Source organism: Pseudomonas sp. MF4836, assembly GCF_002018875.1.
In the GTDB taxonomy this organism is placed as follows: domain Bacteria; phylum Pseudomonadota; class Gammaproteobacteria; order Pseudomonadales; family Pseudomonadaceae; genus Aquipseudomonas.
This window is the reverse complement of record NZ_MVOL01000026.1, coordinates 1-51,272: the sequence shown is the minus strand read 5'-3', so window position 1 is coordinate 51,272 and position 51,272 is coordinate 1. Positions and strand designations below refer to the sequence as shown.

46 protein-coding genes and 1 pseudogene are annotated in these 51,272 nt (G+C 62.2%); 19 read left to right on the top strand and 28 right to left on the bottom strand.

What is annotated here, in order from left to right; all coding sequences use genetic code 11:
• The 4 genes and pseudogenes from MF4836_RS35435 to MF4836_RS35925 form a co-directional block, all read left to right on the top strand.
• Positions 1 to 1,301: pseudogene (locus tag MF4836_RS35435) on the top strand (T6SS effector BTH_I2691 family protein); the annotation flags it as partial.
• A 42-nt stretch (positions 1,302 to 1,343) separates the two neighbouring features.
• Positions 1,344 to 2,321: an IS5 family transposase gene (locus MF4836_RS33655; protein ID WP_033991331.1), complete on the top strand. Its 978-nt coding sequence runs from the start codon at positions 1,344 to 1,346 to the stop codon at positions 2,319 to 2,321.
• Positions 2,322 to 2,504: 183 nt separating this feature from the next.
• On the top strand, positions 2,505 to 3,275 hold the full coding sequence (locus MF4836_RS35930) for a DUF6708 domain-containing protein (RefSeq protein ID WP_238596255.1): 771 nt from the start codon (positions 2,505 to 2,507) through the stop codon (positions 3,273 to 3,275).
• Positions 3,272 to 4,042 carry a DUF6708 domain-containing protein gene (locus MF4836_RS35925; RefSeq protein WP_238596254.1) on the top strand — a complete coding sequence of 257 codons (771 nt, stop codon included), beginning with the start codon at positions 3,272 to 3,274 and terminating at the stop codon, positions 4,040 to 4,042. The genes MF4836_RS35930 and MF4836_RS35925 overlap by 4 nt, the downstream gene beginning before the upstream one ends.
• A gap of 324 nt (positions 4,043 to 4,366) precedes the next feature.
• Here MF4836_RS35925 and MF4836_RS33640 read toward each other — a convergent pair whose 3' ends face one another.
• Positions 4,367 to 5,320 (bottom strand): GlxA family transcriptional regulator, encoded by a 954-nt coding sequence (locus tag MF4836_RS33640; protein ID WP_238596253.1) that lies wholly within the window; start codon positions 5,318 to 5,320, stop codon positions 4,367 to 4,369.
• Positions 5,321 to 5,418: 98 nt separating this feature from the next.
• Here MF4836_RS33640 and MF4836_RS33635 point away from each other — a divergent pair, with 98 nt between their 5' ends.
• From MF4836_RS33635 to MF4836_RS33615, 5 genes are all read left to right on the top strand, one after another.
• Entirely contained in the window at positions 5,419 to 6,213 is a 795-nt protein-coding gene (locus tag MF4836_RS33635) for an MBL fold metallo-hydrolase (RefSeq protein WP_078474007.1), read from the top strand.
• A gap of 78 nt (positions 6,214 to 6,291) precedes the next feature.
• Positions 6,292 to 6,801 carry a sigma-70 family RNA polymerase sigma factor gene (locus MF4836_RS33630; RefSeq protein WP_078474006.1) on the top strand — a complete coding sequence of 170 codons (510 nt, stop codon included), beginning with the start codon at positions 6,292 to 6,294 and terminating at the stop codon, positions 6,799 to 6,801.
• Positions 6,798 to 7,781, top strand: coding sequence for a DUF4880 domain-containing protein (locus MF4836_RS33625; RefSeq protein WP_078474005.1), 984 nt, complete (start codon positions 6,798 to 6,800; stop codon positions 7,779 to 7,781). Before MF4836_RS33630 ends, MF4836_RS33625 begins: the two co-directional genes overlap by 4 nt.
• Positions 7,782 to 7,915: 134 nt before the next feature.
• A complete protein-coding gene (locus tag MF4836_RS33620) occupies positions 7,916 to 10,333 on the top strand; it encodes a TonB-dependent siderophore receptor (RefSeq protein WP_078474004.1) in 2,418 nt (805 codons plus the stop codon).
• A gap of 182 nt (positions 10,334 to 10,515) precedes the next feature.
• A complete protein-coding gene (locus MF4836_RS33615; RefSeq protein ID WP_078474003.1) occupies positions 10,516 to 11,751 on the top strand; it encodes a dienelactone hydrolase family protein in 1,236 nt (411 codons plus the stop codon).
• Between the two features lie 25 nt (positions 11,752 to 11,776).
• Here the strand turns inward: MF4836_RS33615 and MF4836_RS33610 are convergent, their stop codons facing one another.
• From MF4836_RS33610 to MF4836_RS33510, 22 genes are all read right to left on the bottom strand, one after another.
• Positions 11,777 to 12,781, bottom strand: coding sequence for an AraC family transcriptional regulator (locus MF4836_RS33610; RefSeq protein ID WP_078474002.1), 1,005 nt, complete (start codon positions 12,779 to 12,781; stop codon positions 11,777 to 11,779).
• A gap of 584 nt (positions 12,782 to 13,365) precedes the next feature.
• Complete coding sequence (locus tag MF4836_RS35280; protein WP_153050297.1) at positions 13,366 to 14,076, bottom strand: MrpH family fimbial adhesin; 711 nt, start codon at positions 14,074 to 14,076, stop codon at positions 13,366 to 13,368.
• Positions 14,077 to 14,337: 261 nt separating this feature from the next.
• Positions 14,338 to 14,871: a fimbrial protein gene (locus MF4836_RS33605; RefSeq protein ID WP_078474001.1), complete on the bottom strand. Its 534-nt coding sequence runs from the start codon at positions 14,869 to 14,871 to the stop codon at positions 14,338 to 14,340.
• Entirely contained in the window at positions 14,868 to 15,353 is a 486-nt protein-coding gene (locus MF4836_RS33600) for a fimbrial protein (protein WP_078474000.1), read from the bottom strand. The genes MF4836_RS33605 and MF4836_RS33600 overlap by 4 nt, the downstream gene beginning before the upstream one ends.
• A gap of 14 nt (positions 15,354 to 15,367) precedes the next feature.
• Entirely contained in the window at positions 15,368 to 15,898 is a 531-nt protein-coding gene (locus MF4836_RS33595) for a fimbrial protein (RefSeq protein WP_238596252.1), read from the bottom strand.
• A gap of 22 nt (positions 15,899 to 15,920) precedes the next feature.
• Positions 15,921 to 16,673, bottom strand: coding sequence for a fimbria/pilus periplasmic chaperone (locus MF4836_RS33590; protein WP_078473999.1), 753 nt, complete (start codon positions 16,671 to 16,673; stop codon positions 15,921 to 15,923).
• A gap of 102 nt (positions 16,674 to 16,775) precedes the next feature.
• The gene (locus tag MF4836_RS33585; protein WP_102047972.1) at positions 16,776 to 19,322 is read right to left on the bottom strand and encodes an outer membrane usher protein; all 2,547 of its coding nucleotides are present in this window, start codon (positions 19,320 to 19,322) and stop codon (positions 16,776 to 16,778) included.
• A 385-nt stretch (positions 19,323 to 19,707) separates the two neighbouring features.
• Positions 19,708 to 20,235 carry a fimbrial protein gene (locus MF4836_RS33580; protein ID WP_078473998.1) on the bottom strand — a complete coding sequence of 176 codons (528 nt, stop codon included), beginning with the start codon at positions 20,233 to 20,235 and terminating at the stop codon, positions 19,708 to 19,710.
• A 437-nt stretch (positions 20,236 to 20,672) separates the two neighbouring features.
• Positions 20,673 to 21,296, bottom strand: coding sequence for an NIPSNAP family protein (locus MF4836_RS33575; RefSeq protein WP_078473997.1), 624 nt, complete (start codon positions 21,294 to 21,296; stop codon positions 20,673 to 20,675).
• A gap of 96 nt (positions 21,297 to 21,392) precedes the next feature.
• A complete protein-coding gene (locus MF4836_RS33570; protein WP_078473996.1) occupies positions 21,393 to 22,385 on the bottom strand; it encodes a 3-hydroxybutyryl-CoA dehydrogenase in 993 nt (330 codons plus the stop codon).
• Complete coding sequence (locus MF4836_RS33565) at positions 22,382 to 23,500, bottom strand: NAD/NADP-dependent octopine/nopaline dehydrogenase family protein (RefSeq protein ID WP_078473995.1); 1,119 nt, start codon at positions 23,498 to 23,500, stop codon at positions 22,382 to 22,384. Before MF4836_RS33565 ends, MF4836_RS33570 begins: the two co-directional genes overlap by 4 nt.
• A 102-nt stretch (positions 23,501 to 23,602) precedes the next feature.
• On the bottom strand, positions 23,603 to 24,790 hold the full coding sequence (locus MF4836_RS33560; RefSeq protein WP_078473994.1) for an alpha-hydroxy acid oxidase: 1,188 nt from the start codon (positions 24,788 to 24,790) through the stop codon (positions 23,603 to 23,605).
• Between the two features lie 104 nt (positions 24,791 to 24,894).
• Positions 24,895 to 26,172, bottom strand: coding sequence for an OprD family porin (locus MF4836_RS33555; protein ID WP_078473993.1), 1,278 nt, complete (start codon positions 26,170 to 26,172; stop codon positions 24,895 to 24,897).
• Between the two features lie 277 nt (positions 26,173 to 26,449).
• Entirely contained in the window at positions 26,450 to 26,941 is a 492-nt protein-coding gene (locus MF4836_RS33550; RefSeq protein ID WP_078473992.1) for a flavin reductase, read from the bottom strand.
• 19 nt (positions 26,942 to 26,960) lie between these two features.
• A complete protein-coding gene (locus MF4836_RS33545; protein ID WP_078473991.1) occupies positions 26,961 to 27,920 on the bottom strand; it encodes a PDR/VanB family oxidoreductase in 960 nt (319 codons plus the stop codon).
• A gap of 76 nt (positions 27,921 to 27,996) precedes the next feature.
• The gene (locus MF4836_RS33540) at positions 27,997 to 28,737 is read right to left on the bottom strand and encodes an SDR family NAD(P)-dependent oxidoreductase (protein WP_078473990.1); all 741 of its coding nucleotides are present in this window, start codon (positions 28,735 to 28,737) and stop codon (positions 27,997 to 27,999) included.
• Between the two features lie 10 nt (positions 28,738 to 28,747).
• Complete coding sequence (locus MF4836_RS33535; RefSeq protein WP_078474010.1) at positions 28,748 to 29,224, bottom strand: aromatic-ring-hydroxylating dioxygenase subunit beta; 477 nt, start codon at positions 29,222 to 29,224, stop codon at positions 28,748 to 28,750.
• A 19-nt stretch (positions 29,225 to 29,243) separates the two neighbouring features.
• Entirely contained in the window at positions 29,244 to 30,518 is a 1,275-nt protein-coding gene (locus MF4836_RS33530) for an aromatic ring-hydroxylating oxygenase subunit alpha (RefSeq protein ID WP_078473989.1), read from the bottom strand.
• Between the two features lie 46 nt (positions 30,519 to 30,564).
• Positions 30,565 to 31,089, bottom strand: a complete 525-nt coding sequence (locus MF4836_RS33525; protein WP_078473988.1) for a nuclear transport factor 2 family protein — start codon at positions 31,087 to 31,089, stop codon at positions 30,565 to 30,567.
• Positions 31,090 to 31,104: 15 nt separating this feature from the next.
• Complete coding sequence (locus tag MF4836_RS33520; protein ID WP_078473987.1) at positions 31,105 to 31,464, bottom strand: IacB protein; 360 nt, start codon at positions 31,462 to 31,464, stop codon at positions 31,105 to 31,107.
• A gap of 30 nt (positions 31,465 to 31,494) precedes the next feature.
• Positions 31,495 to 32,667 (bottom strand): acyl-CoA dehydrogenase family protein, encoded by a 1,173-nt coding sequence (locus MF4836_RS33515; protein ID WP_078473986.1) that lies wholly within the window; start codon positions 32,665 to 32,667, stop codon positions 31,495 to 31,497.
• A gap of 26 nt (positions 32,668 to 32,693) precedes the next feature.
• Positions 32,694 to 33,806, bottom strand: coding sequence for an amidase (locus MF4836_RS33510; RefSeq protein ID WP_078473985.1), 1,113 nt, complete (start codon positions 33,804 to 33,806; stop codon positions 32,694 to 32,696).
• 792 nt (positions 33,807 to 34,598) lie between these two features.
• On the opposite strand from MF4836_RS33510, the gene MF4836_RS33505 reads away from it, so the two are divergent.
• The 7 genes from MF4836_RS33505 to MF4836_RS33475 all read left to right on the top strand — a co-directional run bounded on the left by MF4836_RS33505 (position 34,599) and on the right by MF4836_RS33475 (position 42,977).
• Positions 34,599 to 35,750, top strand: a complete 1,152-nt coding sequence (locus MF4836_RS33505) for an ABC transporter substrate-binding protein (protein WP_078473984.1) — start codon at positions 34,599 to 34,601, stop codon at positions 35,748 to 35,750.
• Positions 35,751 to 35,857: 107 nt separating this feature from the next.
• On the top strand, positions 35,858 to 36,895 hold the full coding sequence (locus tag MF4836_RS33500) for a branched-chain amino acid ABC transporter permease (RefSeq protein WP_078473983.1): 1,038 nt from the start codon (positions 35,858 to 35,860) through the stop codon (positions 36,893 to 36,895).
• Positions 36,892 to 38,694, top strand: a complete 1,803-nt coding sequence (locus MF4836_RS33495; protein ID WP_078473982.1) for a branched-chain amino acid ABC transporter ATP-binding protein/permease — start codon at positions 36,892 to 36,894, stop codon at positions 38,692 to 38,694. Before MF4836_RS33500 ends, MF4836_RS33495 begins: the two co-directional genes overlap by 4 nt.
• 23 nt (positions 38,695 to 38,717) lie before the next feature.
• Positions 38,718 to 39,521, top strand: a complete 804-nt coding sequence (locus MF4836_RS33490; protein ID WP_078474009.1) for an ABC transporter ATP-binding protein — start codon at positions 38,718 to 38,720, stop codon at positions 39,519 to 39,521.
• Between the two features lie 82 nt (positions 39,522 to 39,603).
• Positions 39,604 to 40,590 carry a ketopantoate reductase family protein gene (locus MF4836_RS33485; RefSeq protein WP_078473981.1) on the top strand — a complete coding sequence of 329 codons (987 nt, stop codon included), beginning with the start codon at positions 39,604 to 39,606 and terminating at the stop codon, positions 40,588 to 40,590.
• A gap of 25 nt (positions 40,591 to 40,615) precedes the next feature.
• Positions 40,616 to 41,392 carry a class II aldolase/adducin family protein gene (locus tag MF4836_RS33480; RefSeq protein WP_078473980.1) on the top strand — a complete coding sequence of 259 codons (777 nt, stop codon included), beginning with the start codon at positions 40,616 to 40,618 and terminating at the stop codon, positions 41,390 to 41,392.
• Positions 41,393 to 41,405: 13 nt separating this feature from the next.
• Positions 41,406 to 42,977, top strand: coding sequence for a methyl-accepting chemotaxis protein (locus tag MF4836_RS33475; RefSeq protein ID WP_078473979.1), 1,572 nt, complete (start codon positions 41,406 to 41,408; stop codon positions 42,975 to 42,977).
• Between the two features lie 21 nt (positions 42,978 to 42,998).
• Here the strand turns inward: MF4836_RS33475 and MF4836_RS33470 are convergent, their stop codons facing one another.
• Positions 42,999 to 43,979 (bottom strand): AraC family transcriptional regulator, encoded by a 981-nt coding sequence (locus MF4836_RS33470; protein WP_078474008.1) that lies wholly within the window; start codon positions 43,977 to 43,979, stop codon positions 42,999 to 43,001.
• A gap of 321 nt (positions 43,980 to 44,300) precedes the next feature.
• Between MF4836_RS33470 and MF4836_RS33465 the strand changes: the two genes are divergently transcribed.
• Together MF4836_RS33465 and MF4836_RS33460 are read left to right on the top strand one after the other, a co-directional pair.
• Positions 44,301 to 45,644 (top strand): spinster family MFS transporter, encoded by a 1,344-nt coding sequence (locus tag MF4836_RS33465; RefSeq protein ID WP_078473978.1) that lies wholly within the window; start codon positions 44,301 to 44,303, stop codon positions 45,642 to 45,644.
• A 177-nt stretch (positions 45,645 to 45,821) separates the two neighbouring features.
• Positions 45,822 to 46,298, top strand: coding sequence for a MarR family winged helix-turn-helix transcriptional regulator (locus MF4836_RS33460; RefSeq protein WP_078473977.1), 477 nt, complete (start codon positions 45,822 to 45,824; stop codon positions 46,296 to 46,298).
• Positions 46,299 to 46,310: 12 nt separating this feature from the next.
• Here the strand turns inward: MF4836_RS33460 and MF4836_RS33455 are convergent, their stop codons facing one another.
• Complete coding sequence (locus MF4836_RS33455) at positions 46,311 to 47,096, bottom strand: sulfite exporter TauE/SafE family protein (protein WP_078473976.1); 786 nt, start codon at positions 47,094 to 47,096, stop codon at positions 46,311 to 46,313.
• A gap of 366 nt (positions 47,097 to 47,462) precedes the next feature.
• Here MF4836_RS33455 and MF4836_RS33450 point away from each other — a divergent pair, with 366 nt between their 5' ends.
• Positions 47,463 to 48,722, top strand: coding sequence for an MFS transporter (locus MF4836_RS33450; protein ID WP_078473975.1), 1,260 nt, complete (start codon positions 47,463 to 47,465; stop codon positions 48,720 to 48,722).
• 61 nt (positions 48,723 to 48,783) lie between these two features.
• Here MF4836_RS33450 and MF4836_RS33445 read toward each other — a convergent pair whose 3' ends face one another.
• Genes MF4836_RS33445 through MF4836_RS35275 form a run of 3 tightly spaced genes read right to left on the bottom strand, consistent with a single transcriptional unit; the run spans position 48,784 to position 51,226 of the window.
• On the bottom strand, positions 48,784 to 49,710 hold the full coding sequence (locus tag MF4836_RS33445) for a DUF6708 domain-containing protein (RefSeq protein WP_238596251.1): 927 nt from the start codon (positions 49,708 to 49,710) through the stop codon (positions 48,784 to 48,786).
• A 59-nt stretch (positions 49,711 to 49,769) separates the two neighbouring features.
• Positions 49,770 to 50,762 carry a DUF6708 domain-containing protein gene (locus MF4836_RS33440; RefSeq protein WP_078473973.1) on the bottom strand — a complete coding sequence of 331 codons (993 nt, stop codon included), beginning with the start codon at positions 50,760 to 50,762 and terminating at the stop codon, positions 49,770 to 49,772.
• On the bottom strand, positions 50,762 to 51,226 hold the full coding sequence (locus tag MF4836_RS35275; RefSeq protein ID WP_153050296.1) for a hypothetical protein: 465 nt from the start codon (positions 51,224 to 51,226) through the stop codon (positions 50,762 to 50,764). The genes MF4836_RS33440 and MF4836_RS35275 overlap by 1 nt, the downstream gene beginning before the upstream one ends.
• Positions 51,227 to 51,272: the final 46 nt, after the last annotated feature.

Below are 51,272 nucleotides of genomic sequence, written 5' to 3'. Positions count from 1 at the left end.
TTACAGAGGCGCTGCGCAGCGTCAGCATCGGCGCCGCCACGCTCCACAGCGGCAGCACCCGGCTGCTGCATACGCTGGCTATTGGCGTGGACGACGCCCAAGCGCTGGCCAGAGGCGCCATGCAACGGATGCGCAATACCGCCATCTCCGCAGCCCCTGCCGGCGCCGACCTGCTGCTGGGCCTGGGTAGCATCTGGTTCCAGCAAGACAGCCTGCGCAAAAACTTTGAGACCTTCCTCAACACCCCGGGCAGCGGCAATCCCGAAGCGCTGGCGGCGGTGTGGTCGTCGTCCATCGGGGTAATGGGAGTGGGAGTCGAGATTGCGGGTGTAGGGACTCAGCTATTGCGGCCGGGGCTGACGACCACGGTGCGGGTGGCAGGTCAGGTGCAGACGGTGATGATGGGGGCGCGAATTGCGCAGTATGGGGGGGCGATTGCTGCGATTGCGGGGGTGATGGATGGTGTGCAGTACTCATTTGCTGCGAATAGGGCCGCTACAAGAGGAGATAGTGAGGCTGAAAGTGATTACCGATTGGCAGCTTCGGTTTCAATGATTACTGTGCTCCCAGCTGTATACGGCGCATTGGCCGGTAGTGCCTTATTGGGTCCAATTGGATTGGCGTTAATACTAGGCTTGATCGCCTATGCGGTAGCAACTCGTGCTAAGAAGAAGGAGTCCTCCCTTCTTGAAATTTGGACTCGTAGATGTCTTTGGGGACTTCCGAAAAGTCACCGCAGATGGAAAGGACCAGAAGATCTCGACAATGCAGTTGGCGAGCTTAATGCTTCTGTATTGGGAGTGACAGCCGATCTATCCATTAATCTTCGACCAGTGCGTGAATCAGACATTAAGGCGTCGGGCGAAGATCACGCGGCTTACGCCGAAATTAGACCTGTACCATATGGGTATTTCTTGGAGTATAGAATCTCTCTTCCTGAATACGACTCCGCACTGTCCGATTACACATGGAGCATGAAAGTATATCGCCCTGGTATGGATGGGCTGGTTATTGCTGCAGGCAATAACAATAGTCCGGTGACTGCGACCGAAGCACCACCTCCTTTAAAGAGAACTGACTACAAAACTGAGACGACACGACCCGCAATTAGCTTTAATGAAATAGCTTCCACTCTAACAATAAGCGGCGCCATCTGGTTTTACGATAATCACGACATGCATGCAGTGGACTTAGAAGTTTCATTCTGGCCGGACAGGAGCGATGAGTCGGGCGTCGCTCGACTCATCGCTCTAGGGAGACGCTGCATAAATAGCCAACCGCTCAGAGCCTTGGCACACTGACCCCCTCAATCAGCCCCCTCTTCGTGAGCCTCGTTACGCGCTATGCAGAAGACCTTCTCCGAACTCGAATACACCGGCAAGAAAAAGCAAACCCGACGAGATCGCTTCCTGGCGGATATCGAGCAGTTGGTGCCCTGGGCACAGCTGGAAGCTCAAGTGGCGCCGTTCTACCGCGACACCACCGGCAAGCGCGGACGCCCCTCGATTGGGTTGTCGCGCATGCTGCGCATGTATGTCGTGCAGCAGTGTTTCGGTTTCTCCGATGAAGGCACCGAAGATGCCATCTACGACAGCCAGGCCATTCGTGGCTTCATGGGCATCGACCTGGGCCGGGAGTCGGCACCGGATGCCACTACCTTGTTGCGCTTTCGCCGCTTGCTGGAAACCCATCAGCTGACGCGGGTGTTGTTTGAAACGATCAACCAGCATCTGGCCAGTCGGGGTCTGCTGCTCAAGGAAGGCACCATCGTCGATGCCACCCTGATCGCCGCACCGCCCTCGGTCAAGAACCGAGAAGGTAAGCGCGATCCTGAGATGCATCAGGCTAAAAAAGGCAATCAGTGGCACTTCGGGATGAAGGCCCACATTGGCGTCGACGCCACGTCGGGGCTGGTGCACAGCCTGGTGGGGACCGCGGCTAACGTGGCCGATGTCACCCAGGTCGACAAGCTGCTGCACGGTGCCGAAACCTATGTCTCGGGAGATGCTGGATACACCGGTGCGGCCAAGCGAGCGGAGTATGCTGAACGGGACGTTATCTGGTCGATTGCAGCACGGCCAAGCAGCTACCAGCATCACGGCAAAGACAGCGTGCTGTTCCGGGTCAAGCGCAAGATCGAATACGCCAAGGCGCAACTGCGTGCCAAGGTAGAGCATCCGTTCCAAGTGATCAAAGTGCGCTTCAACCATCGCAAAGTCCGTTACCGTGGACTGGAAAAGAATACGGCGCAGTTATTCAGTCTGTTCGGGTTGGCCAATCTGATGCTGGCAAAGCGGTACTTGCAACGGGTGGCGGGATAAATCCGTCTGAAAGGCGGGGTTTACCCGCTAATCAGTAAAACAGGGCCTGAAATCGGCCCATAAACGCAAAATAAGACCGTCAGGTTGAAAAAATCGGTTGGAAAATGGAATGCGGACTGAAGAGGTAAATTGTTCAGCGTCTCCCTAGAAGATAAAACAGATATATTGAAGAAGGGAAAATAAATGGCCAAGCCTACACTTAATCCTCCTTGTCCGGGTTGGCAAGAAGACTTACCTATTTCTCCCCTGACACCTGCTACGATTTCGTCGCTTGGTGCAGGAAGCCCAAATCACATCAGCACAACTTATTTGGAGTTATCTCGACAAGATATGGCCTCGCGTGGAGTCTTGTTGGTGCTAACACTATTTATTCTGCTTTTGCTAATATCCCTCCAGCTTTTCTCATTTCAAAGAATGGCAGAATCATTGAAAGCAAATGACCTTATTGGCCTGTTTTTTGATCTCGTTCTAGTTTGGATAGTGGCGTTTGGGCTACGTATAGATATAGCAATTCCGCGCGACTTACCCATCCGCTTCAACCGCTCCCGCCAACGCATCTACGCCTACAACTTCAACTACCGCTGGTGGAACCCTTTCGAACGTTGGCGAGTTAACCCCGTAGCCTACGATTGGTCACAAGTCCGCGCCGAACGCTGGAAAAAGCGCGGCGCCACCGCCCAAGGCGCGCTCATCATCAAATGGGGCGTGGTCCTGTCCATCGTCGAACCCGGCACCAATAAGGTCATCGATCGCTTTCCCCTGAGCACCATGGGCGCCGATGAGTTTGCCTGGGCTTATATCTGCACTTACATGCAGCAAGGTCCTTCAGCCCTGCCACCGCCAGGGCCGCCGCACGACCATAACGATGTGCCTTGGTACAACTTGGCCCTGCGCCTGGCGCCAAAGGTGAAGTGGCCTGCCGAGATGGACCGTGAATCGCGGACGGCTCCATGACAAAAGCGTTACTTAATCCTCCATGTTCCGGATGGCAAGAGGATCTTCCCCATCCCGCTGCGCGTCCAGTCGTGGTTCCAGATCTCGGATTCGATACACCGAATCATCTGGACGACGTTTTCTTCGAGCTACACCGGGCCTCCTCGCTTGGCAGAGGAGTGATGATTCTGTTCGTGCCAGTTATAAGCATTCAACTCATTACCTTATCTATTCTATTTTTGTCAGATTGGAAGGCACTAAGTGCTACGGAATGGATGCTGTTCATCTTCATGCTATTGATTTCAATTTGGTCAGTCTTGTTCGCCCTGAAGATTGATACAGCCTCACCAAGAGATTTACCCATCCGTTTCAACCGCACCCGCCAACGCATCTACGCCTACAACTTCAACTACCGCTGGTGGAACCCTTTCGAACGTTGGCGCGTTATCCCCGTGGCCTACGACTGGTCACAAGTCCGCGCCGAACGCTGGAAAAAGCGCGGCGCCACCGCCCAAGGCGCGCTCATCATCAAATGGGGCGTGGTCCTGTCCATCGTCGAGCCCGACACCAATAAGGTCATTGATCGCTTTCCCCTGAGCACCATGGGCGCCGATGAGTTTGCCTGGGCTTATATCTGCACTTACATGCAGCAAGGCCCCTCGGCCCTGCCACCACCAGGGCCACCCCGCGACCACAACAACGTGCCCTGGTACAACTTGGCCCTGCGCCTGGCACCGAAGGTGAAGTGGCCGGCCGAGATGGACCGTGAGTCGCGGACGGCGCCATGAATTGAAGGTCATGAGGGTATCGGACAGGCGTTAGTCGGGGCGGTGGTTTCCTATAGTTCGATGGAGTCTGGCAAAAGCAATAAGCCACTTTGTATGTGTAATGAGGCGCTTATCACACAGTCAAAAAGCAGCGGCCATGGGCTAATGCCGATCAGTTAAGAATGAACAGGGTATTTGTAGTGAGGGAGCTTGCTCCCGCTGGACCGGCCGGTGCGTCGGTGCCTGGCAGTCTCATTGTTGGGGCCGCTACGCGACCCAGCGGGAGCAAGCTCCCTCGCCACAGGTTACTTTGCGTTTGATCTATCGATTAGCATCACCCGCGCCCTACTCGCCACCCCCGAACCGTTGCCGATAATCCTGCGGTGCCAGGCCAGTCAAGCGCTTGAACATGCGGCTCAGGTTGGAGTCGCTGCTAAAGCCCAGTTGTTCGCTGATCTGGCCGATGGAGGCGCGGCTGTACAGCAGGCGCTGGCTGACCTGGTTGAGTTTGATGGTCCGCACCCAAGTCGCCAGCGGCTGGCCTTGTTCGGCAGCGACGCGGCGGGCCAGGGTGCGTTCGGCCAGGCCCAGGGCGGCGGCCAGGCGCGCGACCGTGGCCTGTTCGGCCGGGGTGTCTTCGACCCACAGCTGCACCTGGCGCAGCAGCGGGCTGGCGTGTTCGATCAGGCTCAGGCCCTGGAAGGCCGGATGGGCCTGGACCGGGCGTGGCAGGACCATCAGGCGCTGCAAATCCTGGAACACCTCGGCCCCCAGATGCTGCTGGATCAGCTCGCTGGCCAGGGGCAGGTAACCGTTGACCCCGCAGGCGCTGGCCACGTCCTGGTCGATCACCCACAAGCGTTCGTTGCGCCACTGCACCTCGGGGAATTGCCGACTCATGGCGTCCACCAGCCACCAGGTCAGGGTTGCGACCCGGCCCTGCAAGCGACCACTGGCCGCCAGCAAGCAGACCCCGGTGCAATAGCTCCACAGCGGTACCGGCAAGCGTGCCAGTTGCCGCAGCAAGGGCTGATTGGCGGCCAGCAAGGTACTCACCTGCTGCACCGATTCGGCCCAGAAGCTGGGCACCAATAGTGCATCCAGGGCCGCGTCATCCAGTCCTTCGGCGGCGCTCAGCAGCACGCCATGGGCGCAGACGATCGCGCCGGGTTGGTGGGCGACGTAGCACAGGCTGAACACTTCAAGCCCGGCGCGGCGGTTGGCGGCGAGCAGCAGGTCGGCAAACGCCAGCAGGCCGGCGGGCATGCAATCGGGGTAGAGCAACAGGCCGATTTTCATCGCGCCTCCGGCAGAATTTGAATGAGATCTGTCAAAGCTGGCCATTCTGCAAGCCGTCGCCGCTGTCGACAATAGGCGCTCTGCCACGGAGGTCTTTGATGCGTATCCACCAGCTTCGCAATGCCACCCTGATCATTGAGTCCGGCGCCTTTCGGATTCTGGTCGACCCGATGCTTGCCGCGCGCCATGGCCTGCCGCCGCTGTGCCTGCGTGGCGGCTGGCAACGCAACCCGCTGGTGGACCTGCCGCCTTCCGCCGCGGCGGCGCTGGACGGGGTCACCCATTGCCTGATCACCCATTGCCGCAAGGGCCATTTCGACCACCTGGACCGGGCCGGCGTGGAGTTTCTGCGGGACCGGCAGATTCCGCTGATATGCACCCCACACGACGCCCCGTACCTGGCCCGACGCGGTTTGCGGGTGCAACCGCTGCCCCGGGATCACCAGCGGCCCAGCGCTTTTCTGGGTGGGCAGATTCGCACCCTGCGCTGCACCCATGGCCGGGGCCTGGTGGGACGGTTGATGGAGCACGGGGTCGGCTACTTTATCCAACTGCCCGGCGAACCCAGCCTGCACCTGTGCGGCGATACCGTGCTCAGCCCGGTTTTGCGCCGGTTCCTGACCGAGCAGCAGCCCGATATCTGCGTGGCCCCGGCCGGTGGCGCGCGCCTGGACCTGGGGGGCGAGATCATCATGGGCCTGGACCAGGTGCTGGAACTCACCACTCTGCTCAAGGGCCAGGTCGTGGCCAACCACTTGCAAGCCCTCAACCACTGCCCGGTAACCCGCAGCGCCCTGCTGGCCGCGGCCCGCGAGGCCGGCCTGAGCCAGCGGTTGTGGGTGCCTGAAGACGGCGAGATGCTGCATTTCGAAGCACGCGAATCAAGGCACTGAAAAATCCCGAGCGCAACTTAATGAGAAGCATTACCATAAACGCCCTTGTCGCTCGCGCTGGTCATGGAATCTTCTTCAATGCTGTCCACCCCTTCCCTGCATCGCGTCGTCGGTGAGCTGTACGCCCAGCACCATGGTTGGGTGGTGCAGTTGCTGCGACGCAAACTCGGTAATCAGGATCAGGCCCTGGACCTGGCCCAAGACACCTTTGTGCGGATACTGCGCAGTGAGCAGGTGCCGCTGCTGCGCGAGCCCCGGGCCTACCTCAATACCGTGGCCAGCCGTTTGTGCGGGCAGTACTTCCGGCGCCAGGCCCTGGAGCGGGCGTACCTGGAATCCCTGGCGGCGCTGGAGCCGCAGTACCTGCCCTCGCCGGAAACCCGATTGCTGGTGCTTGAAGCCCTGGACGCCGTGGGCCAGGTGCTCGACGGCCTGGGCGCGCGGGTGCGCGAAGTGTTTTTGCTGTCGCAGCTGGACGGCCTGACCTACCCGCAGATTGCCGAGCGCCTGGACCTGAGCGTCAACGTGGTGCAGAAAGCCATGCTCAAGGCCTTCCGCCATTGCTACGCGGCGGTCTACGAAGCATGAAACCCTTCCCGTCGCTGGACCCTCGGCAACGCCTCGATCCGCAGGTGGTGGAGCAGGCGATGCTGTGGATTGTGGCCCTGCAATCGGGCACCAGCGACGCATCGGAACACGCCGCCTGCCTGGCCTGGCGCCGCCTGGATGCGCAACACGAACTGGCCTGGCAACGGCTGGCCGGGCTCGGCCATGGCCTGCGCGAGAGCGTCGGGCCCTTGCCGGCCGCCGGCGCACGCAAGCTGCTCCAGGCACGCGGGGCCAGCTCGCGGCGCAACGTGCTCAAGGGCCTGGCCGGCCTGGGCGTGGTGGCGATGGGCGGGCTCAGTGTGCGCGAGCGCCTGTTGTTGCCGGAGCTGTTCAGCGACTACCGCACCGCCACCGGCGAACGCCGCGACCTGCAATTGGCCGCCGATGTGCGCCTGCAACTGGACACCCACACCGCCCTCGATATCCGCGGCGACGCTGCCCAGCGCGAAGTGCTGTTGAGCCTGGGCCGGCTGCTGCTGGAGGTCGGTGCCGGCACCCCGCTCAGGGTCCGTACCGAAGATGGCTGGGTACACCCGGCGCCCTTGTCGAAGCTGATGATCAGCCTCGCCGAGGGCAACCCGTCAGGCACCCGGGTCCAGGTGCTGCTGGGCAGCGCAGCGATCAGCCCTCGCCAGGGCACCAGCGTGCAACTGGCGGCGGGCCGACAATTGCTGTTCGACCCGCACGCTGCCGGCCCCAGCGAGGACCTGCCGGCGTCCGCCTCGGCCTGGACCCGTGGCCTGCTGATCGCCGAACGCTTGCCCCTGGGCCAGGTGGTGGCCGAACTCAACCGTTACCGCAGCGGCGTCTTGCGTTGCGACCCGGCGGTGGCGGCGCTGCCGGTCTCCGGCTCGCTCTCCCTCGACCGACCCGATGCCAGCCTCGACCTGCTGGCCCGCACCCTGCCGATTCGCATCCAGCGTGTGCTCGGTTACTGGGCCAGCGTGGTGCCGGCCTGAGCACCAGCCCCCGATCCGAGGCGCAAAACTTTTTTCACCCCGGGCGGCAGTTTTTTCGTTCTCACGCATCAAGACCAGGGAAGACGCTGAAAAACAGCGCATCGCCTTCCCTTCTCAACCTATGGACAGTCTTTATGCACAGCCGCCTCACCCCGCTTGCCGGCGCCCTGCGCCTGGTCCTGTTCGGCCTCTCCCTCGGTGGCGTCAGCCACAGTGCACTGGCGGCCGACAGCAGCGCCCAGCACCAGCCCCAGGCCTATGACATCCCGGCCGGCAGCCTGGACCAGGTGCTGGGCGCCTTCGGCCAGCAATCCGGGGCGATGATCGCCGCCGATTCGGCACTGACCCAGGGCCTGCACAGTGCCGGCCTCAAAGGCCGGATGGACGTGACCCAAGGCCTGGAGCGGCTGCTCGCGCCACTGGGCTTGGCCGCCGTGGCCGATGGCGCCGGCTACCGCGTGCAGCCGCGCCCGGCAGCCAGCGGCACGGCCCTGGAACTGGGGGTAACCAACGTCGGCGCCAACCAGTTGGGGACCATCACCGAAGGCACCGGCTCCTACACCCCGGGCACCATCGCCACCGCCACGCGCCTGGTGCTGACCCCGCGTGAAACCCCGCAGTCGATCTCGGTGGTCACGCGCCAGGTCATGGATGACTTTGGCCTGAACTCGATCGATGACGTGATGCGCCACACCCCGGGCGTCACCGTCAGCACCTACGACAGCGACCGCACCAGCTTCAATTCCCGGGGTTTTGCGATCAAGAACTTCCAGTACGACGGCATCCCGACCCTGCAGGATGCGTCCTACTCCGCCGGGCAGACCCAGACCGACATGGCGATCTATGACCGCATCGAAGTCCTCAAGGGTGCGCCGGGCCTGCTGGCCGGCGCCGGCGGCCCGGGCGGGGTGATCAACCTGATCCGTAAAAAGCCGACCGATGAGCTCAAGGCCAGCGTGCAGCTGGGCGCCGGTTCCTGGGACAGCTACAGCGCGCAGCTGGATGTCGGCGGGCCGCTGACCGACAGCGGCAATGTCCGCGGCCGCGCAGTGGCGGTGCAACGCGACAAGCACTCGTTCATGGACCACTACGAGCGCAAGACCAGCGTCTACTACGGCATTCTCGAAGTCGACCTGGACCCCGACACCCTGCTGACCCTGGGCGCCGACTACCAGGACAACGACCCCAAGGGCTCCAGCTGGTCCGGCAGCGCCTCGCTGTATGACAGCAAGGGCGAGCCCATCAGCACCCCGCGCTCCTACAACAACGGCGCCAATTTCAGTGGCTGGGCCCAGTACACGCGCACCGCCTTCGCCACCCTGGAACACAGCTTTGAAAACGGCTGGGTCGCCAAGGGCCAATACAACCACCAGATCAACGGTTACCACGCGCCCATGGGCAACCTGATGTCGCCCAACGCCAGCACCGGCCAAGCCTCGCTGCTGTCGCGCAAATTCACCGGCGAAACCGTCAGCGACAGCGGCGACCTGTACGTCAGCGGCCCCTTCAGCCTGCTCGGCCGCGAACACCAGTTGGTGGTGGGCAGCTCGGTGTCCAAGGCGGACTGGACCGGCAAGAACTACACCGACGCCATTCAGGTCGACAACAGCTACGCCTACTACAACTGGGACGGTGACGGCCGGGTGCCGGACTGGGGCAAGGTCAGCCAGGTCAACGACGAAACCACGCGCCAGAGCGCCGGTTACGTCGCCGCACGCTTCAGCCTGGCGGACGACCTGTCGCTGCTGCTCGGCACCCGGGTCGCCAACTTCCAGGTCACCGGCAACACCGACCTGCAACAGAGCGGCAAGGTCGTGCCTTACGCCGGCCTGGTGTACGACCTCAACGACAATTTCTCGGCCTACACCAGCTACACCGAAATCTTCCTTCCGCAAAACTCCCGCGACCGCAACAACAAGATGCTGCGGCCCAACGAAGGCAAGAACTATGAAGTCGGGATCAAGGGCGAATTCTTCGGCGGCCGCCTGAATTCGAGCCTGGCCTACTTCGAAGTGCACGAAAAAAACCGTGCCGTCCCGGACGAGGCCTATAACGCCAACCCCGACTACAGCGTCATCGACTACGCCGAGATGGGCATCACCTCCAAGACCAAGGGCTACGAAGCGGAAATCTCCGGCGAACTGGCCCCCGGCTGGCAGCTGCAAGGCGGCTACACCCACAAGGTCAGCCGTGATGAAAGCGGGGCCAAGGTCGGTACCTCCGAGCCCGAGGACCAACTGAGCCTGTACACCTCCTACAAACTCGGCGGCAGCCTCGACAAGCTGACCCTCGGCGGCGGCACCCGCTGGCAGGGCGAATCCTGGCGCGTGCTGACCAACTACTCGAAAAACGGCGCCAAGGAAAAATTCTCCCAGGACCCGTACTGGCTGGTGGACCTGATGGCGCGCTATCAACTGACCGACAACCTCTCGGCCACCCTCAACCTCAACAATGCCTTCGACAAGAAGTACCTGACCAACATCGGTTTCTTCAACGCCGCCTACTACGGCGACCCGCGCAACCTGATGCTCACCACCCGCTGGGACTTCTGACCCCGCCCGCCCCGCGCCGTGGCAAACGGCGCGGGCGCATTCTTCTCCCTGCTTGCCGCACTTCTGCACGATCCGGCTAACGACTTGCCAATTCCGGCTTTTTTCGCCCTGCCCCTCGCTCCTAGAGTGCCTGCCACGGCCACGCAATCGCGGGCCGACCCGTCGACAACGAGGAAAGTGCCATGGGCAAGATGATCGAAATCCAAGCCACAGACGGCAGCGGCCGCTTCAGCGCCTACCTGGCGCTGCCAGCCTCGGGCAAAGGCCCCGGGGTGGTGATCGGCCAGGAGATTTTCGGGGTCAACGCCACCATGCGCGGCGTAGCCGATTTGTATGCCGAGGAAGGCTACGTGACCCTGGTGCCCGACCTGTTCTGGCGCCAGCAACCGGGGATCGAGCTGGGCTACACCGAGGCCGATTTCGCCCGTGCCATCGAGTTGTTCCAGGGGCTCGACCTGGAGCTGGCGGTGCAGGATATCGACGCCGGCTTCCAGGCTCTGCGCCAGATGGAGCAGGTCGAGCCCGGCGGGCTGGGCTATGTCGGGCTCTGCATGGGCGGCAAGCTGGCCTACCTCACCGCGACCCACACCGACGTGGCCTGCGCGGTGGGTTACTACGGCATGGGCATCGAGCACCTGCTGGACCAGGCCGAGCAGATCAAGGGCCGCCTGGTGCTGCATTTCGCCGAACAGGACAGCTACTGCGACGCCACCGCGCGGGCGCAGATCCAGACCCGCCTGGGCGGGCGCGAGTCCGTCGAGATCTACACCTACCCCGGGGTCGACCACGCCTTTGCCCGCAGCGGCGGTATGCATTACGACAAGCCGGCCGCACTGATGGCCCACCAACGCAGCATCGCTGCGCTCAAGCGCGAAATCGGCCCGCACTACAACCTGTCTGAGCTGTGGGACAAACACGTCAAATACGAATTTGCCCTGCGCGATGTGCCGGCAACGATGGCCACCATGGTTGCCGAACCCTACGTCAACCACATCCCGACCATGACCGGCGGCGTCGGCCAGCTTGAGCTGAGCCGCTTCTATCAGCATCACTTTGTCCACGGCAACCCGGAGGACATGAAGCTGGTGCCGATCTCGCGCACCGTCGGCTCGTCGCAGATCGTCGACGAATTCATCATGAGTTTTACCCACACCAGCGCCATCGACTGGATGCTGCCCAACGTCGCGCCCACCGGCCGTTACGTGGAAATCCCCATGCTCGGGGTCATCAAGTTTCGCGGCGACAAGCTGTGCCACGAACACATCTACTGGGACCAGGCCAGCGTGCTGGTGCAGATCGGCCTGCTGGACCCCACGGGCTTGCCGGTGGTGGGGGCCGAAGCGGCGAAAAAACTGCTCGACGAGCAATTGCCTTCCAACACCCTGATGCATAGCTGGACCGCCAGCGCCGGGCAGTGAGCCACAGCCGACGCCCGCCCGGCGCCTAGCGGCTGCGGGTGTGGTGCGGCAATTCGCCGAAACGCTGGTGATAGTAATGGGCGAAACGGCCCAGGTGCGCGAAACCGTGGGCCAGGGCAACCTCGGTGATACTCAGGTCGCGCCGCGCCAGCAAGCGTTCGCGGGCAGCCTCCAGGCGCAGGGCGCGCAGACGTTCCATTGGCGTCTGGCGGTAGCAGCGCTGGCACAGGCTGTTGAGGCTGCGCACGCTCATGCCGCCCACCGCCGCCAGCTCGGCCAGGGTCAGGGCTTCACCCAGGCGCTGGCGCATCAGGGTTTCGATCTTCACCAACTGGCGCAAGGCCTGGCGCTGCCCCGCCGATTCCGGGTCCGGCAAGCGCGGCGCCAGGCCCCGGGGCGGATGCGTCAATAAAAACAGGGCCAGACTGTGTTCCAGGTGCTGCACCCAGGGCTCGGGGGAGGCCTGCTCGCCGTGCAGGGCCATCTGGTCCAGCACGTTGCCCACCAGACGCATCCAGACCCGGGTCTGCATCGGGTCCAGGCAATAGGCCGATGGCAGTGGCTGATCCACCCCTCCCGCGTCGAGCACCTGCTGCCGGCCCTGCTCCAGCAGGCTGCGCGGAACCCGCAACATCAATTGCTCGCAGCCGCGCTGCCAGACCAGGCGCGCCGCCTGGCAGCGGGACAGGACCACCACCTGCCCGGCTTCCAGCTCCAAGCTCACACCGTCGCAGTCGACCCGGGCACGGCCATTGAGGAGCATCTGCACCAGCACAAAATCGCTGAACGGGCGCAAGCGCACTTCAACTTCCGCGCCATAACGCAGGGCGAACACCTGGCAACGCCCCAGATAGCGGCGAAACAACGCGGTGTCGACCCCATCGCCGCGCCACAGCAGGTCATGCTCCACCAGCTCCCGGCTCAGCAGTTGATGGCTGTGCAAAGGCGCCTGACTGGTAAATACCGGCGTCTGACACAGGTACGACAGGTCAAGGTCAGGGGATTGGGCGGTACTGGTGAATGCGGCCACGGTTCAGCACACCGCCCTTGTTCGCTGCGCAGCTGGCTGCAAGGTTGCAGTGGTCACCAGGGGCATCCACGGTGATAAGCTGCGCGCCAACTGTGCTATGCCGCAACAAAAGTCTGAAGGAGTGTGATCAGGGCGTTGAGCAGAAGTCATCGAAACGGCCTGCGTTAAATGGGACACGGGTTGAGAGGCACATCCCTATGGCCGATGAGTCTAATCCTTCTCGCCTACAGCGTGTGCTAGTCGTGGGTTTTCTGTTGGTAGGCGATCAAGGAAGCGTCACGCTGGCCTCGGCGCCGGGAGGCTGCAGCTGTCACCGTTCTCCCCCTGACCTGGTGCTATAGAACGTCGAGTCTCAATACCGTCGCTCCCGAGTAAGTGCCAGCTCGAGCATTCCCGGTGTCGGTTGCTTTGATCCGTACCACGTCAGCGCCGGGACCCGTTTCGTCGCTTGGAGTTATCAGGCCTGCGAGATTGCCCGCAAACCACTGGCGTCCAGGTTTCGCCAGGGCTTCCTTCGCAAGCCAACCACAGACAGCAAAGCGAGACGACACGCTTCAATCATCCAACTTACGCCCCATAAAAAGTCAGGGAATTTCAAGTGTAATCACACCACTGCCACTAAAGTCGCCACTTCTGACGGCACCCGAAGAGCTCAACACACTGGACACCGTTATATATTTTATTACCGGCCCTACCTTATTCACTCTGACATTCCCACCCGTCACGCCATTTAAAACAATCGTTGATTTCAGGCCGCTATTACTGCCTAGCGCTATGACGCCATTATCGGGAATTTTCAACACCACATCCGACTCCCGACTGCACTCCATCCCTATTTCTGAAGACGCGGTATGCCCGTTTACTTTTACTGTACTAAGCGACCCATGTTCCAATGTAACAGGCCCGTAAATTTTACACGAAGCAGGTATCAACGGAGGGGGCGACACCGGGCCTGCAAACCGCCACGCCGAACTTGGACCGCTCATGCACGCTATTTCCACAATCGTATTCGGCGAAGGCGCGTCGATTAAGATAGCCCCGGTCAACATCATTCTAAATCGGCGAATAGCTTCAGCGGCTGTCGGGCAGTAAACCGGCAAGGTCCCCCATGCTGCGCCACTACAGGCGGTGAACTCTCCTGGTTGATATCCCTGCCGGCACTCGACACTTCCCGCCGGTGAAGTAAAAGAAAAATAGACACCCAGCACCTGTGGCCGGGTATTACTCAGCTCCCCAGCCGATATATTAATGTTTGCCACATAATACAACTTAGAACTGGCATTGTAGGCAACCATTATAGAGGCCCCCTGACTTAGCGCCGGCATAAAAAACGTTATTAATCCACTTATAAAACTGCATACAAGCAGCGTTTTAAGGCGTTTAAAAACAGTACCAGGCACCCGGTCTGCTGACGCATTGATTCCCATTAAACACCCTTGTCAAAATAGTTAATCACTGAAAAGTTTCGATCATGTTCCGGCCTGCCCCTGTACCTAAATGGTCTTCGCGATCCGCTACACCAACGTGTTCTCGGCAACCGCCAGTCAACAGCCGCCTTATTCATATTCCAGGCTGAAAGTTGCAATGGCGCTGAACGGCCCGTGCTGGATATTGTGCTTGGCGATGGCTTGCGGTTCTCCCTGCACATACGCCAACACAGTCAGGGTGTTATTGCCGTTGACCAAGCGGATGCCTTCTCCGCTGGTGTTCAGCGGCAGTTTCCGACCGGCCTGGGTCTCCATGCCGATAGCGATGCCACTGGCCTGGCTGTTGCCCTCTATCGCCAGCAACCCTTCAAGATGTGGATTCTCAACACCGCTGAAGGTCATCTTCACCGTCTTGCTCAGGCTCGGGTCGCAGGCCATCAGGCGGATGTCAAACGCCTGGCCCCGGGTGCGTTGGTTGGCATACAGGTATTTGTCGATCACCGTGCCAAAGTTCAGTTGCACGTTCTCGTCCCCGGGTACGATCACGCAGGGCTCCGCCACCAGGGCGCCGTGCAGCCGAACGTTTTCAGCCTGCGCCGTCAGGCTATGCGCCAGCATCAACGCCAGCGGTATGGCTGATAGGCGCATTTTTCTCGTGCTCATGGGTATCCCACCCTGAGGGTCGCGGTAGCCTCGAACGGCCCTTCGTTCAGCACTGCCCCCAATCGCTTTACCGGCACCGCCGACAGGACGGGCGGGCTGCCCCGCGTAATAGGAATAGGTTTGTTCAGTTCAAACGGCTGACCGTTCTGCTTGATCTGGATCGCCAGATCCTTAACGTCGCTGACCACCGCCGCCGAGTCGTAATCGGCTTGAATACCGACGACTTCCAAAGTCATGTCCTGGGTACTCGCATTAGGATCGCAGGTAATGCGGTAACTCATCGGCTGCCAGTAGTTCACGCCGTCCACCTTGTTCACGCCGATCCGGTTGCCAAAATCGACATCCACCTGGCCGCCGTCGTTGATGGTGCACGCCGCAGGTTCTATCAGCGTGCCGAACAGTGTCATGTTCTGCGCCGCCTGCCCCTGCGCACTGATTGCGCCACCGGCCAGCATCAGCAGCAGCCCGGCATAACCTTTCATCGCGCTGATCCTGCTCACCGGTATTCGACCTTCATGGTCGCTGCGGCGGAGAAGACACCGGTGGCCAGGGTGGCGCCGGGGCGCTTGACCGGCACTGCTTCAAGTGATGGCCAATCCGGATAGGTAAAATCTACCCAGCTGTCGATGGGCAGTTGCTTTCCGTTCGCACGTATTTCAATGCCAAAATCGGTGATTTGGGTCAGCAGCACCTTGCCGTCAAACACCGCACCATTGCCCTCGATCCGCATCCTCATCGAGCTGGGGGCGCCCAGCGGACAGCTCACAGAGTATTGCACCCGCCTCTTTTTATAGTCGCCGCCCACCCGGGTCGTGAGTACGTCGTTGCCAAAGTCGACCTCAATCAAATTGTTGTCGTTGATCTCGCACGGCGCTGCCGTGACGGTGACCTTAACGGTAATGGTGCTGCTCGTGGCTGCCAATGCCGACGGGACCATGACCATGCTCAGCAATGCCAGGCATACGGCACATAACACCTGCTGTGTTTTATGTGGCTTTTTTATGGCCAGGCCGCTCTTTTCATTCATCGTCAAACCACGATACCCGTTCTCAATTCTGCGTGATGGGTTTGGCCTTGCAGTCGACTGCACCACAGGTGAACTGCAGCTGCGGGCGACCGCCGTAGTCATTGATGTAGGTCAGCACCGGCGCTGCGCCTAGCACCGACACACCCAGGTTCAGCGTCTCTTTGCCGTAAGGGGCCACCATCACCGGGTCAAAACCCTGAGCACCTTCAGAACCGGGCTTGTTACCAGCATCGACTATCGTCACGTAATACGGCGTCGGGTTATTCACCTGGTATTTATCGCCCTGCCTGATCAGGGTCAGTTGTTCCTGCCAAGGCACCATCCCGGGTCTAACGCCCAGCGCCTTTGGCCGATAGTACAATTTGATCCGCGTCTGCAGCGCCAACTGCAAGGTGTTGGGCTTTTCGCTCTTTGGCGGGATTTCACGCAAGTTGAAATAGAACAACGTCTCGCGGTCCTGTACTAATAAATTGGCAGCCGGGAGGGCCTGCACCTTGATCTGGCTTTTTGCCCCAGGCTCTAGGCGCTGCAAGGGCGGTAGAACCGTCAGTGGGCTGTTGATCTTGTTGCCCTGCGCATCCTCCAGCCAGCCTTGCGCCAGGTAAGGCAGGGTCTTGTTTTCGTTGCTGATACTGAGGCTGATGGACTTCTCGCCACCGTCGAACACGGCCCGGGTACGGTCCAGTGCCACGGCCGCCTGCACCTGTTGCATGTTCAGCACACTTGATAGCAGTGCGCCAACCACGGGGAAAAGAGGATTACGTTGCCTGTTCATCGTTGTTACTCACTGTCTGCATGTTTGAAACATCAAAAGTGCGCCGCTCAATAAAACGGCGCATGGGCCTGCCACGGGCTGAAAGGTGTGTGTGGTGCGCAGTCAACCCTGCGCCTTTTGCGGCGAATGACTGTCGGAAAACTCCCCGCACGGCAACACTAACTCGGCCATGTCTGCCTGGGAGACCTGCTTGGGCATCAGCAGCGCACACTGCGCCTGGCCATTCCAATGCACAGTCATTGGCCTACCCGGGTGGATACCGCTGAGGTAGACGTTGCCATCGTCACCGACTATGCCGACATCTTGTCCCTTGTCGTTGGTCACCGTGGCCCCAAAAGGTGCGGTTGAACCATCGGCCAACTGGATCACCACCATTGCCTTCTCACCGGACACCACCTCGAACCGCCGATAGCCAATAGCCCCTTCGGTCAACGTGGCCTGGATCACCGAGTGCGCCACCTCGGCGTTCTCCGGCAACTTGTTCACGTCAATACTCACCTGGTTGCGGTGATAACTGTTGACGTCGGTGACCACGGCTTTACCGAATCGGTTGGTGCGGGTGACGGCGCCATACCCCGAGATGGGGATACCCACCGCGTCGTCGGTGTCCACCAGAATTCGAGTGCCGCCAATCATGCTTGAACGGTGCATGGCCGCGCCCTCCAGGGTAGCCGTCGCCCCACCCTGTAACGACATGCCAACCGAGGTGTAGCGCCCCTCTTGATAGCTGGTATTAGCATTGACCTGGGCCAGATCCCCCTCATGGGAGTAGAAACCGCTGGCCGTCGCGCCGGTGCTGTTCTGGCCGCCATTGAGCTGGTAACTGTCGCCATTTTCGAGACGGTCGTAGTAACCCACCTGATGACTGTTTGCATCGCGATCATAGCTACCGCTGTAACTGATATAACCCCCACCACCCCCCAGCGGCACTGAGAGCGAGAGATACATGCCGTCATCATCGATACCGTTGTATTTATTCCGGTACGCCGTCACCGACAGGCTTAGATTCCTGAACTGGCCGACGCTCATGCTTTTGGCCAGGCTGAAGGTGTAGCGATCGCTGGCCCTAGTGTTCCAGTAGGTCTGGTGGTCGTAGTTGAGGTAGGTACTCAGCCCACTGTCACTGAAGTACTGCCTAAAACTGACGCTGTACAACTCCTTGCTGTTTTCATTGCGCGTGCCAAAATTGCGGGCACTCATGTAATCACTCATCGACATGTAGTCTTTCTCCGAGAAGCGGTACCCGGAGAAGGTCACCTGGGAGTCGTACTTGTCGAAGTTCTTCGAATAGCGCAGCCGGTAAGAGGCCCCGCTTAACGTGTCATCCTGCCATTGCGGCAATCGGGTGCGGGACTGGGTAACGTCAAATGACAACGCGCCAAAGATCATCAGGTCGCGACCCACGCCCAGCGCCAGGGCCTTGTAATCCCCGCCTTCCACGCCGCCGCCATACAGCGACCACCCATTGCTCACACCCCAGGAAGCCTCGCCCGTGACGAACATCGGACCTTCGGCGCCGTGGTTGAAATCCGAGGGACGGCCGCTGCTGACCTTGTAACGCAACGATCCGGGCCGGGTCAGGTAGGGAACGCTGGCGGTCTCTACAGTGAATGACTGCTGAGTGCCGTCCTGCTCTTCCACCCGCACATCCAGTTGCCCGGAAACCGCGTCGTTAATGTCCTGAATGCGAAACGGCCCCGAGGCGACCTGGGCTTCATAAATCACCCGCCCCTGCTGGCTGATCACCACCTTGGCGTTAGTTCGCGCCACGCCGGCCACCTCCGGGGCATAACCACGCAGATTAGGCGGCAGCATGTTGTCATCGGTGATCAGGCTCGCGCCAGTAAAGCGAAAGCTGTCAAAAATGTCGGAATACAGGAAATTCTCGCCCAGCGAAAACCGCGCCCCAAGGGTCGGAATAGCCCGGTAAGCGTAGTAACGGCTCCAATCCCAACTATTGCCCGGGCCCTGGCCATTGCGGCGACGATCCAGCCGCGTCTGCCAGTCGGCACGCAGCCGCCAGGCGCCCATATTGGCGCCCACCGTGCCGTTGCCGCTCAAGTTGTAGGAAGTGCCACCGTCCTGCTCCTGGTATTGGCTTTGACCGTTCAAGTAATAGTCGACCAACACCCCCGAGATACCTTCGTCCCAACGCGACGGCGGATCCCAAGTGTCGACGGTGTACTCCAGATAGGCCTGCGGCATGTTCACCATCAGGCTCGAACTGCTCAACTCAGCATGCGCCGTCGCACCCGGCAGGCTATCCAGCGCCAGGCACTGCCCTTGATGCCACCAGGTCAGTGTTTTGCTGATGTCCGGTTTCAACGCAACCTGCTCGACCAGCGTCGGGCTCAGACACGCCACACTGTCGCGGGCATCCTGCTCGGAGGGATAGAACGTCACAGACTGTTCAGGCATTTCCTGCCTGTTGATACGTACTCGCATGGTGTACTCGCCCGGCATGATGTAAGCGCCGCGGGAAAATTGGCCTAAATCAATATTGGCGCGATCCTTAACATCCAGCACATCAAGATTAAACTGCACTTCTTGCGCGTGGGCCTGACACCAAGTACCCGAAATTGCACAGACTAAAGAAATACCCAGTAAGCGCGGACGAAAAGATATTCGTATCCCGCTTGTCGCCTTCACGCTTGATTAGTCCATTCCATTTTTATCCATACCACAGAGGATTTCAGCCACTTACCAGATATCGACTTCACTCGGCCACCCTGTACGGCACAACACAAGGCGTGAATAAACACACTGGCGGCATGCTCTATTAATTACTGACCCAGCGCAGGCAGTGGGGAATGCGTCGATCTCTTGGGGAAATCCCTGCAGTGGGTAAAGTTGGCTTGAAACAGCAGCTTTGTGCGACAGGTAAAACACACCTGCATAAACCGATTATGCCAATCAGCTCTGGCGCGCCCATCGCCACCTATTTTCGACTTCACCACCTACTACAAGCCATGCATATTGAACACTGTGCATGTGGGATAGACCCACATGCACCGCTCAGGGTGTCAAAACCAAATTAGATGTAGGTCAACATAAAGTTGACCACACTGCTGAACTCACCCGGCGTGATGCTCTCGATGTCTCCACCGTTACCTTTCAAGTAAGCACTGAAGGCCAGAGTGGCCTCGGTCGCGCCGACACTGATCAGTTGCCCGGCAGTGGCGGTGCCCAGCACGATCGGGGTACCGCTACCATCAGTGAGCACAATGCCTGCACCCGCAGCGTCACCGGTAATACCCAGCATGCCGGCAGTGCCCGCCGAACCGTTGAAGGTCGTCTTGACCGTTTTAACGGTGGTCATGGTGCATTTTTCGAGACGGACTTCAAAAGGTTGCGGAATTGAGTTACCGCCGTCTGCCAGAGTCAGGTTAGACACGGCGCCCAACGGGACCGTTTGATCAATGGAGTCCGGATCAATAGAGCAAGGCGCTTCAATGATAGAACCGGTAAACCGGACTATGCCTTTGCCTTGGTCAGCAGCCTGCACACCAGAAACAGCACCAAGTGCCAATGCGACAACCATGGCAAGTTTATTAAGTTTCATCTGATTTTTCCCTTCAATGCCGATTTATCCAAAGTTCGCGACCATGCATCTATATCCAAATAGATGCTGTATCCCAATAAAAAAGGGAACACAGTAGCAAGCGTCCATCGCTCAGATATTGCTATACGCTGAGCTTGAAAAAGAATAAAAGTCTGAAGGGCAGAAGTAAGTAGGACGTTTCCGAACGTAGGCAAAGCGCTACGGCCCCACCTGGGGGGCAGACAGAATGGGCTGAAGTATTCAAACGGTTCCGTGAAGCAAGAATTGGCTCCGTCTTATCACCGACGGATGGAGCGTACGACCCCCATGGCCTGGGGGTGGCGGTAGGTCCATCACCGGCGCTGCGATCCAGCGGTGCGTACCCCAAGGCCGCCCAATGGGTGAGCAGGGTATGTATGGCACAAGGTCATTAGCCGCCAAGCGCCATACAGTGCCCTTCACTGCAACGGCGAAAACGCCGCCGGCAGATACAGCGTGGAATGCATGTCGCGCAATTGCGGGCCGGAGTTTTCCGGCGGCCAGACCCCGTCGCGCACCGCGCGGCTGCGCACTTCCAGGCGTTGTTCGAGGCTGGCGTAGGGCCAGATGTGCAGGTAGCGCGGGGTGCGGCCGTCGGTGGCGTAAAAGGCGGCGTACACCGCTGAATAGCCCTCGCCGGTGCGCGGACCGATGGCCTGGCGCCAGCCATCCAGGGTCGGTGTCAGGCCGGTGGGCACCAGGTCATATACCCGAAACTCGTAGAACGGCCCGTGGGCGCCGGCCGGCAACGGTTCCAGGAACGGAAACAGGCTGTAGTTCTCGACCCGCATATCCGTGAGCCAGGGCGCTACGCCAAAGGCGTCGGCCGTGTGCAAATAGCGTTCGCGCTCGGCCTGGCGTGCGCGCTCGTCGACAAACCCGCGCAGCACCGCGATCTGGTTCAGCGGGCCGATCTCCGAGGCCCAGCAGCCCATCAATTGCACGCCCTCGGCGCATTCGCCCAGGCGCCCCTGCAACTGCTCCATGGCAGGGCCGACGGTGCGCACGCGCAGGGTAAACGTGATCAGTTCATACAGCTTCATGACAACCTCTAGCGGCGTCCGAGGGCCTGCGCCAGCACCCGCGAACCTGGGTAAAGGCCGGCGCAGACAGGCCGCGCCGACCGGATAAAACGGGTTTCAGGGGCCCTCCAGGGCACCGTTGAAACGCGGTGCCAGGCCCATCAGTTCCAGGCGCTGGGTGAAGGTGGCGAGGCGTTCGAGCTTGTAGGCATCGAGGTCGACCTCGCGATAATCGTAAAAACCCTGGCCTTCGCGCAGGCCGTTGCGCCCCTGGGCCATGTGCTCGGCGATCACCTTGGGCGGCAGGAAACGCGGGTCGATGGCGCCGGCCAGGTAATGGGAGGCGTAGTACAGGATGTCGCCGCCGCCCCAGTCGATGAACTCCAGCAGGCCGAGTACCGAGAAGCGCAGGCCGAAGCCGACGCGAATCGCCGTGTCGATGTCTTCAGCGCTGGCCACGCCCTCCTCGACCATGCGCGCCGCCTCATTCATGGCCAGGGCCTGGATCCGCGGCACGATGTAGCCGGCGGCCGGCGCGCATTGCACCGCCACCTTGCCGATGCGCTTGAGCAGGCTCATCAGGCGCTCGACCACGGCCGGGCTGGTGGCCGGGCTGCGGCTGACTTCCACCAGCGGCATCAGCAGTGCCGGGTTCAGCCAGTGGGCATTGACGAAACGCTCGGGGTGGCTGACCAGCGCCGCCAACTCGGTCACCAGGAAGGTCGAGGTGGTGGAGGCAATGATGCTGTCGCTGCCGCAGACAGCGCTGAGCCAGGCAAAGGTCGCAGCCTTGACCTCCAGCACCTCGGGCACCGCTTCCAGCACCAGGGGCGTGGCTTCAAGATCCGCCGCACTGTGCTCGCGGTCGCACAGCCGCAGGCGGCCCATGGCCTGTTCGGCCTGGTGCGCCTGCAACACCTCCAGGCGCACCAGGCTGGCCAACTCGCTGCGCAGGTGGCAGATCACCTCGGCAAAATAGCTGGCTTGCTGCGCCGCACTGCGGGGCTTGATATCGATCAGGGTCACCTCCAGCCCGGCGTGGACAAAGGCCAGGGCGATGCCCTCGCCCATGCGCCCGGCGCCGACCACGCAGATCCGCGCGCCGTTCACGAGGCCAGGTCCTGCACCAGGCCCTGGCTCAGCAAGCGGGTCATCTGCTCGCGGCTCAGGTGCGCCAGCCCGAGGTTTTCCAGGGTCCGGCCCTGGGCATACAGGTCGATGCCGCTGACCACCGTGGCCAGGCTCAGCAGGCCCTGGGCCACCGGGGTCGGGACCTGCGCCCAGCGCCCGACCGAAACCAGGAACGACAAGCCCAGGCGCGTGTCTTCGAGCATGTAGCGGTGGGTCTGCAGATCGATGTCTTCGCGCCAGTCGCCGCTGTCGGTCAGCTTGCCGTGGGCGCCACGCCCGTACATCCATTCCTCGCCGTCGCTGGCGTAGTGATCGGCCAGGGGAAAGTGCGGCGCGCCGTAGCCCAGGGCTTCGCGGATGGCCATGCGTTCGGCGTCGAGGGCGCTGGTCACGCGCCGGATCGACGGCACCGTGCCTTCGTTGTGGATATCCCAGGCCGGGAAATGCTCCAGGGGCCCGGCGTTCATCAGGATCAGCGGCGGATGGATGATCGGACCGGCATTCATCAGGGCCCCGCTCAAGGCATCCTCGATCGGCTCGACACTGGGATAGGCCTCGCGCAGCACGGCAAACGCTGCGTCGCTCAAGCGGCTGGGAAAGACCCCGGTCGGCAGGCGCGTGGCGTAGCCGCTGATCACCAGGCGCTCGGCGCCATGCTTGCGTGCCAGGTAGGGCAAGGTGCCGGTTTCGGCAAAGGCGACCTCGGCGTGGCTGCCGGCCGTGGCCATGGCCTGGGCAAACACCAGGCTGCCGAACGTGCCGGGCGGCAGGAACACCACCTGGCCCTGTTGCAGCAGGGGCGCCAGCTCATCGGCCAGGGCCGGGTGCGAGGTCGAGGGCAAGGCAATCACCAGCAGTTGCGCGTGGTCCACGGCAGCGGCCAGATCGCTGCACAGCTGCAGGCAATCCCCCGGCTGGCCCACGCTCAACTGCCGCTCGCCGCGATAGTCACAGACCTGCAGATGGCCGATGCGCTGCAACTGTTCCAGGGCCTGCGCATCGCGCCGCCAGAGCCGCACCTGATGGCCTTTTTCCGCCAGTTCCACTGCCGCCGCGTAACAACCGTGGCCACCGCCGATCACACTGATATTCATAAGCACGCTCCTGTAAAAAGAGCCTTGATCCTAGCGGCCACGCCCCACCGCGACTGCGCGAAACGCGCAAGCACTGTGCCGATTCTGCAAGCCAATGCGCACCTAGGCACCCTGGCCGGGACGGCGGAACAAGGCCTCGCGGTCCAGGTGTTCCAGGTGGCTGCACCCCATCAGATTGAGGGTCAGGCGCAGCTCGTCACCGAGCAGGTCCAGGGCCCGTCCGACGCCGGCTTCACCGGCCACCGCCACGCCGTACAGGGTCGAGCGCCCGAGCAGCACCGCGTCCGCCCCGAGGGCCACGGCCTTGGCAATATCACTGCCGCGACGGATGCCGCCATCGAGCAGCAGGCACAGCTTGCCGGCCGCCACCGGGGCAATCGCCGCCAGTGCCTCCAGGCTGCTCATGGCGCCGTCCAGCTGGCGCCCGCCATGGTTCGACACCACCACCCCATCCAGGCCCAGGGCGATGGCACGCTCGGCATCGGCCGGGTGCAGCACGCCCTTGAGCAGCAGGCGCTCGCCCCACTGATCGCGCAGGCGCTGGAGCATCTCCCAGTCGAGCAAGGTGTCCATCTGCCGGCCGATAAATGCCATCGAGCCCAGGGCATTGCGCTCGCCCTCGGGCAGATAGGGATTGAGGTTGCCCATGCCCGGCAGGCCGTGGGGCCACATCACCTGCTTCAGCCAGCGCGGGTGGCGCAGCACGTCGAACTTGTTGCGCCAGGCCAGTTGCCGTGGCCGGGCAAAATTGCGCCGGTCCCATTCACGGTTGCCCAGGACCATGGCGTCGCAGGTCAGCAACAACGTCCGGCTGCCGCAGGCCTTGGCCCGGCGCAACAGGTCCGCCTGGACCTTGGGCTCGCCCATGGCATACAGCTGGAACCACAGCTCGACGCCGGGCACCGCGGCGACGATCTGCTCCATGGAGTTGTTCGACGCCGTGCTCAGGCTGAACGGCAGGCCGCGCGCGGTAGCGGCACGCGCCAGGTGGATATCGGCGTCGCGGTGCAGCAGGCCGTTGTAGCCGGTGGGGCCGATCAGCATCGGCAGTGGCAGGCTGCGCCCCAGCACATTGCGCCGGGTCGCCGGCGGGTGGCACGGCACCAGCGCCCGGGCGTGCAAACCATAGGCACTGAACGCCGCCTGATTGTCACCCAGGGTCAGCTCGGCCTCGGCGCCACCGCTGAGGTATTCCCAGGCGAAATGCGGCAGGCGCCGCCGGGCCAGTTCGGCCAGCTCGGCAATACTGTGGACCCGACTCAAGTCGGTGCCGGTATAGAAACGGCGCATAGGCACTCCGTAGACGCGCGAAAAAAAGACCCGGAGGAGCAATCCGGGCAAGAGGGAAGCGGATAAAAACGCCGCCCGATGCGCAGGCGGCGAGACGCGGTGTTTTAGAACTTCCAGGTGTAGGTGGTGATCAGGCGGTTCTCCTGATAATCCGGGCCCGCGGCCCGACCACTGCCATAGCGGGTCTTGACGTCGATGCGCCGCCATTCGAAGCCCAGGTCCTTGAGGGTGCCGCTCTGCACCACGTAGCCGAGGACGATGTTGCGTTCGCTCTCGACGTTCTGGTCCAGGGCGTTGCTGCCACGGTCGACCCCGGTGCCACGGATGTAACGGGTCATCAGCTTCAGGCCGGGCACGCCCATGGCGGCGAAGTTGTAGTCGTAGCGCAGTTGCCAGGAACTCTCGTTGGGCTTGACGAAGGCCACGGTCGACCAGTTCACCAGATACGGCTGCGGCGCATAGCCGTTGAGGGTGGGAAAGGTCGACTCGCCGAGCATGCGCTGGTAACCGATGCCGAAGGCATGGCCGCCTTTTTTCAGGGTGGTCATCAGCCCGTAGGAGCGGTTGTCGATCTCGCCGTACAAGGCCTTGCCGTCTTCCTTGTTATTGAAGTAACGCAAGTCGGTCTTCAACCCATAACCCGCGCCCAGGTCATGGTTGTACATCAACCCCAGGTAGTGCTGTTGATAGATATCTTCCAACTGCCCATAGAAGTAAGTAGCCGATAAGTTGGGACTGAAGGCATAGGTACCGCCCCCGAAGTTGAGGCCATCACTGCGCCGCTGCATATCCGGGCCGTTAAACAGGTACATCTTTTCCCGATTGGAAGATTCCCGCGAACTGATCTCGGTAAAGCGCCCGCCGGTCAGGGTCAAGTTGTCGATTTCCTTGGATTCGATCTGCACCCCGTGATAGGTGGTGATCAACTGCCGCGAATCATCGATATACGCCACCGGCAAGGTCGGTCGCAGTTCGCCGATCTTGAGTTCGGTCTTGTTGTAACGCACTTTGCCGGTCAGCGCCGCGCGCCCGTAATCGCGAACCTGCTCTCCCTTGCTGTCGTCGTAGGGGATGATGCTGTCGGGGCCGCGACCGCCACCGCCGTCCAGGCGATAGGCGTATTGCGCCGACAGATCAAGGCCAAACTGCAGCGTGCCCTCGGTATAGCCGGAGATGGCGCGAAAATCGAAACCCTGGGTCCAACTGCCGATCCGCGACTTGGGCGCATCCGATTGCTTGAAGTCACGGTCGATGTAGAAGTTGCGAGTTCCCAGGCTGATCTGTCGATCATCGACAAAATCGGCCTGCGCAACCAATGGCGTGAAGATCCCCATCACAGCCGTGGTGCAAAGGCCACGGTTAACCCAGCTCTTCTGAAACATGGAACTTTCCTTTCTTTTTATGGCATGCACAAAGGCACGACGAGTGGAAGCAGATCAAATGAGCAAAAGAGTAACTTTGGCAGTCAACCTGCAATATTGTTTTTATAACCACTAGAAATGAAAGCAGCTGCAAGTTGCCAGCCTCAACCTTCGAGCTGAAAGAGGCAAACTTACAACATGACACTCACTACTTTCACGCAGCTTATAGAGCCTGCTTATTGTTCTTGTTTCTTGTTTCTTACTTATTGCTTCCAACTTGCAGCTTGTAGCTGGCAGCTCAAATCTGCCTCTGCCCTATTTCGTGATAAGCACGGTTGAAATAGACCAGGCCCTGCTGTCCTTCGCTGTTGCGAATCCCCAGGACCTCGCAATAGAAAATCGTGTGCGACCCCACTTCATGGGCCTGGGCGATGCGGCAGTCGAAGCTCACCAGCGCTTCGTCCAGCAGCGGTGCGCCGCTTTCCAGGGTGGTCCAGCGGGCGCTGGAAAAACGCTGTTCGGCGTCCAGGTCGCGGTTGGCGAACACCCCGGACACGTCGCGCAGTTCAGGGGTCAGGACGTTGACGCTGAGCACGCCATTGCTCTTGAAGTGCACATTGGAAAACGACGAGCGATTCATGCACACCAGCAGCGTCGGCGGCTGATCGGTAACGCTGCACACTGCCGAAGCGGTGAAGCCGAAACGACCGGCGGGACCGTCGGTGGCGATGATGGACACCGCGCCGCCGAGCATCGCCATTGAGTTACGAAATCCAGTTGTATCGACCATGGTATTAACCTCCGGTGTATCAGATATCCAGCACCAGCTTCTTGGACTTGGCCCGCGAGCAACACACCAGAATCTGGTCGTTGGCCTGTTTTTCTTCATCTGTGAGGTAGACGTCGCGGTGGTCCGGCTCGCCTTCCAGGACGTCGCACAAGCACGTGCCGCAGACCCCCTGTTCACAGGAGATCTCGACTTTTATCCCGACCGCGCCCAGGGCCTCGACGATGCTCTGGCCCTCGGCCACCTGCACCGTCTTGCCGCTGCGCGCGGCGTGCACTTCAAAGCCCGCACCCGAGGCATCGACGTCGATCTGGAAGTACTCGCGGTGCACATGGTCGTCGGCGTAACCCTGGGCGATGGCCTGGGCGATCACCCAGTCCATGAAGCCCGCCGGGCCGCAGACATACACGTGCACACCGGCTTGCGGGCTGCCCAGGACCTTGGCCAGGTCGAGCTTTTGCGCATCCGCTTCGTCATCGAAGTGGGTGTGCAGGCGCGGGGCGAAGGCGGCGTTGCCCAGCTCCTCGAGAAAGGCGCTGCGGCTGCGGGAACGTGCGCAGTAGTGCAGTTCGAAATCGCTGTCGCGGGCATTCAGGGCATAGGCCATGGCCACCATCGGGGTGATGCCGATGCCGCCGCCGATCAGGATCGAACGCCGCGCATCCGGTGCCAGGGGGAAGTGGTTGCGCGGCGCGCTGATCTCGATTTCACGGCCTTCAAGCAACAGCTCGTGGACCGCCAGCGATCCGCCGCGCGAGGCCGGGTCCTTGAGCACGCCCAGGCGATAGGCCAGGGGCTGGGCCGGGTCGCCGCACAGCGAGTACTGGCGCACCAGCCCCGGCTTCAAGTGGACATCCACATGGGCCCCGGCCTCGAACGCCGGCAACGGCTGCCCCAGTGGGTCGGCCAGATCCAGCACGACGACGCCGTCGCCCTGCTCTTCGCGCTTGCGCACGACGACTTTCAATACTTGATCGCTCATACAGGATCATCCAGATTTCGTGGTAACGGGCCGCGCCATGGCGGCCCTGCGTGTGGGTTCGCGACCCCGATCGGGGTCAGCGCATAAAGAGCCCGCCGTTGACATCCCAGGTTGCGCCGGTGGTGAAGAAGGCCTCTTCGCTGGCCAGTTGCACCACCACGCGGCCGATAAAGTCGGCACTGCCCAGGCGCTGCACCGGAATCCCCTTGATCAGGGTTTCCAGGCGCTCGGGCGGCACCGCCGCACGCACCGCCGGCGACTCGATCGGCCCCGGGGCAATGGCATTGACCGTGACCCCGGACGCCGCCAGCTCCTTGGCGAAGATCTTGGTCAGGGTGATGATCGCGCCCTTGGAGGCGGCGTAATGCGCGCCGGTGGCGGTGCCGCCGTTCTGCCCGGCCAGGGACGCCATGTTGATGATGCGCCCGTAGCCCTGGCTGGCCAGGTAGCCGCCCAGCACCTGGCAACCGACGAAAGTCCCGCGCTGGTTGACGCTGGTCACCCGGTCGAACTCCTCCGGGCTGATCTGCATCAGCGGCGTGGTCATGGTCATCGCGGCGTTGTTGACCACCACGTGCAGCACGCCCCAGGTGCGCAGCACCGCCGCCAGCGCCGCCTCGAAATCGGCCTTGCTGGCCACGTCCAGTTGCAACGCCAGGACCCGCTCGCCGCTGGCGTTGAGCTCCCGGGCGGTGGCCTGGGCCGCGGCCAGCGAAAGGTCGCTGAGCACCACCCGGTACCCTGCCGCCAACAGCTGTTCGGCGATGCTTGCACCCAGCCCGCTGGCGGCGCCGGTGACCAATGCTACCTGTGTCATGCCTGGCTCCTCAGAGGATGTAGCCGATACCGGCGAGGGTGTCGGTGGAGTTGATCAACTGGATCAGCTTGCGCTGGATCTTGAAGCTGTCGCCGCTGCGCACCAGCTGGAAAGTGACATCGGCGGTGTACTGCTTGAGCACGTCCTTGCGGAACTCGCGCAGGTTCTGCGCGCAGCGCACGGTGACCACCCCGCCCTCGTCGGCCAGCAGGCGAAAGCGCGACTGGCTGCGCACAGTACGCGCCCGTGGCGTGGTCGAGATCGACTCGCCACTGGTCAGGCGGGTGACCCGCAGCTGGCGCATATGGTGGTTGTCATAGGCGTAGTTCAGGGTGTTCTCGAAATCGGTTTCCAGCGGGTCGATGGGGATGATGTAGGTCGCATCCTCGGTCCACAGGTCGAGCCAATCGACGAAATCGCCATGGTCGAGCATGTCCGCTTCCTGCCAGATGAAGGCAGTGACTTGGTTGAGCAATTGCAGATTGATCATGGGGTTCTCCGTCGACTCAGGCCGACATCATCTTTTTCCACTGCTGGTAACCAGCGCGCATTCCGGTCTCGGCACTGACGTCGCTGACCAGGCCATCGGCGCTCGGGGTTTCGCCCGGCAGGCCACGGTTGAGCATGATCCACAGGTCGGTGCCGGCACTGGCGCCACGCTGTACCCGCTCCCAGGCCTCGGAGTCGTCCGGGGTGCCAAAGCCCATCGGGCCCTGGAAGTGTTCGTGCAGGCGCAGGCGGTAGCGGTTGGCCACGGCCGGGCCGCCGTCCATGGTGATCACTGCGTGATGGATCTCGGTTTCATCCACCGCGATCGGTTGCAGCACGCGGAAGAACGCCATCGAGCAGGCGATGTTGGGGAACAGATTGAGGTTGAACCCGGAGCCACCGACCGCCCGCACGATGCGGCGCACGGCCTCCTCGTCCTGGCCTTCGGCGCGCAATTGCTCGGCCAGTTCCTGGAAGCGTTCCGGGATCGGCAGGTCGAGGTTGGCTTCCAGGTCCACCAGATCGGGGATCATCACCATCACGCTGTGGCCGTTGCCCAGGTCTTCGACATAGCCCGGGCCTTCGACGAAATCGAACAGTTCCAGGGTCTGTTCATCCACCGAGGACAGGAACGACTTGTGCACCAGCGGGAAGTGGTAGGCATCGGTGGTGTTTTCGAGCTGGATCTTCCAGTTGCCCGGGAAGCGGAAACGGTGTTCGCCGCCGACTTTGACCGGGTAGCCGGCGCCCTGCTTCATGAACAGATCGATCCACTTTTTGGCCGGGCCGAGGAAGTCCGACAGCGGTTCGATGTCGTCCTTGAAGGTGGCGAAGATCATGCCGTTGTACTGCTCGACCCGCAGGCTCACCAGGGGCAGCTCGCTTTTGTCCAGGCAATCGCCATAGCTCTCGGGGTGCGGCACGCCGCGCAGGCTGCCGTCCAGGGCGTAGCTCCAGCCGTGGTACGGGCAGACGAAGCTGTTGGTCTTGCCCTTTTTGTGCTCGCAGACCGTGGCCCCACGGTGGCGGCAGCGGTTGAGCAGGACGTGCACATCCTTCTTGCGGTCGCGCACCACGATCACCGGCTGCTTGCCGACGTAGGTGCTCTTGTAGCTGCCGGAGTCGGGAATCTCGCTGGCGTGGGCGACCCAGATCCAGGTGCTGTAGAAAATCTTGTCCAGTTCCTGGTCGAAGATCCGGCCATCGGTGTAGAGCGAGGTGTGCACGCGGTCGTGCAGCACCAGGTCGGCCGGGCTGGATTCCAGGGTTACGGTGTTTATCAGGTTATTCACGATCACTCCTTGTCGGCGTGTGGCGCCGACTCTAAGAATTCTGGGGCTATGCCTTGGCAGGCACCGGCAACTGGGCGTCGCTGTTCCAGCGGTCCACCGGACGGCTGAACAGGTTTTCGGTCTGGAAATGCGCCATGCGCCATTGCCCCTGCTCCCGGGCGAAACGCACCGTCAGGCGCGCGCTGTTGAGGTGCGAGGCGCCGCTGGCGAAGGTCGAGGTCTGCAACATCACCCAACTCGCGTCTGCGGCATCGCCCTGGACCTGGATCAGCTCCGAGGTCAAAAAGTGCACGTTGAGGGCAAAGTGCGCGGGCTCGACCATGTAGGTGGCGAACATGGCGCTGATCGCCTCGCGCCCCCGGTAGCCGCCGAAACTGTCGCGGTACTTGGCGCCCTTGCCTTCCCACACCGCGTCGAGGGTAAACAGCCCCGCCAACTCGGCGAGCGGCGAACCGACACCCAGTTCGTCGCACAGCAGCATGTAGCGGTTCATGCAGGCCCGGATCGCGTGCTCGCTTTGCAGCTGGTCAAGCTGCTGCTCCAGGGCCTCGATGCGCTCTTGTGATGACATGGGGTCGGCCTCGGCTCAGCGCTGGATGATCAGTTCGCGGCCGGTACGGGCCTCGACCTTGCAGTACTTCCAGAGTTTGTACGGGCCATCGCCCACCGACGTGGTACGGAACAGGTTGCAGGCGGCGTGCACGGTCTCGATGTCCGGCACGTCGGCCAGCAGGTAGGTGGTCCAGGGCCAGCCGGCGGACGGCCCGACCATGCTCTGGTCGTCGTCCATGTTGCCGAGCACGGTGACCCCCGGCAGGTCGGCGATGCCGTGCCACATTTCGCCGAAAGCGGCCCAGACCTCCAGGGCCTCGGGGCGCGGCGCGTCGAAGAAGTTCTGGTTGATGCCAATGCAGAACAGCACTCGCAGGGCTTTTTTATCGGTCATGAAATTCACCAGTCAAAGGTTGGAAAAAAATTACAGGTAACCCGGCAGCGGCTTGTTGCCGAAGAAAATGGCGCCGGCGTTCTGGTAGGTCATGTCGCCCATGAAGGCGTGCTGGGTGATGACCTGGGTGTCGTTGACGAAGCGCGACAGCGGGCTGCTGCGATACACCCCGCTCATGCCCGAGAGCATCTGCGCGGTGCGCGCCACTTCGGCGGCGACGCGGGTGGCGTGGGTCGACGACAGGCGCAGCATGTTGGTCTGCTCAAGGGTCACCGGGTCGCCGGCCAGGACACTGCTCCAGGCGTCATCGATGGCCTGGTAGAACCAGGAACGCGCGGCGCGCAACGAAGCTTCGGCCTTGGCCATCTCGACCTGGGCCAGGGGCCGGTCGGACAACGACGGCGCACCGGTCACCGAGATGCGCCCGGAGGCCATGCCGCTCAGTTCATCCAGGGCCGCGCGGGCCACACCGAGACCGACCACCGACAACACCTGGGTGGCGAACGACAGCGACGGGTAGCGGAAAAACGGCTCATCCAGGTTCGCCGGCCCGCCGCGGACGAAGGTCCACTCTTCGGGCACCACCACGTTCTCCACCACCACGTCGTGGCTGCCGGTACCGACCAGGCCGACCACGTTCCAGGTTTCCTCGATCCGCACCTTTTCCCGTGGCATCACGGCCAGGCGCGGCAAGCCGAGCATCTCGCCGTTTTTCGGGGCGATGCCAACGCCGATCAATGAGGCGCCCATGCAACCGCTGGAGAATTTCCAACGGCCGTTGACCTCCAGGCCACCCTCGACAAAGGTCGCCGGCTGCGGTGGGAAGATACCGCCGGCGAACACCACGTCCGGGGAGTCGGCGTAGATTTTCTTGATCGTGTCCAGGGGCAGCGCCGCCAGGTACACCGGGCTCATGCCGAAGCTGGCGACCCAGCCGGCCGAACCGTCGGCGATCGAAATGTCTTCAACCATCTGGCAGAACTCGGCAGGGGAACGCTCGTCGCCGCCAAAGCGCTTGGGCACCAGGGCGCGGTACACGCCGAGGGTGCGGAAACGCTCGATCACGTCGGCTGAAATGAACTTCTGGCGATCGAATTCTTCGTCCCGGGCCCGGGCCCGGATCTCCACCAGCAATTGCTGGAATTCTTCACCCGCGGTGATCGGCGCGCCGCGCTGATGGTCCAGCTCGCTAAGCACAGTCATGGGTTTCTCCAATGTAAGCATGACGATTAGTCTTCCAGACGCCGGACCAGCTCGCGGGCCACTGCACAAAGCAGCTCGTCCGCGCCGTGGGCGGCAATGAGTTGAAGGCCTACCGGCAGTCCTGAAGCGCCTTCCAGGGGAAGACTCAGGGCCGGGTGACCGGAAAGGTTGAACGGCCGCACCAGGGCGGTCATGCCCAGCACCGCACGGGTGTCGGCCGCATCGGCCAGGGCCAGCGGGTAGTCGGGCATGGTCGGCATGGCCAGGATCGGGAAGCGCGCCAGCGCCGCATCGACCTCGGCGCTAAAGGCCTGGCGCACGCGTTCGGCCTCGGCCAGGGCGGCGGCGCTGGTCTGGCTGGCGGCCTGCAGGCGGCCGGCGATATCGGCGCCAACCCGCCCACCGGGTAACAGATGGCCACAGGCGGCCCAGGTCTCGGCATTGATCACCACCATGCCGGCGTCATAGGCCGCCGCCATGCCGGGCAATGGTTGCTCGCCGAGGTGCAAGCCGCAGCGCTCCAGGGCCTGGTTGACGGCCGCCTGGATCTCGGCGGCAGCCACCACCGGCACCACGCCGATGCTGATGTGGTCGACGGTTGGCAGTGGGCCAAAGCTGGGGTCGATGACCTGCATGGCCTCGATCAGGCGCTCGATGCTGGCGGCCAGCGGGCCGACGCAGTCCAGGGTGCTACGGGCCGGCATCACGCCTTCACGGCTGACCCGGCCAAAGCTTGGCTTGAGCCCGAACACCCCACAGCAGGCGGCCGGGATGCGCACCGAACCACCGGTGTCGGTGCCCAGGGCGAAATCACACAGGCCGGCTGCCACCGCAGCGGCCGAACCGCTGGATGAGCCGCCGGGAATACGCCCCGGGTAACGCGGGTTCGGCGGCGTGCCGACCCAGGCGTTGATCCCGGTGGTACCAAAGGCCAGCTCATGCAGGCTGGTCTTGCCGCTGATCCGGCAACCGGCCGCGAGCAAGGCCTGCACCACCTGCGCATGCTCGGTGGCAGCCGGCGCATCGGCCAGTGCATAACTCGAAGCGCGGGTCGCATAGCCGGCGATATCAATGGTGTCTTTGACCATTACCGAGCTGCCGCTCCCACCTAACGCTAATTCTTCGACGACGATCGACATGCCTTTCACCTGCTTCCTAGATCACTGGCCAACTCTCGCCAGAACGGATGTACCCGACCGCAACCGGGGGGCAATCGCTTAAATCTAAAATCATAATATTTACGTGAAATGTCAATTGAATTTTCCCAAATAAAAGAGTGTGTATTTTCGGTGCATTTTTTACCCGATCGCACCAGTGGCGTGCACTTTGGTAACAGACCTTAAAAAACCCTAAAAACCCCTAAATCAGTCTTTTTATCGTTATTTATCAACAATATATGAACATGATGAAAATTATTCTCAACAAACAAAAGGCGCAGACACAGCTCGAAACACGCAAAAAAATACGTTCCGATTCAATAAAAAACAGGGCTCAAAACAGGCCATTTTCAAGCCTTAAAAAACACCATTTTTTGCACTTTTCAGAGGCCGTCTCCAACCCTGAAAATGCCCTTCCTTGATCCAGATCAACGCCTTGCTCCACACGGTGTGCATGGGCTTTTTGCGGGCCCGCCAGACACCTCGATCCAGCCCCCGCCACCGCGCCCTCAACCGACCCTCGATTGCCCCATCGTCAGCAAGGCGCGGTAACACCCAAGGCGCCGTGCTTCAGATTTTTCTGGCATGCAATCTGCTTTTGCCGTCCTCGCCTCCTGGCCGATGAGTCATCGGTCGGTCAGCACAGGCGGCGTCAGGTGAGCCACCACGACGCCCATGCCACTCGATAAAAACAGGCCACCCCCGTCGCCCTCGGGCGTCGGGAGGGCTAGCCACTCGCCCCTTGCATCGCCTTGCAACGCTTCGGAGAAAGTCATGTTCTTCAGAAAAGCCGTGTCCACGTTGTTGTTGAGTGTCGCCTGCGCCAGTGCCGCGCAGGCTGAAGTGAGAGTCGGGGTGATCACCTCCTCCACCGGCCCCATCGCCCTGGTCGGCTTGCCGCAGAAGAACACCGTCGCCCTGCTGCCGACTCAGGCCGGCGAGCAGACGGTGAAGTACATTTCCCTGGATGACGCCAGCGACCCGACCGCCACCGTCAAGGCGCTGAAGAAGCTGATCGACGAAGAAAAAGTCGACGCAATCATTGGCCCAAGCGGCTCGCCCAACGCCATGGGGGTGATCCAGTTCGTCGCCGAAGCCGGCGTGCCATTGCTGGCGCCAGTCGGCACTGCCGCAGTGGTGCTGCCCATGACCGAGCAGAAGAAATGGGTGTTCAAGACCACCCAGAACGACGACCTGATCGCCAAGGCGCTGTTTGAGTACATGAGCAAAAAGGGCGTGAAAACCCTGGGCTTCATCGGCACCGCCGACCCCTACGGCGAGAACTGGGCCAAGGTCATGGGCGGCCTAGCGGCCGAGCACGGGATCAAGGTGGTGGCCAATGAGCGCTTCCAGCGCCAGGACACCTCCGTCACCGGGCAGAGCCTGAAAGTACTGGCCGCACGCCCCGACGCGGTGCTGGTGGCGGCCCCCGGCAGTTCGGCGGTGATGCCTCAGACCACTCTGTTCGACCAGGGCTATCGCGGCCAGGTGTACCAGACCCACGGCGCCGCCCTGCCGGACTTCCTCAAGCTGGGCGGGAAGAAGGTCGAGGGCACCATCCTCGCGGCGAGCCTGATGCTGGTGCTCGACGAAATCCCTGATTCCCACCCGTCGAAAAAGATCGCCAGCGACTACACCGCCGCCTACCAGAAACTCACCGGCAGTGCGCCCGCGACCTTTGGCGGCAACACCTTCGACGCCGGCCTGCTGTTGCAGAAGGCGATCCCGATCGCGGCGCAGAAGGCCGCACCCGGCACCCCGGAATTTCGCGCGGCACTGCGTGATGCCCTGGAGCAGAGCCACGAACTGGCCGGCACCCAGGGGGTTTACAACATAACCCCGCAGGACCACAGCGGCTTCGATGAGCGCGGTCGCGAGCTGATCGTGGTCAAGAACGGCAACTGGACCCTGTTGCGCGACAACTGATCGAACCCGGGGCACGTCATGCCTGACTTGCCCGACCCGCCTCGCGGCCGACCCCGCCGAGGCCGGTCCAGCGTGATATTCAACCGGTAGAAAAAAGAGCTCTCATTATGAATTTCCAGATAGCCATGCTGCTGGGCCAGGACGGCATGACCAATGGCGCAATCTATGCGCTGCTGGCCTTGTCGATCCTCCTGGTGTTCACCGTGACCCGGATCCTGCTGATCCCCCAGGGTGAATTCGTGACCTATGGCGCCTTGACCATGGCCAGCTTGCAGGCCGGGCAACCGACCGCACTGATCTGGCTGCTGCTCGGGCTGACGCTGATCGACTGCCTGCTCGACCTGTGGGCCGCCGCGCGTTCGAGCCGGGCCTTTGCCTTTCCGAAACGGATCCTGCTCAAGCTCGGCTATGCCCTGCTGATCGCCGGACTGATCCGCACCCTGCCCCTGGCCGAATTGCCGATGGCGATCCAGGCCCTGCTGACCCTGGCGCTGGTGGTACCGCTGGGCCCGCAGGTCTACCGCCTGGTGTTCCAGCCGATCGCGTCGGCCAGTTCCCTGGTGCTGCTGATCGTGTCGATTGCGGTGCACGTGAGCATGGTGGGTATCGCTCTGCTGCTGTTCGGCCCTGAAGGCGCGCGCACCGCGCCGTTCTCCGAGGCCGGCCTGGAGCTGGGCCCGGTGACGTTCAACAGCCAGACCCTGTGGGTGCTGGCGGTGTCCCTGGGGCTGATCGTCGGGCTCTACCTGTTCTTCGAACGCACCCTGTACGGCAAGGCCCTGCGCGCCACCGCGGTGAACCGCATGGGCGCGCGACTGATGGGCATTTCGCCGACCCTGGCGGGCAAGTCGACCTTTCTCCTGGCGGCGCTGATCGGCACCTTGTCGGGGATCCTGATCGCGCCCATCACCACCCTGTATTTCGACTCGGGCTTCATCATCAGCCTCAAGGGTTTCGTCGGCGCCATCATCGGCGGCCTGGTCAGCTACCCGGCAGCCGCCCTCGGCGCCCTGGCGGTAGGCCTGATCGAAGCGTTCTCGATGTTCTGGGCCAGTACCTACAAGGAAATCATCGTGTTCACCCTGATCATTCCGTTCCTGCTCTGGCGTTCGCTCACCAGCCGTCATGTGGAGGAAGAAGAATGAACCCGCGCTACCTGTTGCTGGCCCTGGTGCTGATCCTCGGCATTGCGCCGCTGGCCTTGCCGCCCTACTACGTGACCCTGCTCAATTACATCGGCCTTTACACCCTGGTGGTGCTGGGGCTGGTGCTGCTGACCGGCGTCGGCGGCATGACCAGCTTCGGTCAGGCGGCCTTTGTCGGTCTGGGCGCCTACACCTCGGCCTACCTCACCACCACCGAGCAACTGCCGGTGTGGCTGGCCTGGGCCGGCAGCTCGCCGTGGCTGAGCCTGCTGGTGGGGGTAGTGCTGACTGCCGGCGTGGCGCTGCTGCTGGGGGCGCTGACCCTCAAGCTGTCGGGGCATTACCTGCCGCTGGGCACCATCGCCTGGGGCCTGTCCCTGTATTACCTGTTCGGCACCATGGAGTCCCTGGGCGGCCACACCGGGGTCAGCGGCCTGCCGTCGATCTCGCTGTTCGGCCTGCAACTGGACAAGGGAGAAAAGATTTTCTACCTGATCTGGGTGATTCTGCTGGTGGCCATCGTCATCACCCAGAACCTCCTCAACTCCCGGGAAGGCCGGGCGATCCGCGCCCTCAAGGGCGGCCAGTTGATGGCCGAGTCCATGGGGGTCAACACCTTCCGCTCGAAGATGGTGATCTTTGTCATCTCCGCTGTGTTCGCGGCGATCTCCGGCTGGCTGTACGCCCACACCCAACGCTTCGTCAACCCGACCCCGTTCGGCCTCAACATGGGCATCGACTACCTGTTCATGGCGCTGATCGGCGGGGTCTCCAGCGTCTGGGGGGCACTGCTCGGCGCCGGCATCCTGACCATGCTCAAGCAGTGGCTGCAGGACTTGCTGCCGCACTTGCTGGGTAACACCGGCAACTACGAGACCATCGTCTTCGGCGTGCTGATCGTGCTGTTGATGCAACGCGCCCCGGGCGGCCTGTGGCCCATGCTGGTGAGCTGGCTGCCGGCGCGCCTGAAGATGCGCCGGGCAGCACCTGCGGTCGACCTCAACGCCGCCGCCCTGCCGCGCCGCGAGTTGCCGGCCCATGGCCAGAAGATCCTCGAAGCGCTGCATGTGACCAAGCGCTTTGGTGGCCTGGTGGCCAACAACGACATGAGCCTGGCGGTGCACAGCGGTGAAATCCTGGCCCTGATCGGCCCCAATGGCGCCGGCAAGAGCACCCTGTTCAACCAACTGTCCGGGGTCGATACCCCGACCTCCGGCGATGTGCTGTTCATGGGGCGCAAGGTCAACGGCCTGAGCTCGCGGCAAGTGGCACGCATGGGCCTGAGCCGGACCTTCCAGCACGTCAAGCTGCTGCCGGACATGAGCGTGCTGGAGAACGTCGCCATCGGCGCCCACCTGCGCGGCCGGCAAGGGGTGATGGCGGCAGCGCTGCACCTTGAGCGGCGTGAAGAAGCCGAGCTGCTCAACGAAGCACGGCGCCAGCTGGAACGGGTCGGCCTCGGCAACTGCCTGCATGAACCGGCCGGCAGCCTGGCCCTGGGCCAACAGCGGATCCTCGAAATCGCCCGCGCCCTGTGCGCCGACCCATGCCTGCTGCTGCTCGACGAGCCGGCGGCCGGCCTGCGCCTGAAAGAAAAAGAAGCCCTCGGGGTGCTGCTCAGCCGCTTGCGCAGCGAAGGCATGGCGATCCTGCTGGTGGAGCACGACATGGACTTCGTCATGGGCCTGGTGGACCGGGTGGTGGTCATGGAGTTTGGCCAGCGCATCGCCCAGGGCCTGCCCGAAGACGTACAGAAAGACCCGGCCGTACTCGAAGCCTATCTGGGAGGCGTGGAATGAGCAGCGCAATGATCAATACGCCGATGTCGGTGCCCTCTGAGCCCCACGGTGCAGCCCTCGCGCAGCCGCGTAACCTGGTCAGCGATGCGGTGCTGGAGATCCGCGACCTGAGCGTGGCCTACGGCAAGGTCGAAGCCCTGAGCAACGCCAGCCTGAGTGTGGGCAAGGGCCAGATCGTCACCGTGATCGGGCCCAACGGCGCCGGCAAGACCACCCTGCTCTCGGCGATCATGGGGGTCCTCGGTTCCCGGGGCCAGGTGCACTTCGACGGCAGCCTTGAAGGCCTGCCGGAGGTCGAGGTCATGGTCGCGCGCGGGCTGGGCCTGGTGCCGGAAAAACGCGAGCTGTTCACCAGCATGAGCGTGGCCGACAACCTGCTGCTGGGCGCCTTCCAGCGTCATCGCCGGGGCGATCGCGATTACGCCGCCACCCTCAAGGAGGTCTATGACCTATTCCCCCGGCTGTGGGAGCGCCGCGAGCAACTGGCGGCGACTCTTTCAGGTGGCGAACGGCAGATGCTCGCCGTGGGCCGGGCGCTGATGGCCAAGCCCAAGCTGCTGATGCTCGACGAACCGAGCCTGGGCCTGGCGCCGCTGATCACCCGCGAGATCTTCCGCATCATCAGCGCCCTGCGCGAACAGGGGGTGTCGATCCTGCTGGTGGAACAGAACGCCCGCGCCGCGCTGCGGGTCGCCGACTACGCCTATGTGCTGGAGACCGGGCAGATCGCCATGCAGGGCCCGGCCCGGCAACTGGCCGACGACCCTCGGGTGATCGAGGCCTACCTGGGGCTGGCCAGCAAACACCAGGAAATGCTCGCCACCTGAGCCACCCTGGCGCCGCCCCCTTGCAGCGCCCGCCCTGGCCAGTCATCGGCCAGGGCGGCCTGCCCTTGAAACTGGAGTCGCAATGAACACGTCCCCCATGCGCATCTGCATCGCCGGTGCCGGCGCCATCGGCTGTACCCTGGCCGCACGCCTCGCTGCCAGCGGCCAGGCGGTGAACGTGCTGGCCCGTGGCACCACCCTGGCCAGCATCCAGCGCGACGGCATCCAGCTGTCGGACCTGGACGGCGAGCACCGGGTCCGGGTCAATGCCAGCGACGATCCCCGGGCCTTCGGCGAGCAGGACCTGGTGCTGCTCTGCACCAAGGCTCCGGCGCTGGCCCAATTGCTGCCGCAGATCCAGCCGCTGATCGGCGCCGACACCGTGGTGGTGCCGGTGATCAACGGCGTGCCCTGGTGGTATTTCCACGGCCAGGAGGGGCGCTTCAGCGGGCAGCGGGTGAAGGCCGTCGACCCGCAGGGCCTGTTGACCGACGCCCTGGACCTGCGCCATGTGCTGGGCTGCGTGGTGTTTATCACCGCCCACTGCCCGACGCCTGGGGTGGCCCTGGCGAACAACCCGCACCTGATGATTTTCGGCGAGCCCGACAACCGCCTCAGCCCGCGTCTGGAGCGGGTACGGGCGCTGATGGAAAGCGCCGGCATCGAGGCCCGGGCCACCGACCGCATCCGCGACAACCTGTGGACCAAAATCATCGCCAACATCACCTCCAACCCGTTGTCGGTGATCACCGGCGCCACCCTCGAACAGCTCTACAGCCTGCCGGAACTGCGAGCACTGGTCAGCGCCTCGCTCCACGAAACCCTGCTTACCGCCGCCGCCCATGGCGCCCGGGTCAGCATCGACCCGCAGACCTTTCTCGAACTCGGGGCGGGCATGGGCCCGGTGCGCACCTCGATGCTGCAGGACTACGACAAGGGCCGCCCGCTGGAGCTGGCGGCGATTGGCGACGCGGTACTGGAACTGGCCGAGCACATGGCCATCGCCATGCCGATCACCCGCAACCTGATTGCCCTGGCGCGTTTTCGCGGCGACCAGGCGCGCCACTGAACCTCACCCGCACAAGGACTTCGACATGTCGCAACTGCCTTCCCCCACCGCCTCGCAGCCCACGCAAAATTGCAGCGCCGAAGAATGGGCCCTGCGGGTTCAACTGGCCCACTGTTATCACCTGGTGGACTTCTTCGGCTGGACCGAAACCATCTTCAACCACATCTCCGCGCGCCTGCCCGGGCCGGCGCACCATTACCTGGTCAACCCGTTCGGCCTCAACTACAGCGAGGTGACCCCGGCCAACCTGCTCAAGGTCGACCTCGACGGCAAGAAGCTCGAAGACTCGCCCTACGACGGCAACCCCGCAGGCTTCGCCCTGCACAGCGCGGTGCACGGCGCACGGGACGACATCCAGTGCCTGATCCACACCCACACCACGCCGATCTCGGCGGTGGTGATGAAAAAAGCCGGCTTCGGCCACAACGATTTCTACGGCGCGCAACTGTACGGCCGCGTGGCCTATCACACCTTCGAAGGCATCACCCTGTTCGACGACGAGAAGAGCCGGATGATCGACAGCCTCGGCGACAAGCACATCCTGGTGCTGCGCAACCACGGCATCGCGGTGGGCGAAAGCAGCATCGCCAAGGCGTTTTTCCTGTTGTGGACGGTGCAGCGCGCGGCGGAAATCCAATGCCAGGCCGGCGCCCTGGGCGGCGAAGACAACCCGTTGAGCGCCGAGATCGGCGAGAAGTGCGCCGACCTCACGGCCATGCTGATCCGCGACAGCGGCTTTGCGGTCAAATTCTTCGACGCCATGGTGCGCAAAATGCACGCCGAGCGTGGCCCGCGCCGCTGACCAGGAGCCTTGTATGGCCAACCCTTTATTGCCAGCAGTCAGCGGCACGTCCCTGGCCGAGCCGGAGATGCCGATCTCGCGCCTCGACCCCCAGGGCACGCTGCTGTGGTGCAACGACGCCTACCTCGAGCTATGCGGCTACAGCCGCGAAGAGCTGCTGGGCCAGCCGCACCAGATGATCAACCACCCGCAGATGCCGCCCCGGGTGATCGAGCGTATGTGGCCCACCTTGCGCAGCGGCACGCCCTGGACCGCGCCGCTGATGGGCCGGCACAAACAGGGCGGAACCTTCTGGTGCAGCCTGTATGTGGTGCCGCTGTACGACGCCGGGCAGTTGACCGCACTGGGCACCACCTACCACCCGCTGCCCGGCGAACTGCTGGCGCCGACGCAACGCCTCTACCGCCGCCTGGGCGCCGGGCAGCACCCACAGGGCCTGGGCGCGCGCCTGGTGCAACACGCCCGCAGCCTGGGCCTGAGCTGGCTGCTGGCGCTGGCGGTGGGCGGCGCCGTGCTCTGTGGCTGGCTTGCCCCCGGTGCCGGGCTGCTGCTCCTCGGCGGGCTGCTGGCCGCCAGCTGGCAATGGCGCGCCCGGCAACGGGCCGATAGCCGCCAGGTGTTCAGCCGCCACCCACAGGTCTACAGCGACGGCCTGCTGGCCGCCCTGCACGGCGACCACCCAGGCCACGCCAGCCGCTTCGGCATGGCCCTGGACACGCAGAAAACCCGCATGCGCACGGTGATGGCGCGCATTCGCATCAACGGCCAGACCCTGCGCCAAAGCGCCGAGGAATCGTCGCTGCTGGTCCAGGCCCAGGCCGGGCAGTTGCAGCGCCAACTGCAAGAAGCCGAACAATCGGCGGCGGCGATCCACCAGATGAGCGCGACCATCCAGGACCTGTCGCGCAACCTGCATCAGGCAGCCCAGGCCACCCAGGCGGTGGACCGCCTGGCCCACGACGGCGAGCGCATCGCCGAACAGAGCCAAAGCTCGATGACCGGCCTGGGCACCTCGGTGGAAGACATCGGCCAGGCCGTCAGCCAACTGGCGGAGTCCATCGAGTCCATCAGCGGCATCGCCCAGGTGATCCGCAGCATCGCCGAACAGACCAATCTGCTGGCCCTGAACGCCGCCATCGAGGCCGCTCGCGCCGGGGAAACCGGGCGCGGCTTCGCAGTGGTCGCCGATGAGGTGCGCAGCCTGGCCACCCGCACCCGCGAGTCCACCGAACAGATCCAGCACTCTATCGAGCGCTTGCGCAGCGGCAGCGCCCACGCCCTGGCTACCGCCCAGCGCGGCCAGTCGGCGACGCGCCAGTCACGCAACGATGTGGAGCAACTGCAACAGGCGCTGCACCGGATCGGTGGCGAGGTCGGGCAGATCACCGGCATGAGCTTGCAGATGGCCACAGCCATCGAACAGCAGGGCCAGGTCGCGGAGCAGATCAACCAGCAGATCACCCAGATTGTCAGCCTGGCGCAAACCAGCAGCGAGCAATCCCGACGCAGCACCCAGATCGGCCAGGAACTGCACCGCCTGGCCAATTCCCAACTGGAGTTGGCGGAGCGTTTTATCGACGGTTGAGGCGTTGCCGACAGCGCAGGCTCAAGCCTGGCGACGCAGGGTCGCGGACGGCAGGCAACCGTACTGGCGGCGGTACTGGGTGGCGAAATGGCCGAAGCTGCTGACCCCGTGGTTGAGCAGGATATCGGTGACGCTGCCCGCCGGCCCGGCCTGTTGCAGGGCGGCGTGCACCAGGGCCAGGCGCCGGGTGCGCAGGTAGTCACTGGGGGTTTGCTGGAGGAACCGGGCGAAGCCGTTCTGCAAGGTGCGCACCGAGACTTCGCAATGCCGCGCCAGCTGCGCCAGGGCGATCGGTTCCCCCAGGTGCTGTTCGATGTAGTCCCGGGCCTTGATCACATGGCGCGGCATCGGTTGGCGCTGCTCTTGCAGCAGGTCCGCCGAGTAATTGTGGGGCAACTGGGTCAGCAGCACCGACAGCAGGTAGTCCGACAGGCCGCCGCCCATGGCCGAGGCCAGCAGGCTCTGGCTGGCCTCGCCATGCAGGCGGCAGATGTAGTCCAGGGTGGCGCGCACCACGGCCAGGCCTGGGTGCCCGGGATCGACCTGGATCTCGAACACCAGGGGCTGGCGCAAGCGGCGGTTGAGCAACTGCTGCAACTGGCGCTCCAGGGCTTCGCGCTCGATGCGCAGGATCAGGTTGCGGCAGTCCTTGTCGATGCGGATAAAACTGCGCTGGGACGGCGAGGAGATGGTCAGCCCACCCTTGTGCAGCACCGCACTCTGCTTGCCCAGGGAGACCATGCCGCCCCCTTCGAGGGTGACCCGGATCAGGTAGAAACTGGTGATGTCGCCGGCGTCGATATCCACCGGCGCGCCGTAATGCAGATCGAACAACGCCGAGCTGCCGAAGAACACCCCGTACAGCCGCGAGTGCAAGGCCCCGCCCTGCTGCATGCGCATGTGGTGCGGCCACAGGTAGTGGCTGACCTTGTCCCTGACCTCGCCAAACCCGGCGGAATTCAGCAGGCAGTGACGGTCGAGCAAGGACAGGTCATCGAGCATGGAAAAAACCTCGGCAAGCCGCCGGCCAGAGCCAGCGAACAGGTGAAAAATTACTGGAAACGGAAAGCAATTTTCACGCCACGCCACGGCTTTTTGCATCTGCGGAACAGGCCCTGCGCCTGGCGCATAGAGCCGCGCCCGGCAAGGGCCTAAAAAGGTTCCGGGCCCGCTGCAAATCCCTCGCAGCCCCGCCCATTTGCCCAATAACAACACTCCCGTGCACCCGGCACAGGCAAACGGGTAACGCCGACGTCACCGATTCACCCATTGGCAAGACCTGCTGCCGCCGACCGCTCAGCCACCCACAAGGGGCCAACGTACATGACCAGCACCGCCACCACCCGGGTCACCGCAAAAAGCTACGCCTACGAATGGTACGTCGTTGCCATTTGCATGCTGGCCTACATGTTTTCCTTTATCGATCGCCAGATCCTGGCGCTGATGATCGAGCCGATCAAACAGGATATGCAGCTCTCGGACACCCAGTTCAGCCTGCTTCACGGCCTGGCGTTCTCGCTGTTCTATGCCTTTATGGGGATGCCCATCGCGCTGCTCGCCGACCGTTTTTCCAGGCCGCGGATCATCGCCATCGGCATCGCGTTCTGGAGTATGGCCACCGCCCTGTGCGGGCTGTGCACAACCTTTGCGCAGATGTTCCTGGCGCGGATCGGGGTCGGCATCGGCGAAGCCGCGCTGTCCCCCGCCACCTACTCCATGCTCAGCGACATGTTCCCCCGGGAAAAACTCGGGCGGGCGGTGGCGATCTATTCCATCGGCTCGTTTATCGGCGGTGGCATGGCCTTCCTGATCGGTGGCTATGTCATCGACCTGCTGAAAAACCTCGACAGCCTGATGGTGCCGCTGCTGGGAGAAATGCGCCCCTGGCAGCTGACGTTCGTCCTGGTCGGCCTGCCGGGCCTGCTGGTGGCGCTGCTGATTGCCCTGACCGTGCGCGACCCGGCGCGCCAGGGCCTGAAACTCGATGCCGACGGCCAGGTACGGGCGCCGAGCATGGGCCAGGCGCTGCGCTTTCTGACGCTTCATCGCAAGACCTTCAGTTGCCATTACCTGGGGTTTTCCTTCTATGCCATGACCCTGTTCTGCATGCTCAGTTGGTCGCCGGCTTTTTACATGCGCAGCTTCGGCCTGGCCCCGAGCCACGTCGGTTACCTGCTGGGGGGCATCGTGTTGCTGGCCAACACCAGCGGGGTGTTCTGCGGCGGTTGGCTGGTGGACTGGCTGGCCCGCAAGGGCTACAGCGACGCACCGATGCGCGCCGGGGTGATCGGCGCCCTGGGCATGGCGCTGCCAGCGGTGCTGTTTACCCAGGTCGGTGATTTGGGCTGGTCGCTGGGGCTGCTGGCGGTGGCGATGTTCTTCGCCTCGTTCCCGATGCCGGCCTCTACGGCGGCGATGCAGATCCTGCCGCCGAACCAGATGCGGGCGCAGATCTCGGCCCTGTTTTTACTGATATCGAACCTGATCGGCCTGGGCCTGGGCACCAGCCTGGTGGCCCTGGCCACCGACCGTCTGTTCCACGATCCGTTGCAGGTGGGCGCCTCGATCTCCCTGCTCAATGCCGGCGCCGTGGTCCTGACCCTGGTGCTGCTGGGCAAGGGTTGCGGTCACTTTCGCGCCAGCCTCAAGCACGAAGGGCTGGCCTGAGGCCGCGGCCCAAGGGCCTGCCCGCGCGGCTGGGTCGCGGGTGGGCTCGCTGGTTTTTTGCCAGGCCCGGCGCGACAATGGCCGCCGCGCTACGCCATGCCCGGGCCTGCTGCGGTCGACAGCCCGCGTGCAACCCTCTATAAAGCCAGCTCATCAGAAAAGACTACGCGACCCTTTATGACCACCCCGAAAAAACGCCTGAGCCGCTACAACCCCGCCAGTGAAGATTTCAAGAAAGAAGAGTTTCCCTTCTATTGGCTGGCGCGCCTGCACGGTCGTTATTCCATGGCCATGGAAAAGGCGCTGAAGAAAATCGACATGGACATTCCGCGCTGGCGGATCCTGTTTATCCTCAAGGAAAACGGTGAGTCGAGCATTTCCGAAATCTCGATCCACGCCATCGCCAAGCTCTCGACCATCACCAAGATCGTCTACCGCATGAAGGCCGACGGCCTGGTGGAAACCAACACCAGCGCCAGCGACGGGCGGGTAACCCAGGTGTCACTGACCGACCTGGGCCGCCACACCATCGAAGAGATCCAGCACGGCACCAGCGATATCTTCCGCACCAGCTTCAAGGGCCTGACCGAAGCGCAGATCACCAAGCTCAACGGGACCCTGGAAAAGATCTTCAACAACCTGCCGGAAGACTGATTCCGAACCGGCTTAGAACGCCAGTTTGTAGCCGATGGAAAACAGCATCACCGCCAGGCACGGGCGCAGGATTTCATCCGAGACGCGCCCGGTCATATGGCTGCCGACCCAGATCCCGGGCAGCGACCCCATCAGCAGGAACCCCAGCAGGTGCCAGTCCATGTTGCCCATGCTGGCGTGGCCCAGGCCGGCGACCAGGGTCAGGGGCACGGCATGGGCAATCTCGGTGCCCACCAGGCGTTTGGTGGCCAGGAACGGGTAGAGAATAAACAGCGCCACGGTGCCCAGCGCGCCGGCACCGATCGACGTCAGGGCGACCATGGTCCCCAGCACCAGGCCGGTGACCACGGTCAGGGCATTGAGCTTCGAATCGCTGAGCTGGTAGTGATCACCGGCATGCCGTTGGGCGAAGGCCAGCAACTTCTTCTTGAACAGAATCGCCAGGGCCGTCAGCAGCAAGACCACACCCAGCGCCTGCTTGATCACCGAGTTCAGGGCCTGGGGATCGCCGTCCAGGTTGTTCAGGAACCACAGGGTCGCGAGCACCGCCGGCACACTGCCCAGGGTCAGCCAGCCGGTGATCTTCCAATCGATGTTTCTGTTCTTCTGGTGTACCAGCACCCCACCGGACTTGGTGATGGCTGCATACAGCAGGTCGGTGCCCACGGCAGTCGCCGGGTTGATACCGAACCACAGGAGGATGGGGGTCATCAACGAACCGCCCCCGACGCCGGTCATGCCGACAATAAATCCGACTACCAAGCCCGCAATCACAAACCCAAAATTACCGACATCCATTAACACATGTCCTACACATCACGCGGCTATATAAAATTCTGGCGGCAGCATAGCGATTTTTCTTATAACCACTTATATCGATATGATCTGACTTTATAACCAGTCAACCATAAGCCGTGGTGAGGGAGCTTGCTCCCGCTCGGCTGCGCAGCAGCCGCAAACCCCGAGCCCGCCGTGGGCCCGGAGCAATCACGGGACAGTCATCGACGCCACTCGCGCGCTGAAGCGCCACCTTGGCCCAGCCGGAGCAAGATCCCTCACCCTCATTAACCAGAGCAGCGCACATTGATACTTCGCTGGGCAACGAAGTGTCAGCCCTTGCTGGCCCGCAGACTGTGGCTTCCACACCGTCCAAGGCAAAGCGCAATGAATCGAGCAGTATTCTTCGGCAATAAAGTGCTGCTCACGGCCTTTGTCCTGGCCATGCTCGGCTGGGGCATCGGCTTTTATGGGCCGCCGATTTTCATGTACGCGGTGATCCAGCGCAGCGGCTGGTCCCTGAGCCTGTGCTCGGCGGCCGTCACCGTGCATTTTCTGGCCGGAACCCTGGTGGTCGCCAACCTGCCCCGGCTGTACCGGCGCTTCGGCCTGCCGCGCGTCACCTGCCTCGGCACCCTGCTCCTGGCCCTGGGCCTGCTCGGTTGGGCCCTGGCCCGCGAGCCCTATCAGCTGTTTATCGGTGCCCTGCTCAGCGGCCTGGGCTGGGTGACCCTGGGCGCGGCGGCGATCAACGCGATCATTGCTCCCTGGTTTGTGCGCAAGCGCCCCGCCGCCCTGGCCATGGCCTACAACGGCGCGAGCCTGGGCGGGGTCATTTTTTCATCGGCCTGGGTCTACCTGATCAACCGCCTGGGCTTTGCCATGGCCGCGCTGCTGGTGGGCACCCTGACCCTGGTGACAGTGGCGAGCGTCGCGCGCCGGGTGTTGAACAAAAGTCCCGCGCTGCTCGGCCAGCATCCCGACGGACTGGAACCGCAGCCCACGCCTGCAGCGCCGACCACCCCTTCCACCGACGCCCCGGTTTCCCTGTGGCGCAACCGCCAATTTCTGACCCTGGGCGCCGCCATGGCCTTGGGCCTGGTGGCGCAGATCGGCCTGATCGCCCACCTGTTTCGGGTCCTGGTGCCGCGTTTTGGCGAACAGCAGGCCGGCCTGGCCATGGGCCTCGCAACCCTGAGCGCCATCGCCGGCCGCACCCTGGTGGGTTGGCTGATGCCCCCCGGCGCCAACCGCCGGCATATCGCCTGCCTCAGCTACGGCGTGCAACTGACCGGCTGCATCGCCCTGGTCCTGGCTGGCGCCCATGACAGCCTGATCTGGCTCGGGGTGCTGCTGTTCGGCGCCGGCATCGGCAACGCCACCTCGCTACCGCCGCTGATCGCCCAGGCCGAATTCAGCAGCCAGCACAGCCAGCGGGTGGTGGCCCTGATCGTGGCCTTCGCCCAGGGCTGCTACGCCTTCGCTCCGGCACTGTTTGGCGCCTTGCTGGCCATGCCGCAAAGCGCCGGGTCGAGCAGTGGGTTGTTTATCGGCGCGGGGCTGATTCAGGTACTGGCGATGGGGGTCATGGCCTGGAGCGGACGCTCCAGCAGCAGGCAAGGCGAGCGGACGGCGACCCATGCCTGAGTCGCACTCCTCGTAGGCCACCTGCCTTTTGGACCATTGAAATCCCATTCGTATAGATACATCAGCGACCAGCCTCCTCGATAACACGGGGAAACCTGGGCTCATAACACAGCAACAACGACAGCCAGTGGCCCGTGCCGTGAATAAGAACGACCGGCAGTAGCAGCACATTGATCAGGACAAATACCCACAGGCCACTGTGTTGCAAAAAGCGGGTATCAAGCCCCCAAGCGGCCTTGAACGAGTTCCAGGGCCAGGGGAATTTACTGATCAGTTTTTTCGGGGGCGGGGCCGCCGCAGGACCGTCTTCCATATAACGGCGGATATATTCCCAGAAGGCCAGCAGTTCGCTGGCATTGCGGGTGGGCTTGCCGACGAAGGCCATCTCGATATCGTCAATTGGATTGCCCTGCAGATCTACGCCGTCGCCTTTGTCCCACGCCAGGATTACAAATCCGCCCGTACCTTCCAATTCGGTCATATTCTTATCGATGATGGGCTGAGTCTTGTCCCATTCCAGAATTCGAATGCCCCCCAGATGCTTGGGACGCAGCAGGTATACCTTACGAGTGATGCGATTAAAACGAATAATCAGACGGCGCGCGGTAAAGGCCTCCAAGCGAAAATAATGGAATACATACCTATAGAATAGATAAAGAGCCAGCACCCCAGTGAGCGGGGCTAGAATCAGCCCAAAGATATAAAACTCCCAACCCAAACTAACGTTCATCGGATCCAGAAGATCGCTAATCGCTAGCCATATTGAAGCAAGCGCACCCCATAACAGCATGCTTCCCAACACACCCAAAAAGATAGTAATAACACCTCTTTTCTCGTCACTGGGAGTTCTTAAATCAATATATGTATTGCCATAACAATACAGAGAGCAGTTATCGCAAATAGATTTTGAAACTGACTCATCTATACCCTCCGGGCCGTTGAGTTCGGCTTGGCCAGGTTTGCGCTGTTGGTTCTTGACGGCCTCCATGCTCTCCTCATGGGACATCTGTCTTTTAGAACATTGAAACCCCCATTCGAATAGATACATCAGCGCCCAGCCTCTTCGATAACACGGGGAAACCTGGGTTCATAACACAGCAACAACGACAGCCAGTGGCCAGTGCCGTGAATAAGAACGACCGGCAATAACAGCACATTGATCAGGACAAATACCCACAGGCCGCTGTGTTGCAAAAAGCGGGTATCCAGCCCCCAAGCGGCCTTGAACGAGTTCCAGGGCCAGGGAAACTTGCTGATCAGTTTTTTCGGGGGCGGGGCCGCCGCAGGACCGTCTTCCATATAACGGCGGATATATTCCCAGAAGGCCAGCAGTTCGCTGGCATTGCGGGTGGGCTTGCCGACGAAGGCCGCCTCCATATCGTCGGTGGGGTTACCCTGCTGGTCCGCGCCATTGCTCTTGTCCCAGGCCACAATGACAAACCCGCCAGTACCATCCAGCTCCGTCATGTTTTTATCAATAACGACTTCGGCCTTATCCCAGTCCATTATCCGAATACCCCCCAGATACTTGGGGCGTAGCAAATACACTTTACGGGTGATGCGATTAAAGCGGACGATAATACGACGTGCAGTAAACGACTCTAGGCGTAGGTATCGGAAGGCATATTTTAAATAGATGAAAAGCATCCCCCAAAAAAACAAAGGAAATCCTATCAGGAAAAAATACTCGGACCAATTTATTGGATCTTCAACACTATAAAAGCCCGCGAAAATCCTTGTAATAGATATATAGGCAGTAGCAACCAGCGGATAAAAAACAAGCCATCCAATCCCCCCAAGAAAGATCGTTATTAATCCGCGCTTTTCATCGTTAGGCGTACGCAAATCAATATAAGTATCGTTGTAGGCATATAAGGAGTCGTTGTCATAAACAGATTTTGAAACTGACTCTTGAATGCCGTCAGGGGCATTGAGTTCAGTCAGTCCGGGCTGGCCTTGTCGCTTCTTAGCGGCTTCGATGCTCTCCTCATAGGTCATCAATTTTTTCGACCATTGAAATCCCCATTCGTATAGATACATCAGAGTGTGCTCCCTATCGCGCGCTGCAAGATTTCAAGTTCCTTTTGTTCGGTATCGGCGATGCCGTTGCTGCGGTTTTTGCGAAAGGCGCTGTGGGACAAATAACGCTCAAGTGCATTGGGAAGAAAGAAAATTTCGATAACAACCAGAGCAATAAACAGGACATTAAGCCCGAAGAAAATGCGCAGCATCGGCAGCATTCGTAGTGCCAACATCGAAGAGGCTCCTGATAAACGCGAAAGAAAGGCGCCCAAAAAATGTTTGGCGCCATGCTTTTTGATCAAATATTCTAGATACGGGCCAGCAGAGGCCAGACCAATTGCAATTGAAAGAGACGCTGCCCCTGTTTGCGCACTTGCTCGCAAGAAATAAAATGCAGCAAATGTGTGCTCCCGTAATTTAAAGCTCTCGAGTCCATCTTGAATGTCATACCCCGCCCCCACTCCCGCCGCCCCACCCGCCAATACCTGTCTCTTCTACACACCTGACGCTCCCCCCTGTCTCCCCTCT

Bases quoted from the DNA above. Each gene is read 5' to 3' on its own strand.
- MF4836_RS33655 (WP_033991331.1), top strand. From the start codon at position 1,344: ATGCAGAAGACCTTCTCCGAACTCGAATACACCGGCAAGAAAAAGCAA.
- MF4836_RS35930 (WP_238596255.1), top strand. From the start codon at position 2,505: ATGGCCAAGCCTACACTTAATCCTCCTTGTCCGGGTTGGCAAGAAGAC.
- MF4836_RS35925 (WP_238596254.1), top strand. From the start codon at position 3,272: ATGACAAAAGCGTTACTTAATCCTCCATGTTCCGGATGGCAAGAGGAT.
- MF4836_RS33640 (WP_238596253.1), bottom strand. From the start codon at position 5,320: ATGAAAATCGGCCTGTTGCTCTACCCCGATTGCATGCCCGCCGGCCTG.
- MF4836_RS33635 (WP_078474007.1), top strand. From the start codon at position 5,419: ATGCGTATCCACCAGCTTCGCAATGCCACCCTGATCATTGAGTCCGGC.
- MF4836_RS33630 (WP_078474006.1), top strand. From the start codon at position 6,292: ATGCTGTCCACCCCTTCCCTGCATCGCGTCGTCGGTGAGCTGTACGCC.
- MF4836_RS33625 (WP_078474005.1), top strand. From the start codon at position 6,798: ATGAAACCCTTCCCGTCGCTGGACCCTCGGCAACGCCTCGATCCGCAG.
- MF4836_RS33620 (WP_078474004.1), top strand. From the start codon at position 7,916: ATGCACAGCCGCCTCACCCCGCTTGCCGGCGCCCTGCGCCTGGTCCTG.
- MF4836_RS33615 (WP_078474003.1), top strand. From the start codon at position 10,516: ATGGGCAAGATGATCGAAATCCAAGCCACAGACGGCAGCGGCCGCTTC.
- MF4836_RS35280 (WP_153050297.1), bottom strand. From the start codon at position 14,076: ATGGTTGCCTACAATGCCAGTTCTAAGTTGTATTATGTGGCAAACATT.
- MF4836_RS33605 (WP_078474001.1), bottom strand. From the start codon at position 14,871: ATGAGCACGAGAAAAATGCGCCTATCAGCCATACCGCTGGCGTTGATG.
- MF4836_RS33600 (WP_078474000.1), bottom strand. From the start codon at position 15,353: ATGAAAGGTTATGCCGGGCTGCTGCTGATGCTGGCCGGTGGCGCAATC.
- MF4836_RS33595 (WP_238596252.1), bottom strand. From the start codon at position 15,898: ATGAATGAAAAGAGCGGCCTGGCCATAAAAAAGCCACATAAAACACAG.
- MF4836_RS33590 (WP_078473999.1), bottom strand. From the start codon at position 16,673: ATGAACAGGCAACGTAATCCTCTTTTCCCCGTGGTTGGCGCACTGCTA.
- MF4836_RS33580 (WP_078473998.1), bottom strand. From the start codon at position 20,235: ATGAAACTTAATAAACTTGCCATGGTTGTCGCATTGGCACTTGGTGCT.
- MF4836_RS33575 (WP_078473997.1), bottom strand. From the start codon at position 21,296: ATGAAGCTGTATGAACTGATCACGTTTACCCTGCGCGTGCGCACCGTC.
- MF4836_RS33565 (WP_078473995.1), bottom strand. From the start codon at position 23,500: ATGAATATCAGTGTGATCGGCGGTGGCCACGGTTGTTACGCGGCGGCA.
- MF4836_RS33560 (WP_078473994.1), bottom strand. From the start codon at position 24,790: ATGCGCCGTTTCTATACCGGCACCGACTTGAGTCGGGTCCACAGTATT.
- MF4836_RS33555 (WP_078473993.1), bottom strand. From the start codon at position 26,172: ATGTTTCAGAAGAGCTGGGTTAACCGTGGCCTTTGCACCACGGCTGTG.
- MF4836_RS33550 (WP_078473992.1), bottom strand. From the start codon at position 26,941: ATGGTCGATACAACTGGATTTCGTAACTCAATGGCGATGCTCGGCGGC.
- MF4836_RS33545 (WP_078473991.1), bottom strand. From the start codon at position 27,920: ATGAGCGATCAAGTATTGAAAGTCGTCGTGCGCAAGCGCGAAGAGCAG.
- MF4836_RS33540 (WP_078473990.1), bottom strand. From the start codon at position 28,737: ATGACACAGGTAGCATTGGTCACCGGCGCCGCCAGCGGGCTGGGTGCA.
- MF4836_RS33525 (WP_078473988.1), bottom strand. From the start codon at position 31,089: ATGTCATCACAAGAGCGCATCGAGGCCCTGGAGCAGCAGCTTGACCAG.
- MF4836_RS33520 (WP_078473987.1), bottom strand. From the start codon at position 31,464: ATGACCGATAAAAAAGCCCTGCGAGTGCTGTTCTGCATTGGCATCAAC.
- MF4836_RS33515 (WP_078473986.1), bottom strand. From the start codon at position 32,667: ATGACTGTGCTTAGCGAGCTGGACCATCAGCGCGGCGCGCCGATCACC.
- MF4836_RS33510 (WP_078473985.1), bottom strand. From the start codon at position 33,806: ATGTCGATCGTCGTCGAAGAATTAGCGTTAGGTGGGAGCGGCAGCTCG.
- MF4836_RS33505 (WP_078473984.1), top strand. From the start codon at position 34,599: ATGTTCTTCAGAAAAGCCGTGTCCACGTTGTTGTTGAGTGTCGCCTGC.
- MF4836_RS33500 (WP_078473983.1), top strand. From the start codon at position 35,858: ATGAATTTCCAGATAGCCATGCTGCTGGGCCAGGACGGCATGACCAAT.
- MF4836_RS33495 (WP_078473982.1), top strand. From the start codon at position 36,892: ATGAACCCGCGCTACCTGTTGCTGGCCCTGGTGCTGATCCTCGGCATT.
- MF4836_RS33490 (WP_078474009.1), top strand. From the start codon at position 38,718: ATGTCGGTGCCCTCTGAGCCCCACGGTGCAGCCCTCGCGCAGCCGCGT.
- MF4836_RS33485 (WP_078473981.1), top strand. From the start codon at position 39,604: ATGAACACGTCCCCCATGCGCATCTGCATCGCCGGTGCCGGCGCCATC.
- MF4836_RS33480 (WP_078473980.1), top strand. From the start codon at position 40,616: ATGTCGCAACTGCCTTCCCCCACCGCCTCGCAGCCCACGCAAAATTGC.
- MF4836_RS33475 (WP_078473979.1), top strand. From the start codon at position 41,406: ATGGCCAACCCTTTATTGCCAGCAGTCAGCGGCACGTCCCTGGCCGAG.
- MF4836_RS33470 (WP_078474008.1), bottom strand. From the start codon at position 43,979: ATGCTCGATGACCTGTCCTTGCTCGACCGTCACTGCCTGCTGAATTCC.
- MF4836_RS33465 (WP_078473978.1), top strand. From the start codon at position 44,301: ATGACCAGCACCGCCACCACCCGGGTCACCGCAAAAAGCTACGCCTAC.
- MF4836_RS33460 (WP_078473977.1), top strand. From the start codon at position 45,822: ATGACCACCCCGAAAAAACGCCTGAGCCGCTACAACCCCGCCAGTGAA.
- MF4836_RS33455 (WP_078473976.1), bottom strand. From the start codon at position 47,096: ATGGATGTCGGTAATTTTGGGTTTGTGATTGCGGGCTTGGTAGTCGGA.
- MF4836_RS33450 (WP_078473975.1), top strand. From the start codon at position 47,463: ATGAATCGAGCAGTATTCTTCGGCAATAAAGTGCTGCTCACGGCCTTT.
- MF4836_RS33445 (WP_238596251.1), bottom strand. From the start codon at position 49,710: ATGGAGGCCGTCAAGAACCAACAGCGCAAACCTGGCCAAGCCGAACTC.
- MF4836_RS33440 (WP_078473973.1), bottom strand. From the start codon at position 50,762: ATGTATCTATACGAATGGGGATTTCAATGGTCGAAAAAATTGATGACC.